The following is a 43598-nucleotide window of genomic DNA, read 5'->3' on the forward strand; positions in this document are numbered from 1 at the left end:
GAATGCGCCACTGTCGAGAATCAGGCGCGAATTCGGTACCCGCTTGAGCAACTCGGACCACACGCGAATGACCTTGTGGTTGATACGCACTGGCCGAGTCAGGCTGCCAAACGTGATATAGCCATTGCTGAGCGCAGGCAGAGGCGTCACATCAGGCATCGATGGGTTTGCCTGATAGGCAATTGAGGGCGCCGGCATACGCCACAACGACTCGGCAAACGACGACTCACAGCCCGGCGGCAACATTTGCTCATCGGCCAGAAAGTAGTCCATCTGCTTCAAGCCCGTACCGAAGGCAAACCCCACCCACCAGCAGACCTGCACGGGCGCAGGCTTGAGGGCAAAAACGCCCAGACCATTACCCGCGGTATGGGCAGCCAGGTCGATCAGAATATCGATGCCATCGGCACGCACCTGCTCGGCGACGGCCTGGTCCGCCATCCCCACGCAGTGACGCCAATGATCGGCATAACCGACAAACCGCTCGGTGACCAGGTCTTCACGGCGCACCATGGAATAGACGAAAACCTCAACCTCACGATGATCATGCTGGCTCAGCAACGGCTCAGTGAAATGCACGCCAACATGGTGGCGAAAATCAGGGGTGACATAACCGATGCGCAAACGTCGAGTGGGCGTCTTGTCATTGGCATACGTGAAGTACTGCCGCGGGGCGAAGTAGTCGCGCACAACATCGCGATAGACTCCAAATACCTGCTCACCGCTCCAATCTGCATGGTAGTTGGCAAAGAACAGAATATTGGTGCGCGCCTGAGTGGCATCCAGAACCCCACGAAGCAAATCGATAGCACCATCCAGATTGCCAAAATCAGCCTCGACCCCGGCCAGGTTGATCAATACGGGCCGATACTCTGGACATACTTCGAGCGCCTTCAGGTAAGCCACTTTAGCTTCCTTCAAACGTCGCCCGGCGCTGAGAATATTTCCGTAGTTATTCCACAAGTTCGGTTCCTGTGGATCCAGCGCCAAGCCCACCTGCATGACCTTTTCGGCCTCATCCAAGAGCTGCGCGTCTAGGTAGGTGTTGGCCAGGTTGTTCCAGGCCTTGGCTTGTTCCGGGGCAATGGCGAGGGCACGCATAAAGCACCCTTCGGCTTCGTGCTGACGGCCAACAGCATGATAGACAGAGCCCAGAATATTCCAGCCGGTCTGGTAATCCGGTTTCAACTCCAACCCACGCAGCAGGTAGCCAACCGCCACTTGAGGGGCTTGCTGCTTCTGGTGCCACAGGCCAAGCCAGCAATAGGCCTCGTGATTGCGCTCATCCAACTGCAGGGCTTGCTCGAGGGCGTTTCGTGCTTCCTCGCTGGCCTGCTCCATCATCAGCAAGGCCGTCCCCAACTGCACCCACGCCTGAGGGTTCTGCGGACACACTTGCGGCCAGAGCCGCGCCACCGCCAGCTGTTCGTCAATCCGACGCTCACCGCTCAAAAAGCTCCACAAGCGCTGCCAGGCGAGGTCACATTGCGGATGACTCTGCGTCAGTTCGCGCAGGATCGGCTCAACCTTATCGGCCTCATTGCGCCGGGCATAGCAGGCAGCCAGCACCAATGCAGCCCTCCATTGCATAGCATCCATAGCCAAAACCTGGCCAGCGAGCCGCTGCGCTTTGGCTAAATCGTGGTCCAATTCAAGGTCAGCCAGTGCCGCGAGCAACTCCAGATCATCACTGTCGCGCTCGCTGGCTTGTCGAAGCAGTCCATAGGCCGGTTTACGCTGCCCCAGGTAATAGCGCGCCAGGGCTTCGCCACGCTGGACCTGCGGATCGACGCTATTGAGCTCTTCGGCCAAGGACAAGACGCTTTGCCAGTTTGCTTCAGCCACCGCCTCCAAGAGACGCTGACGAAGTACCTGAAGCGTGTTGTTGGCCAAGCAACATTTTTTGTACTTCAAACCGCTGCCGCACGGGCAAGGATCATTGCGTCCGGGCTCACGCGCTAGTGCCTGACCAATCAACTGCAAGCGCTGGTGCAGTTGCTCGACCAAGCCGCGCGTGGCCAACGCCTCGGCATGTTCAGGATTTAACTCCAGCGCCAGCAGCAACGCTGCATGGGCCGCGGGCCAGTCCTGCAATTGCAGATACGCCTTGGCCAACTGCATGGCATGTTCAGCATGCAGTGGCTCAAGTTCGCAGAGTTTTTCAAAGGCGCGCCGGGCGGTGGCGCCGTCATGGCTGGCCAGGGCGGCTTCGCCGAGCTGAGCCAAGGTCTCGATATCGTCAGGGAGGTAGCGCAACACGCCGTTGCAGCAATTGCGGGTGCGGGTGTAGTCGCCCTCATCAAACCCCAGGCGCACTTGCCTGCGAAAGAAGTCCACCAGCCATTCGGTGTCGATAACCATGCCCTGCTCCGTCAGATTTCCAGCGCTTTGGGCGCTACTGGCAGGAGATTAGCAATTAACACGCCAGCCAAATCAAGCACTTCAGCGCAGTTGGTCAAACAAGTTCAAGCCGGCGATCTTCACATAGCTTTGCTGCGCAGCCTCCAGCACGATGGTCTGGAACGACAAGCGCGACAATGCCTCGGCGTAGTCCAGTTCGCGCAACTCGGCCTGCACAGACTTGTTGACCAAGGTTACGTCTTCGTTGTCGTTCCCAGTCGACTCAACAAGGTTGAGGCGTGCGCCGATCTCAGTTTGCACCTCCAAGACCTGGCCGAGACCGTTATCGAGGTTTTTCAGGGCGATATTCACTTCATCCCTGGTCGCTAGATTGCCGGCCGGCGTGCTCGGGCTCGACTCCAGCGCCTGGCGTAAGCGGGCGATGGTGTTGAGGATGCTGCGCTGCTCCTGAAACTGCGGCTGTACGGCAAAATCGTCGCCCGCATTGGGCGTGCCATTGACCTCCAAGGTCACACCAAAGACATTTACCGTGTCCGGCGGGCCGACAGTGACGGGCGGGCTATCGAGAATCGGATTACCGGCTTTGTAGGGCTGCGAATAGACATCAAAGCTCGCGCCATTGAAGCGCAGCAGTACGCCAGAGGTTGGGAAGCGGGCATCAAACTGAGCCTGATCGGCCGGTGTGGTAATTGTCCCGTTACCGACCACCGCTGCCGAGGTATTGGCCGACGAGCGGGTCACGGCAAAATCGGTCGGCGTGGTCTGCAGAGTAAAGCTGTGGGTATTGGGCCCAGGCGTGCCAGGCGTGGCGGTATCGGCCAGCAAGCTGTCCAGATTGAGGTCGTTATCGCCCGGTTGCAGCACCACATCCAGCTGAAAACGCATGCCACGAAAATTGATCACGTTGCCACTGCTGGTGTCCGGGTCGATAACCCCGCCCCCGGTAATTTCCGCGGTCACATCGGTGTTGGCGCTGTCGTACAGGCGAAACTCCGTGCCACTGACGAACTCCAGCCGATAAGGCTCGCCCGCACGAAAACTGCTGTTGAACGCATCATTGTCATCGATCAGACCCGGCGACATGAAAATCCGCTGCGGCGTTGGCGCTGCTGGCGTCAATAATTCGCTGTCGACACGGTCCGCATTAATCGCCGACTCAAACAAACGCCGACCGTTGTCGTTGATCGCCACATTGGTCGAGCTGGCCACCTGCACACTGCGCTGCCCTTCGTCACCCTGATAGGAATAGGTGTTGTCCGGATTGCGCACAAAAGGCTCGGTCTTGCCCAGGAACCCGGAAAACAGGTATTCACCACGGGCATTACGGCTGTTCATCAGGCTGAGCAGCTCGTTTTCGCGCTCGCCCAGCTCCTTGGCGATCGACTTGCGATCGGCCGCCGAGAGTGCGCCGCCGCCGGCCTGCACCGTCAGTTCGCGAATCCGCTGCAATACGTTGACGGTGGAGGTCAGGGTGGTTTCTTCCTGCGCCAGGCTGTTCTTGGCCGCCGTCAGGTTGTCCTTGTATTGACCCAGCACCGCCTGCTGTTGATCGAGCTGCAACAGGCGCACCGAGGCCACCGGGTCATCGGCCGGGGTGAGGATGCGGTTGCCGCTGCTGATCTGCTCCTGGGTCCGGGTCACGTTGGCATAGTTGCGCTGCAGCCCACTGACGCCATTGTTGAACGACTGGACGGATGAAATGCGCATGACCATAGCATTGACCTCTTAATCCGCGGGCGTCTGGCCCACAGCACCCTCAACCGAAGGCGATAATCATCAGAACGTATTTATCAGCGTATCAAACAGGGTACGGGCCACCTGGATGATTTGTGCCGATGCCTGGTAATACTGTTGAAACTGGATCAACTTGGCCGCCTCTTCATCGAGGTTGACCGCCGATACCGAATCCCTGTTATTGGTCGCCTGCTTGAGAATTGAGCCGGTCGCCTCACCATCGACTCGCGCCTGACTGGTCAAGGTTCCGACCCGCTCGACCAGATCACCATAAGCATCGGTAAAGCTGGCCCCGGTGGTGGTAGGGCTTAGCAGGTCCACACCGACCGTACTCTTGTTTTGCAGATCGGCCAGTTTCAAGGCATTGCGGTTATCCGAAACACCATTGGTGTTGAACGCCACGGTGAAATTGTCACCCGCTGCCGGGCGCCCACTGATAGTCAACTCAAAGTCAAAGCTGCTGGCGATAACAGGAGGACCGGCCGAGGCCGGCACTGTCAGCGTCAACTTGTTGTTCTGCCCCGGCACAATGCTGCCGCTCGCAATCGAGGTGCCATTGATATCCAGCACATCGTAGGTTTGCGTGGCACCACCCGCGGCGCCCATGACAACTCGCAACGGCGGCGCATTGCGCAGGCTGGCTTGCAGGTTCGCCTGAGCTGTCGCGTCGTAAATATCGATCTCCGTCACGAGACTCGGCTGGCTGACGATTCCGGTGCCAATGTTGGCGGGGCTTTTATCAACCTTTAAGGGCGCGGCAAAAGCCAACTCATCGGCCTTCTGCAGATCAGCGCGTATGTCACTGCCGCCATTACGGGTTGGCATCACCAGAAAGCGATCACCCGCAGCAAAGGTGCCACTGGCGACATTCAGCGAGAAGCCGTCAATCTCGGTGGCCGGCGGCACACCGGTAATATCCAGCGGACCGAAGCTGGTGCTGTCGGAGATGCGACGTACGGTGTAGTTGGTCGCATCGATAAAGGTGACTTCATAGTCGCTGGTGGTCAGCTGAGTGCTGTCCTCAATCATGACGTTGAGGTTGGCAGTGGAATCGCTATTGCCGAGCCGTGCCAGGCTGCGCTGAGCAATGCTGTCAGCGTCATTGATATTGCGAAACAAGCCGGCACCGAAATTACCTTTCAGGTCCAGGCCCTGCCCCAACTGAGTATTGACCTGGTCAGCCACCGACAGCGCTAGCCGACCTACCGAGTTCAAGGTCACGTCCAATACATCTTCGCGGTAGCGAATCAGCCCGCCCATCTCGCCGCCGGTGATCAGGGTAGTAATCCCCTGGCGAGAGTTGCCGCTGACAAACTGCACCTCACTGCGCAGCGGGTCAGCGGTACCAGCAACCACCTCTAAACGGGACGCCGTACTGCCCACTACCAGTGGCTGGCCAGAGCCGATAAACAGGTTAAGGCTGTTGCCATCCTGGGGTACGACAGTGACGCCGATGAATTCGGAGAGTTTGCGCACCGCCTCTTCACGGGCATCGAGCAGGTCATTGGGCTGCTGACCATTGGAGGCCGCGACAGCGATCGCCTCGTTGTAACCGGCAATCGAGGTGGCTAACTGATTAACTTGCTCACTGACCGCCGACAGTTGCTTGTTAATAAAGCCATTTTGCTCATACAAGCGGTCGTAAACGGTGTTAAACCGCTTGGCCACACCCTCGGCTTCCGACAGCACCAGCTGCCGGGCGGGGATATTGGCTGGATCTTCGGCCGCGGTTTGCAATGAAGAGAACAGCCGCTGCAGACCCGGGGTAATACCAGTAGTACTGCCCGCCAGCAGCGAGTCCAACTGATTGATCTGGCTGAGATAACTTTCCACGTCCTTGTTCAAGGCCGTGCTGCTACGAACCTGAGTGCTGAGAAAGTCGTTATAAATGCGCCGCACATCCACCAAGGAGGTGCCTGAACCAATATAACCCGCACCACTGAACTGAGGCGTGCGCGTGGCTTGCACGGTTTCCTGCCGCGAGAAGCCGGGCGTATTGACGTTGGCGATGTTATGGCCGGTGACCGACAGCGACGTCTTGTTCGCTGACAGCCCCGACAGGCCAATATTAAGTAAGTCCGCCATAGCTCAGCCTCAGGTCCTGGTGGTTGCCGTATCGGCCGCTGCGACGGCTTGATAGGTCTGCATTTGCCGGGCGATCTGGGCGATTTTGTTGGCGTACTGAGGGTCGGTGGCATAACCGGCACGTTGCAGTTCACTGACAAAACGCTTGGGGTTAGCAGCTGAATCCAGTGCGTCGTCGTAGCGCTCGTTGTTCTGCAGAAAGTTCACGTAATCGTTGAAGCTTTGCTCGAACGAGCCATAGGCGCGAAACGACGCCGACTCTTTGACCTGCTTGCCATCCACATATTCAGTGGTCAGCACCCGCGCCGAATCACCCTGCCAATCGGCGGCCTTGATACCGAACAGGTTGTGGCTGCTGGAACCATCCTGCTGGCGAATGATTGATTTGCCCCAGCCGGTTTCCAGGGCGGCCTGGGCCACCAGGTAACGCGCATCCACACCGATTTTCTCCGCCGCACTCTGGGCCATCGGCAGCATGGTGGCGACAAATTCCTCAGGGGAGCTGAACGCCGCCTTGCCCGGCGCCAAGGGTGGCTGGGCCAGACGGCGACCGGTGATGGCATCGCTATCGGCAATCGACAGTGACTTGTCGGCGGGCGCGGGGTAGCTCTTCGCCGCCAGCCAGTTCTGCGGCGCCTGAGCCTGCGCTTCGCTGCCACCGGCCGGTACGATGCCCGCCAGCAGACGATCCGCCAGGCGCGGCGGCAAGGAGATACGGCGCTGGTTGAGCAGCTTGGAGTCATCACGCACAACGGGCTCGCCAGCTGCCGGCTCAATCGCTGCTGTGACGCCGCTGCTGGCGGCTACTTGGGCAAAGGGGTTGGGCCGACTGCTGCCGGCGCCATGCAAGGTTTTCGACAGCTGGCGCTCCAGCACATCGGCCAGGCCTACGCCGTTCTGCTTGGACATGGTGATGGCCAACTGCTGGTCGTGCATGTCCTGGTAGGTTTTGCTTTCGTTGCTGTTCATGAAGTTGCCTTCGGCGAACACCGCGTTCGCCGCGCGCATGGCCTTCATCATTTCATTCAGAAACAGCGACTCGAACTCCTGCGCCACCTTGTGCACATTGGCTTCGCTGTCGCGATTCTTGCCGACCTTGAGCTGATTTAGACGATTGAGGTCGGTCGCGGCCCCCGAGTCGTGGGCGACGCCAATACCTGCGCTGAGTCGAGAGTTCATAGTCGCACCTCAAATCACAATCAGATCGGCTTGCAGCGCGCCGGCCTGTTTCAGGGCTTCGAGAATCGCCATCAAGTCACTCGGCGAGGCGCCCACTTGGTTAACCGCCCGCACAATTTCATCCAGTGAGGTGCCGGGGCCGAACTTGAACATGGGTTTGTTTTCCTGATCGGCACTGACCTTCGACTTAGGCACCACCACCGTCTCGCCACCGGCCAACGCATTGGGCTGGCTGACAATCGGATCTTCGGTAATGGTCACGGTCAGGCTGCCGTGGGTCACCGCCGCCGGCTGCACTTTCACGTTCTGACCGATAACGATGGTGCCGGTGCGGGCATTGATGATGACCTTGGCCACAGCTTGCCCGGCTTCCACTTCAAGGTTTTCCAGGATCGACAGGTAGTCGACCCGCTGACCCGGATCCAGCGGCGCACTGACCCGCACCGAGCCCGCATCCAGAGCCTGTGCCACGCCTGGACCGAGCAGTTCGTTGATTTTGTCGACAATTCGCTTGGCTGTGGTGAAGTCGGCACGATTGAGGTTCAGGGTCAGGGTATTGCCCTGATCGAAACCACTCGGCACCGGCCGCTCAACGGTGGCGCCACCGGGAATGCGTCCGGAGGATGGCACATTGACGGTGATTTTCGAGCCGTCGCCACCCTCGGCGTCAAACCCACCGACCACCAAGCTACCTTGGGCGATGGCGTAGACGTTGCCATCGATACCTTTCAGCGGAGCCATCAACAGGCTGCCACCGCGCAGACTCTTGGCGTTACCGATGGAGTTCACGGTCACATCGATACTCTGCCCCGGCTTGGCAAACGCCGGCAGGTCGGCATACAAGGCCACCGCCGCAACGTTTTTCAGCTGCACGTTGCCCCCCCCGGCCGGCACCTTGATGCCGAACTGGGCGAGCATGTTGTTGAAGGTCTGCAGGGTGAACGGCGTTTGGGTGGTCTGGTCACCAGAACCATTCAAGCCCACCACCAGGCCGTAGCCAATCAACTGGTTGGCCCGCACGCCCTGGATGCTGGCGAGGTCTTTCAAGCGCTCGGCCTGCACGGCACTGGCGGCCAGCAGCAGGCAAAAGCAGGCGATCAATCGGTTCATGTGCGGCACCTTAAAACGGCCACAGCGGGCTGATAAAGAAACGATCAAACCAACCCGGCTGGCTGGCATCGGCAAAGGTGCCGGTACCGGAATAGGTAATGCGCGCATCCGCAACTCGCGTCGACGCTACTGTGTTGTCGGTGGCCACGTCGTCGGGACGGATCAGGCCGGCAATGCGCACCAGCTCGTCACCGGTATTGAGGGTCAGCCACTTCTCGCCGCGCACCGACAAAATGCCGTTGGGCAAGACTTCGGCCACCGTCACGGTGATCGAGCCGGTCAAGCTGTTGCTTTGCCCCGCCTGGCTGTCGCCCTTGGTGTCACGGGAGCCGGAGTAGCCAACATCCAGGTTCAGGTTGGCGCCCGTCAGTGGGTTAAGACCGGAATCGGGGTTATCCACTGATACCGCCGAGCCAAACAGCGAGGTCAAACCCATCTTCGCGGTGCTGTCCTTGGCAATTTGCGAGTTGGCTTTTTTGCTCGCCTGGGTTCTTTCATTCAGGGTGATGGTGATGATGTCCCCCACCCGATACGCCTTACGGTCGTCGTAGAGGTTGTTGCCGAACCCTGGCTGATAGATCGCGCCATTGTTCTGCGCCGCCGGCAAGGGCGTGCGCGGTAGCACGGGCGAGAAGTACGGGTCATTCGGCTTGGCCGCTGGCGCCACGCAACCATTCAGCGCCAGAGCGCTAAACAGCGAGCAAACAATCATTAGCCGGTTCATACCTACTACCTCACGGCGCGCTGCAACTGGAGTGGGGTCAAACAGCGACCACCACCCGCGAATTAAAGATTCTGGGTAATAAAGGAGAGCATCTGGTCGGCCGTCGAGATGACCTTGGAGTTCATCTCGTAGGCGCGCTGGGTGGTGATCATGTTGACCAACTCCTCCACCACGCTGACGTTGGAGTTCTCCAGGGTGTTCTGCAGCACCGTGCCCAAGCCGGTCAAACCTGGCGTACCCACCTGCGGCGCGCCGCTGGAACCGGTTTCGAGAAACAGGTTATTGCCGATCGCCTGCAAACCCGCGGGGTTGACGAAGTCGGCGGTCTGGATGTTGCCGATCACCTGCGGAGCAGGATCACCGCTGACGGTCACTGACACGGTACCGTCTTCGCCGACGGTGAAGGTCTGCACTTCAGCGGGCAGGACGATGGCTGGCTCCAGGGAATAGCCCTGGGAAGTCACCAACTGGCCATTGGAATCCAGGTGAAAACTGCCGTCACGGGTGTAAGAGACCGTACCGTCGGGCTGCAAAATCTGGAAAAAACCGCGGCCATTCACGGCCATATCCAACGGCTGCTCGGTGGTCTGCAGGCTGCCCTCGGTGAACATCTTCGAGGTACCGACAATGCGCACACCGGTACCCAGCTGCAAGCCGGTGGGCAACTGACTGTCCTGACTGGACTGCGCGCCAGGCTGGCGGCGAATCTGATAAAGCAGGTCTTGGAACTCAGCCCGATCGCGTTTGAAGCCGGTGGTCGAAACGTTGGCCAGGTTGTTGGAAATGGTCGTCAGGTTCATGTCCTGTGCGGACAACCCGGTTTTACTGACCCACAGAGCCGGAAGCATGATGATTCTCCTCGAGCGCCGGAATCATGGCGCTACGCCTTGGTAATTAGGTGAATTGCAAAACGCGCGCCATCGCCGTGTCGTTGTCTTCGGCGGTGCGCATCATCTTCACGTGCAACTCAAACTGGCGGGACAGGGACAGAATCGCCGTCATTTCCTCCACCGCATTGACGTTGCTGGCCTGCAAGAACCCCGAACTGACCTGCACATTGGCGTCCGCCTGCACCTGGCCCGTGCCTTTGAAGTGGATCATGCCGTCCGTTTGCTTCTCCAGCTGCGCCGGATCCGGCCGAACCAGCTTGAGACGATCGACCTCGGCGATCACGCTCGGCCCCTCACCCAAGGCGCGAATACTGATGGTGCCGTCCTTGCCGATTTCGATCTTCTGCTCCGGTGGCACGGAAATCGGCCCACCATTGCCGATCACCGGCAAGCCACTGCCGGTACGCAACATACCCAACGCATCGACCTTGAGGCTGGCGCTGCGCACGTAGGCCTCCCCGCCATCAGGCGACTGCACCGCCAGCCAACCATCACCCTCGACGGCGACGTCCAGTTCATTGCCGGTTTCTTGAAGCGAGCCAGGAGTAAAGTCGGTACCCGGACGCTCGCTCATCGCGTAGACCCGAGACGGATGAACCTCACCGAACAACGGCATGGAACGCGCCTGCTCCAGATCACGCTGAAAGCCATTGGTCGAGACGTTGGCCAGATTGTTGGCATGGGCGCGCTGGGCCAGGGTGTTCTGGCTGGCGCCGGTCATGGCGACATACAACATCTTGTCCATGGCATTGCTCCGCAGTATGGGCTGAGAGGGCCAGATGCTTGACGCAAAACCCTCAATTACCTACTGCACAGCAAACGGCGTGCCACGCCCAAAAAATGAACATAACCACTTGATAATCAATATTTTTTAAAATTAAAAAAGCCCCATACAGGGGCTTTAGGATGAGCATGACGGCGACTATCTGCCGCCCGCGACAGATGACTTGCCGCGAACTGCGAGACCTACCGCAAGGCGTTACCGCAGATTGATGATGGTCTGGGTAATCGCGCTCTCGGTTTCGATGGTTTTCGCGTTGGCCTGATAATTACGTTGAGCCACAATCAGGTTCACCAACTGGTCGGACAACTCGACGTTAGAGTCCTCCAGCGCACCAGACTGCAGGGCTCCCATGGTGCCACTACGCGGCGTCCCAACCACCGGCTCACCGGACTCGAACGATTGCGTCCAGGCCGTTTTGCCCGCAGGCGTGAGCCCCTGCTGGTTGGCAAAGTTGGCCAACACCACCTGCCCCTGCACCTTGGATTGCCCATTGGTGTAGCGGGCAAAAATCACACCAGTATCATCCACCTCAAGCCCTGAGAGCTGACCCGTGGTGTAACCATCCTGACTGACGCTACTGACGGCAAACACACTGGAAAACTGTGTCGATGGACGTAAATCGATATTGATCCCCGTGGCGCTGGCGGTCGCGCCATTACTGCTCCAAACCGGTGGTATTGCGGTATCAGGCGCCGCAGGCACCCAGGTAGTCAGATCAATGGTGCCATCCGCACCGACAGTAAAGCCCGTAGGTGTGGACGCCACCAACGCAGCTACATCCAACTGACCCGATGTCGTGAATTGCAACGGAATGGTCGACGGTGTCGGCGGCTCCAATCCAGGGTTATCCGGATTTCGACCATCAATCAGCACATTCATCTGCCAATTATTCGGCCCGGTCTTGAGAAAATACTGCGTCATCACATGGGAGTTACCCTGCGAGTCATAGATATTGGTCGAGGTCGCCGAGTTATAACTGGTGGGATCTGTCGGATCGAAAGTAGCGTTGGCTGGTATCTTATTTGTCGAGTTGAGATTGAAGGTCTGATTGACCTCAGTGGTCGCCTTGGGCGCCTGGCTAGAAGTTTGAATCTGCACATCGCTGACCACGCCATTTTGCAAATTGCCGTTGGCATCCACGGCATAACCCTGCAGCTTGTAACCGAAGTTATTCACCACAAAGCCTTCTTTATCGGTACCAAAGTAGCCGGCGCGGGTGTAGCTGACATCACCGTTGTTGCTGGTGATAAAAAACCCGTTACCGTTAACTGCCAGATCCAGGCCATTTTGCGTGTAGTTGATATTACCCTGATTGAACAACTGCGAAACATCCGACAGCAGTACGCCGCTCCCCTGCGGATTGGCACCGCCACCGAGCACAGAAGCGGCATATACATCAGCAAATTCAGCTCGCGACTGTTTAAAGCCGGCAGTGCCAGCGTTGGCAATATTGTTGCCGGTGACGTTAAGGTCGCTGGTGGCTGCCCGCAGACCGCTGAGACCGATATTAAACGCCATGAAGTACTCCTTTGCCGGTAGAACCGGCGCTTACAGCCGCTAAATTATTGACCGATTACCTGAACTTTGGAGAGCCCGATACTGCCGAGCCCGGCCAAGTTGAGCATCAACTCGCCGCCATTTTGACCCAGAGTGACGCTATCGACGTTGGCCGGCAGCATAGTGGTCAACGCTTTGGTGTCGGCACCGTAGCTGGCTTGGGCCTGGAACTTGTATGTACCTGGCGGCAAGACCTTGCCGCTGGAATCTTTGCCGTCCCACATAAAACTGACATTACCGGCAGCCTGCTGACCCATGTTGATGCGATTGACCACAGAACCGGCACTGTCATACACATTCACATAGACATTGCTGCTGGTTGCAGGCACCACCAAGCTGGCCTTGAAGGTCTCACTGGTATCCACCACAGCTTTATCGGTGGGAATAATGACCTTGCGACCAACCAGTGACGATGCCTGCAACGCTTGAGATGACTGATAACCAGAGAGCATCGATTCCATGCTGGTATTAAGCTTATCGACCCCTTCCACCGTACTGAACTGCGCCAGCTGAGCGATAAATTCACCATTGTCCTGGGGCGATAGCGGGTCTTGGTTATTCAACTGCGCCACCAGCAGGTTGAGAAACTCATTCTTGCCCAGCTCATTGCTCTTGGGCGCCGAATCTTTGAGCTGATACTGATCCAGAACCGTGCTTGCCGCATTGACGCTACTGATGCTCATGTTGTTTTCCTCACTCGCGGCTTACTGGCCCAGGGTCAGTACGCGCTGCATCATCTGCTTGGCGGTATTCATCATTTCAACGTTGGTCTGAAAGGCTCGACTGGCGGATATCATGTCGGCCATCTCCTCAACCACATTGACGTTCGGGTAATAGACATAACCATCCGCGTCTGCGGCGGGATGATTGGGCTCGTAGCGCGGCGTCAGGCTACCTTGCTCCTCAACAATACCCAGCACCTGCACACCCGCACCGGATTGATCCTGCTCGGCAAACAGCGAGTCACCAGCGCCCTGTTGCGCGCCTTGAAATACGGTTGCGAACACCGGATGCCGGGCCCTGTAAGTCTGATCAATGCTTGATGACACGGTCTCTGCGTTGGCGATGTTGCTGGAGATGGTATTCAGCCGAGTACTTTGGGCACTCATGCCGGTTCCGGCGATATTGAATACACTGGCTAATGACATGACTGCTTCTCCGTTATTCGCCGCGCAGGGCGCTGATCAGACCTTTAAACTTGCTGTTAAGCAGGGTAAAGCTGGCCTGAAATTGCACCGAGTTTTCGGCGTACTTAGATTGCTCGACCTGCAAATCGACGGTGTTTTGGTCTAGGGACGGCTCGGACGGCATGCGATAACGCAGGGCCGGATCAGCCGAGGCGACACCCTGAGCATCAATATGTTTGCTGTTGCTGCGATTGAGCTGAAACTCGCCGCCCTTGGCCTTGGCATTTTGCTCCGCCAGTACCGAGGCAAAATCAAGGTCACGGGCTTTGAAGTTAGGCGTATCGGCATTGGCCATGTTGTTGGCCAACACTTCGGCGCGCTGGGCACGAAAACCGAGTGCCTTGTCATGACCGTTGAGGGCGCTTTCGAAGCTGATGCTCATGATCGGTAAACCTGCGCAAGAGTTTGCTTGACGAAGACAAAGCAAAGCTTATGCCAAAACAATTTATCCTTATTTTTCAATGCCTTACTATATAAACAAGGTAGAAAAAGCACTCAAGCGGCAATACCTTTCCGCCTAATCCCCTGCAGGCGGCAATCCACTCAGTATTTTTGCCGCACAAAAAAACGGGAGACCCTAAGGTCTCCCGTTTTTTGACTCCACGGCCGGCGCAGCTATTTAGCCTTGTAAATGATCCCCGGACTGCACTGCACCATCTGGTAGTGATCAGGCAGACCATTAAGCGCCTCGGAGGCACCGAGAAACAGATATCCACCAGGCTTGAGGGTCCCATGGATGCGCAACAAAATGTCCTTCTTCACCTCTGCCGAGAAGTAAATCAACACATTGCGACAGAACACGATGTCAAACTTGCCCAGGCTGGCGTAACTGTCCAGCAAATTGAGCGCCCTAAACTCAACCCGGCTCTTGATCGCGGGCTTGATCGCCCAACGCCCAGCGCCTTTAGGGTCAAAAAACTTCTGCAGCCGCTCCTGGGATAAGCCACGCCCCATCGCCAGACTGTCGTATTCACCCGACTTGCAGGTCGCCAACATGGAGCCGGAAAGATCGGTCGCAACAATCTGCACGCCCGCCTTGAGCTGGCCGAGATTGCTGCGCTCGAACTCGTCAGTGGTCATCGACAGGGTATAGGGCTCTTGACCGGAGGAACAGGCCGCCGACCAGATGCGCAAACGCTGCCCACCATTAGCCTTGAGCATCTCAGGGAAAACCCGGTTCTTCAGCACCTCGAACGGATAAGTATCACGGAACCAGAGGGTTTCATTGGTCGTCATTGCATCGACTACCTGCTCGCGCAAGCCACTGCGCGGCTGGCCTTGCATGCGCTGCACCAACTCACCCAGGGTTTTGATTCCTTGCTGCTCCATCAACTTATTAAGGCGACTGGACACCAAGTATTGCTTGTTGCTGCCCAGCAAAATTCCACAGGCCTTTTCTAGAAAGACACGGAACTGCTCGAAATCCAAGTTACCTGAAGACACTAAAGCCGCCTCACCGTTCATGTGCGTTGCCGAAGGCCAGGCCCTCAGCTCCCGTCTACTGCATTAATGCGCTCAACCACCCGCGAGGCCAACTCATCGGGCCGGAACTTCGCGAGAAAATCATCCGCCCCGACCTTCTTCACCATAGCCTGGTTAAACACGCCAGAAAGCGAAGTATGCAGGATGATGTGCAGTTTCTGCATGCGGGGGTCTGAGCGTATTTCGGCGGTCAAGGTATAACCGTCCATTTCGGGCATTTCGATGTCAGAAATCAGCATCAAAAACTCGTGCTCAGGCTGCTTACCCTCCTCCACCATCTTGCGCAGATACTCGTACGCCTCACGACCATCGTTAAGCGCCACCACCTCGACCCCAACGGTCTCTAGACAGCGAATCACTTGCTTGCGCGCCACCGAGGAGTCATCGCAAATCAACACTCGCTTGGACACCGCCTTGGCCTGAGTTTCGACATCAATGACACCGGCTGAAATCACCTCAGAGGTAGGCGCAACTTCAGCAAGAATCTTCTCAACATCGATGATTTCCACCAACTGCTGATCCAGACGCGTCACTGCCGTCAGGTAATGGTCGCGCCCAGTGCCCTTGGGTGGCGGATGAATCTCTTCCCAGTTCATGTTGACGATGCGTTCAACCGAACGCACCAGAAAACCCTGAACCTTGGTGTTGTATTCGGTGATGATCACAAAACTGTTTTTCAGATCATCCAGACCGACACGACCCGTGGCCATGGCCAGGTCGAGAATAGGAATAGTGCCGCCACGAATATTCGCGACTCCACGTACAACCGGACTGGACTTGGGCATGATGGTGAGTTTCGGGCACTGCAGCACCTCTTTCACCTTAAACACGTTGATCCCGTACAGCTGATTGCCATCGAGGCGAAACAACAGCAACTCAAGACGATTCTGCCCTACCAGCTGCGTACGCTGGTTAACCGAATCCATTACACCGGCCATGCCCCGACTCCTTATTTTAAGTCACCGTCTGCACCGCTTAGCGTAGCAGGCGGCACGAGCCTTGCTTTTCAATTGCCATGAACGCAAAACCGACATTTATTCGACACCTGATGGCAACGCGCCTTCAGCTGCTCCGTGTTTTACCTGCTTTGCTCGGGTTAGGCTATAGCCTGCCTGTTGCAGCGGCTACAACACTACCTGAGCAGCTTATCGGCATAACGCAGGATTTTCTTGAGCAGGCTGTCACCACACATTTAGAGCGTAGCGAAATCCAAGCCCGACACGAGATCGAAATTCAGCAAATCGACCCACGGCTGCGACTACCTATCTGCGATCAGGGCCTGACAGCCAAGCTAGAAAGCCCTGCACAACCAGTCGGCAGGGTCACCGTCAGGGTACGGTGTGCCGGCAGCAGCCCCTGGACAGTCTTCGTGCCCGGGCAAGTGCACATCTATAGGCAGGTGGTTATCGCCAACCGCCCCCTGAAGCGCAAGTCAGTGCTCAGCCCTACAGACCTGGTTCTGGTCGAGCGCGACATTGGCCTGCTCAATCAAGGTTTTTTGACTGCTATCGAGCAAGCATCCGGCAAAAAATTGACACGCCCTATATTGCCTGACCAAGTATTGACCGCCGGCCATTTAGAGCAAGCAGAAGTCATTCGCAAGGGCGACCAGGTCGTCATCACCGCCCGCAGCGCGAGTGTTAGCGTACGCATGCCTGGCGAAGCGTTGTCCGACGGCGCCACAGGCGAGCAAATCCGTGTGCGCAACCAGCGCTCTGAGCGCGTGATAAAAGCCAGGGTAACCGGCCCAGGACAAGTTGAAGTATCCATGTAGGCCAGATTTACCTGGCGCATACGCGTAACGTTTTCCTACACTGATCAGTAACACATGAACGAACACCCTAAAGTTTTTCTCGGCGCTGCCGAAAAACAGGCAAGCGTCCAAAATAGTCTTCGAGGTTTCGCATCATGGTCATCGACATCAATAGGCCGAACAACCCCCCTGCAGCTAACGCTAACGGGCGCACCGGCAACACTCAGGCAGCCAATCGCAGCGATGCGAACAGCCTGCGCCAGACCGCGCCGGAAGCCATGCCTGCACCAGCAAGCAAAGCAGGCGAGTCCGTGCAACTGAGCACCGATGCCCAACAGCTGCAAAAAGCCACCAATAAACTGAGTGAACTGCCAAGCGTCGATAAAGAGCGGGTGGCACGCCTCAAGCAAGCCATAAGCGACGGCAGCTACACCGTAGACAGCCAACGGGTCGCGAGCAAACTGCTAGATTTCGAGTCCCGCCGCTAAAGCCGAAGGCCGCGCCGGGGAAGCTGGACGCCCAATTCCCAGAGCACGCTATGCATGACATAACCCTTTTGCAGTTATTTAACGACGACATCAGCGTAAGCCAGCAACTGCTCGCGCTGATTCAGGACGAGTTCAAGGCGCTGGGAGAGCGTGACCTGCCACAGCTTGAACAAATCCTAGGCCGCAAGTTGCCACTCCTGAGTCTGCTCGAGCAACACGGCAGGCAGCGCAGCGAACTGCTTCAAAGTCTACAGCTGAGCGCTGACCAAAAGGGCCTGGAGCAACTGGCCACACACTCCCAACAAGGCAGCGAATTGCTTGCTCGCAGCGCGCAACTGGGCGAACTGCTCGAGCAGTGTCGCGCAGCCAATCTCCTCAATGGCCGAGTGATTCGAACCAGCCAAACCGCCGCCAACAGCGTACTCAGCATTTTGCGCGGCGCTGAAACCCCCAATCTCTATGACAGCCGTGGCAGTACCGCTAGAATCGCGCAACAGCGGCCACTTAGTCAGGCCTGAAACCGAGCGCCGGGACATACCAGCACAATGCCAGTATGCTAATGCGCAAAAATTGCGTTTGGAGATTCGCGGATCGTGTCCACCCCATTCACAGAAGACACCGGCCCACAGCCACCCAAGGTGCTGAAAACTGCTGCAGAAATCTTCGCCAATCTGCGTCACCTCCAAGACAATCATGACCCGCTGATCATCAGCTTCCCAGAGCGCAGCCAACGCTTTCAAAGCTACTTGGTTGCGATCAATCGTGAGCGCAGCCTGCTGGCGCTAGACGAGCTAATACCTAACGACGGCGAGCGCTTCCTCAAAAATGGCGAAACGTTCAAAGTCGAAGGCTTCCATGAAGGCGTCCGTATAGCCTGGGAATGCCAGCAAAACGTCCAGATTGGCGAGCTGGATGGCGCCCGCTGCTATTGGAGCGGACTGCCCAGCGAAGTCACCTACCATCAGCGCCGCAACGCCTTTCGCGCCCCACTCAAGCAAGGACAACTGCTGAGTATTGATTTGTCAGGCGACAAGCTCAGCAACGGCATCAAAGGTCAATTACTGGACATCTCCGCCACGGGATGCCGACTGCGCTTTCAAGGCGATCTCGGCAGCCGCCTGCAAGCGGGCCAAGTCTATGAACGCCTTAATATAAAGCTCCCCTTCGGCGCCATCAGCACCGCAGCAGAGCTGCGCCACTTAAGCTACGAAAGCAAAGTGGACATGACCTATGCCGGACTGCGCTTTTACCGCATAGACGGCCTAGCCCAACGCAGCATTGAGCGTTTTGTCTATCAAGTGCAACGAGAAGCGCGCCAGTTCGACTGACACCTGCCGCTGCGTCGGACAATATACGTGTCGCTCAGATTGAGAGCGCACTCAAAACGGCTGAAAAAATAATAGTGATCATGTCGGTACGCGATCACGGGATGATTGGAGCTAACGTGAGTGCTGAAATTATTTTTCGCAGCGTGTCTGACTCACTAGAGACGGCCGTTCGATTCGAAGCTTTCTATTTCACCACCCACGAAACGCTCAAAAGCCGGGTCAGAACGGGGCGCCTAGACAGAAACCCGTTTTCCTATCGACACCGATTAGAGTGCTGGTTTAAACCTGACCAGCACACCGCCCTCTCAATCCCGGCAAGCTGCTGGACACCTCTGTCTGATGACAAAGTTTGATATCCACAACGGCGGGCGCACTGTAGTGGACTCTCTGGTCAAGCCCTTAGGCAAATTCTGAGTGAGTTGTATGAACAACGCGAGCTCTAACCAGTCATCCTCCCAACAGGGACAGTTGGTCAGTCGTGAGCAGAGAGAACGACTAAACTATCAACGCGGGCACGTACTTTGGCTTACAGGACTCTCTGGCGCAGGGAAATCCACGCTGGCTTATGCTCTCGAAGCACAGCTTTATGATTTGGGGCGGCGCTGCGTGGTGCTCGATGGAGATAACCTGCGAAGGGGCTTATGCGCTGACCTAGGTTTCACACCACAGGCCCGACATGAAAACCTGCGGCGCGCTGCTGAAACCGCCAAGTTGTTTGTAGATATGGGAATGATCTGCATAGCAGCCTTCATATCTCCAACCTGTTATGACCGTGAAATGGTTAGAAGTATCATCAGCCCTGAAGATTTTTCCGTGGTTTATCTCGAGTGCTCTTTGCAAGTATGCGAGGCACGGGATGTAAAAGGGCTTTACAGACGAGCCAGGGAGGGAGAGTTTGAAGACTTCACAGGCATATCCTCACCCTACGAACCACCGCGACAACCAAACCTAATTCTGAACACCGACAACCTATCGATTGAAGACTGTGTGCAGCAGCTAATTAAACTTCTTATTAATAAATTTCACTAAAAAAGCTGACATACAATCACAAGAGGCCGAGATTACTAAGCCGGGTAATAATTTAAGTAATGGCACAAATCAGGCGTTATTCAGACCGTATCTTATCCGAAGTAAAATCAGCCATAAGTACTTGTAGAATTCGCCGACAGGCTTGCCCATCGCCAAATGGATTACTCCAGCTAAGATGGGACCGGCGCACAAAATCCGCAGCGGCGATCAAATTATTCCCCGTAACGACTGGAACTAACTGAGCCCCACCACTTTCTAGACTTTCCGGACGCTCGGTGTTGGGCCGAAGCACTAAGCAGTGCCGGCGAAGTGCACACGCCTCCTCTTGCAATCCTCCACTATCGGTCAAAACTAAATCGGCCCCTTGCAACAACGCAAGCATGTCAACGTAACCGACCGGCTCAATAGCCTTTATTTGCGGCCAGCTAGAGAGGGCTTTCCGATACCGTGGGCCAAGCCTAGGATGGATAGGAAAGACTACCAATTTATTCTGTTCGTAAGCTAACCCTTGAACTGCGTCCATAAGCTGTTCAAAAGAATCGAAATTATCTGTATTAGACGGGCGATGACAAGTCAGCAACAGATAACTTTCCTGATGTAGACCTAGCCTCGAAAGGATACTTGAGCGCTTTGGGGCGCGATCCGCATATAACAAGACCGCATCATTTCCGGTATTGCCAGTGACATGAACATTCGCCCCTTGAATACCTTCCTTCCCCAGTAGCGCTACCTGCAGTGCTGAAGGGCAAAACCAGAAACTAGATAGATGATCCAACAAGACTCGGTTGACTTCCTCCGGCATCGCCCTGTCGTAACTGCGCAGCCCGGCCTCAACATGCGCAACAGGAATATTGGCTTTGCTGGCAGCAAGACCTCCTGCCAGCGAACTGTTGGTATCACCTTGGACAAGCACATAGTCTGGCTTCAACTCCTGAAGTATCGGCTCTATACCCATGACCATGCGAGCAAGCTGCACAGCTGCAGTATCTGAACCAACACCAAGGTTGAAATGAGGGAGAGGTAATTCGAGCTCTTCGAAAAACGCCCGATCCATGGCAAAAGCGTAGTGCTGATTGGTATGAATCAACGTATAGCGAACGCCATCGCGAATACAGGCGGATATCAACGAAGAAAGCTTGATGATCTCCGGACGGGTACCGAGTACAAACGCTATATGCATTGATCTGTATGCCCTGACAAGGCCATGGGCTGAACTGATTGCAGTTCAGGGGCAAATTCTTGCAGAACACCATTAGCCAATTGCAGAGCACGATCCATATAACGTAACGCTGTCAGTCGATGGGTAATCAGCAAAACCGCGAGCTCCGGCCTGGAAAAACGCAAGGCCTGTAGAAATCGATTTTCCGTCAACTGATCTAGGGAAGCAGTCGCTTCGTCAAGAATCAGCAAATCACGCGAGTGAAGAAGCGCACGGGCAAGACCGATACGCTGCCGTTCACCACTGGAGATTCGCTGCTCAAAAACCTCCACAGGTGTGTCTAGCCCTTGCGGAAAACGCTTCACCAGCTCATCAACACCCGTGATTTTCAGCGCCTTTAGCAGGCTGTCATCGCTGTAATCTGTACCAAGAAAAGCGAGATTCTCGCGCAAGGTTCCTGGAATAAGCGTTGTAAAGGCACCGATATAGCCAATGGAGCCATGCTCACGCGACGCATGAAACCACTGTATCCGCCCGCCAGTGGGTATCAGCTCACCGATAAGCAGATCTACCAAAGTAGATTTCCCTGCACCTGACTCGCCGACTAAACCTACCCAGTCACCTTTGCACAGGCGCAGATTCAGGCTGCCAATGACCTTTTGAGTAGTCTCTGGATACTCAAAATGCAGTGCTTCACAGCTCATTAAAAGCTGGGGCTGGGCTTGGCAAGGCTTGACGATTACTTGCGCTAAAGACGGATGTTCATTTGCGGATATCTGTTCAAAAAATGGCCGTGAAAATCTAATCGTCAGCAAGCTAAACGATATACGCCGAAAACCCGGAATCAGCCGTAATCCTACAGCAGCAAATAGCACCAGCGAATGCAGGTCTGCTTGCCAGCTGTATCCACTGGCAATAAGCACAGCGCCACCCAGAGCTGAAAGCAAAAACAGCTCCATGATCGGTGACTGAATATCCATAAACGTTCGCTCGCGCGCCGTATCCTTAGAAAACTGCTTAGCAATTGGACGATAGCCTTCCAATACGGCAGGTAACCGTTGGTAAAGACGAATCTCCCGCAGGCAGGCAACGCTGTCTGAAACCCAGCGCTGCATCAACACCTGGGGCTTGCTGGTGCGCCCAGACTTGCTAGGTACGAGGTATGTTGAAAGGACGCTACCGACGACGAGCGCAGCCAACAAGGCCACCATCATTATGGAGGTCGCCAGTGGTTCCAATACCAGCAGCACACTCAGCAGCACACTGACCACCACAAGCTCGGTGAGCAACTCGAGACCAGGCAATACCGTCCCCATAACAATCTTGGGAACCAAATAATTAACCGCAACATTGCTACCCTGCGTATGAAACTCCATACGTAGAGGAGCTTCCCGCGTCAGCTCATGCTCAAAAACCTTCATGGATATCAACAGCGTCCAGGAGTCTATGACTCGCCCGCGGATACCTGACAGCAGAGGCGCTAGCCCCCCTTTGCATAAGACCAAGCCCGCCAGGAGCATCACAACTGGAGATAATCCGTCGCCCATAAACCCGGCCCACTGGGCCTCTACCTCTACGTACCAGCCAGCAGGGTATCTGCCCATGGGCAGCACCACACCCAGCAGAGCGGCGAGTAACAGTGCAGACAAGGCGTCAACCCCAGCTTTGCTTAACAGCAGAACAACCATCGAAGCAATGCTCAATGAGCGCGCCCCACACTGCCTAACAAACGCCAACGCCCGCAGCGGAATGCTAACTACTGAAAAAGTTTTCTGAATTTTCATTAAATTATGACGATTAAAGACTTGGGCATCCTCAGGATGCGTTCACGGATAATCCGCGCGCCAGGAAATAAAAGCAGCAACTCACGGCGTGTCAGCAAGCGAGCACTATCTACTAAACACTCAGCTTGGTGCCTGTCGGCCGCGCGGGGCCAATGCCCAAGTGCTACACGGCGAACCAACCAGCCCCTGACTCGGCGCGGAAGCCAATGGAACAATGGCGTCATGCAATGGGGTTCGATTGGGCACCAAAAGTCAGGAGTTTGAATAAAGCACTTTTCAGCGACACGCCTGACTTCCCGCGCAAAGCGCTCAATGCAGGGGGAGCCACCGACATGTTCAATGACAGAATTTGAATGCGCAATGTGGAAGGATCCATCAGCAAAACCATGCAAATCGCACCCATCCGCTCGTATAAATTTAAAGCGAAAACACGCTACAAACGGGGTAATCGGGCCAATGTTAACGAGGGTGATCGATACGCGACGCGACTCCAAATACGCTTCGGGCAGTTGATGCCAGTATCTTGGTATACCGTCCACATCGAGTAAATTGACACAACCGTAACGATGATACGCCTGCTCAATCATCGCCAGTAGCGGGCCGATGAATTTGACCCGCCTGCGTACTCCAAGCGATTTCGGATTGTCATAGTTGCTCAAGGATCTAGCCAGCCGCATCATTCCCCGGATGCCCGAGGGGCAGAAACCAGACCTGTATAAAAAGCGGCAAGCTCTGGTGCTTTACGCTGCCAGGTAAATCCTTCTCGGACCGCCTCGATTACGGCAACCGGCACAGCACTGCGTGCGCTACGAGCCACACATTCGCCAAGCGCTGTTGCATTTCCAACAGGAAAAAGCACGTCCCAGCCGACGGCATCTGTGATGGATCGACAGCCTTCGATATCCGAGCAGGCAATTGGTACGCCCGCCAAAAGTGCTTCTAACACCACGGTCGGCATGCCCTCTCGCTCGGAGGCAAGAATCATCGAGCCGCAACCCGCCATCATCAGCTGTGTAACGCTGTCATCCTGCCAACCGTGAAAACGAACACGCGACGTAAGACCCAACTCTGCAGTCAATGCTTCCAGCCGGGGACGATCGCCACCCTGGCCGACGACATGCAGAACGGCCTGTGCCAGTTGTGGCGAGCTCAACGCTGCGATCACATCATCGAGGCGCTTGACCGGATCGAGGCGCCCGACGGAAAGCAATGCTGGCGACCCATCAAGATGATAAGGCGTCACAGTTTTTGTCTGGCGCCGATCATCAATACAGTTAGGTATGATCAGCACCTTCGCAGGGTGCAGACCACGCTGAGCCAGCTCATTGCGCCATCCCTGATGAAGCAAAATCACAGCTGCAGCACTACGCACAATCATGCGTTCAACTGTTTTATCCCAAACGCGCTTTGCAAAGCGGTACAACAGAGATCCAGCGTCGTAATAGCAATGCGGTGTGTAGACCATTGGTACGCCACGAATCATAGCCAATAGAGCCGCCAGTGCCGCCAGTGGTGAACGGGCTCCATGCACATGAACCACATCACTTTTGCCTATTGCCGACCACACATGTCTGTAACCACCTTTATGAATATTCAGATGATCGGAGGTGGCGCCAATAACTGGAGCAAGAATCGTCAACGTAACCTTATCGTTAACCTGCATTGCTTCAGCAAGCCCCTGAATATGGCGCGCCACACCACTGGACAAAGGCTCGAATTCCTTACTGACATGCAGTACACGTACCGTCACTAAGAGCACTCCGCCAGTGGTTTCAACGTTATTCGTTGCAGTAGATCTGCGAACCCTCCGGGGGTATTTGAAAAACTAGCGGAAAGCCATTTAGCCTGAGCCTCTGCACTAGCGCGACGAAAGGCAAGGTCCTCATGCAAGCGCTTATACAACCTCAAGAGTTGATCGACAGTCTCAACTCGCAAGGGAGCCGCCAGCACATCACGCGCGGCTGAGTTGTCCTCTAGGGGAAGCTGCAACACAACCACCCAGTGCCCTGCAAGTGCCGCTTCAAGCATTGCCGTAGAGCAGTAACCGATTACAAGACGGCATGCACATGCCTGCGGCTGCAATTCCGGGTGAGGGGGGCGCAGTGCAGCATCTGCAGCAGCACCGACGTAGGGGGACACCTCCAGTGGGTGTAACAAAATGCTCGCATCCGGCATTGCTTGCAGCAGACTGGTGGCAAAATTATTCAGCATTTCGTGGATACCATCACCCAGTACTTGCGCATGGGTCTGGGAAAGTAATGCGACGCCTGACGGGGCTGTAAGCATTAACCCCGCCAATGCGTTGCCACGACCAAATGCATCCTCCACAAACTGGGTGTGTGAATCGCATTGTGTTGCGAACGCTCGTCGACTACTGCTGCCCCAAACTACATACCAATCAGCACGCGTCGGAAAAAACTCGTCTGTAGGTATTCCATGCTGCAAACATATGGCCGGCAAACCATGACCAATCGCGGCACTGCTCATCAGATCAAAATCATTGTGCAGTAAAAGTACCCCTACCCGACCAGACAATGTTCTGCGCAGGCTGCCGACCCAAAGCCTGCGCCGAGCCAGACAGCAGGCAAGTAACAACGGTCGTCGCTGCCACAGCGTGAGGGTCAACACATGCAGCGCGGAAAACCACGATTGGACATCGGCTCGGGCAAGTCGCATGACAGGCTGATCCGGCGCAAAAGACTGCGCGACGAGTCGCGGGTGAGCAAGAATCAAAGGCTTATAGCCTGCAGACAGAATATCAGGAAGGCTACGTTCTAGAGCTCCCCAACCACTAGCACCTGCGAGAGTGGTAAGCATAACGACTTGCCGAGTACCGGCAGCATGCTGCGTGCGAGGACCTGTGCGACACAGCAATAGCCACATATCACGCACCAAAGCCGCTAACGCGCGCAACCCGGCCATTACAGGAGTCCTTCCTGCAGCCAAGTAGAACAGCTCATGTCGAACATCAGCGGCTTCATCACCAAAGCGGTGAAGCAAATCAACATGCTGCTTTGAGAACCCGCCCCGTGGCCAAGTTGATGACTTCATAGGGTAATATCCGTAAATCGAATGACTTTACGCTACAGCTGGACCAGTGAGTTGCCAACTCTAATCGAGCGGGCCCGCCATTCACTTGAAAAGGGTAAACGCCAGTAATGCTCACTCCGCATTCGCGTTCAGCAAACCACGAAGCTACTCAAACCGAACGCCATGAAAACCTTTCAGGCGATGTATTGCTGAGCTCCACACTTTGGTTGATGGGCTTTGACCACGAACTCTCAGCGTCCTGCGTGGACCAGCTGCCGACGTTCATTCGACACCACGGGGTCGCAGGCCTGCTTGATCAGAGCAGAACGGAAGCTCAAGGCATAGGCTTCTCTGCTGCACTTATGCTGGAGCGAAAAGCGATTGCGCTACGAGCATTAAGCTTGGGCGCAACCCTTAGACGTCTAACCTTAGCGTTCGCTACCAAAGGAATACAGCCCGTAGCCTTAAAGGGTCCAGCCCTAGCGCTACAGGCACACGGCCAGCTCTGCGCGCGGGGTGGCGTAGACCTGGATATCCTGCTTGGGGAAGATCAGTGGCCTGAAGCACTAAATATCTTCAATGAGCAGGGTTATACCGTTGCCCCTGGACAGCAGCTTCCACTACCCAAGGCTCACCATGAGCTTGTATTACTTCACCATGGGGGACTGCCAAGAGTCGAGTTGCATAGACGCCTATTACGCAATCAACACTTACTTCCTGCGAAGGACTGTCTGACACAGCAGATTGATTTGCAAGGCACAAACGTCTCAACCCTGAAACCGATACATGCCCTGCCATATCTTATTGCACATGCCAACCAACACAGTTTCCGAAAACTAATTTGGCTCGTGGACATTCATGCACTGTTACTACGAGCAGATTTGGATAAAGAGCAGTTGGCCGCGCAAATACGACGAACCGGCACTTGTGCCATGTTTGATACCTGCCTCACCCTCCTCACCCTATTGTTTGGTACGCAGATAGATAAGTCACTGCAGCAAGTTCGTCGCCCCTGCAGGGCAAGCCAGGCAATGGTCCGGATAGCCCTCTGCGGGCTTCGCGAAGCGCTTACCGACGATCAGCTGGCAGTGCGGCAGGGAATCTTAAAGCGCATGTTGATAGATATAGCCCTGCAGGACAGCGTCTTGGCAAAATGGTACGCACTAAAAAGCTGGCTAAGCCCTACAGCCAAAGACAACAATTGGCTGGTACTACCACAAAAACTGTTTTTCCTTTACCCGCTCATTCGACTGGCTCGGCTCATGACACGGCTGCGTAAACAGTAATCTGATTTTCTCTTTCGAACCTTGCGCCGCACGCCTAAATACTAACTAATGCGTTTGAGAGAAAATATCGACTTCTCCAGAGCCACACCGTTGAACAGTCGACGCATCGTCTCCTCCGAATCTTAATATCTTCGCCCACTCTAGGCACGACGTGAGCAAACCATCACGTGGGCTGAATAAACAGTGAGCAGGCTCCAGGGTGCCTGGGCATCATTTTTAGCGCCGACCTACACCGCGAAAGTACATCACAGCCATAAACGAGCAAAACTCGCTAGCCGCGCCCCCCCCCCCCTTGAAAAGATAAACGCAAAAGACGCACGGCCGCCCGCGGGTAGCCATTGCGCAAGCTCCAGGGCCGAATCTGTTTGGTAATATGCTCTTTTAGCTCGTTAAGTGCCTGATGCGTTACAGACTGCTCCGCTGCTACCTGCGCATCACCTAGCCGGGCATAGACTCGAAGATTGCCTTCGTATATTCCATATGGCTCGCGAAACACACGATGCACTTCAAAGCCATTACTTCTCAACAAGCTCTCGAGTGTTCGCGAGCAAAAATAGCTTCGATGGGAAATATGAACTTGCTGCAAACCAAGTTCTGGCCATTCAGCCAAAATATCGGGAACCTCTATGACCAGCCAGCCATCAGGATCAATAAATTGGGCAATTCGCCTCAGCGCCTTACCTGGCTCATCCAGGTGTTCAAGTACATGAAACAAGGTGACTAAATGGGGCGTGAACGGCAACTGAGTGTCTTCATCCAGGTATCCAGCTCGTACACATTCGCCCAACCCCAAAACATTAACCGCGTGTTCGCGCTGAGGACCACCTGGCTCAATACCCATGTATTGTTTACAGCCGTGACCCCTGCAAGCATCCAAGAAAAAACCTAGCCCAGCCCCCACGTCCAATACAGAACGAAACTCACCAATGACAGCGTTAATCTCGCTATAGCGATACCCAGCCAGCAAACGGTAGTGACAGATTGCTTTGCTTGGAGGGGGCTGACGCATCAAACGAGGATAAATATGTGAATAGAAGCGAGACTGGGCTTCACCGCTGAGTCCGCGAGCTAAATAGACCAAGCCACATTGCCGGCAAGCAGAGAGGTTGACATCGAGAAAATAGCGATCACGACGCCAGATCAAGGATGGGTCACGCCCACCACAGGACGGGCAAGAAAGCGCCACCAAGTCATTATTTAGCTGACGGAGTTCGGCAATTAGGGAGGTGTACTGGTAAATTGGCATCAGTGCTCATTCGTATAAGGGTCGAAATGTATCCGTAAAGCCCCAAGAAAAAACTGTACGGCCCTTAGGCATCAATATGACATGTCGCTTAGTTACTGTGAATCGCTCTCGCCTCAGCACCTGAAAGAACCCCTCAGTCACGGTATTGTCGTGACAGCCACCATGCCACTCGCACCTGCTGGCTTTCACAAAACCACGCCTGCCAGTCCCGCTGCACCGACTGCTCAGCACGCCTTGCTTAGGTGTCAGTCCTTAGCAAGGCAAATGACAATATTGCGCTTGAGTTAGGCGCGCACACGGCGGCGCCCTGCCTGATGATTGCCTTTGTACGTGCAGTGCTCGGTCTGCCTAGCCAGGCAAAAAAACCATACAGAGCCGGTGCTCTTAGGAGTAAACCCTTGAGAATTGCACCAACCTGGCCGCTATGGCACATTCACGAGCCTTTACTACGGCCCATCGAGCTGCCTGAAATCAGCTGCAGAAATCAGCGCCCACCAGGTTTAAATAATGCAAACAACGCCGAAAAGAGGCTCTGAAAGCCCTCATGATGAGATTTTCCTAGGGGACTTGGTCCTTCGCCTGCTGAGATTTTATCAGCGGTTCGGCAGGCTAATAGTCTTGCTTGCGCTTCTGACAGGCGTAAGCATCGCCAGCTGGGTTGCCAGCCGCCCTCTCTATAGTGTGACGGCATTACTTGAAGTACCGGGAATAACACTTGAGGAGTGGCGACAAACTCAATCGTTCTTATGGGATCAGCGCTGGATCAATCGTTCATTCAACAACACTAATGAAGAGATTACCCCACCTAACCTGCTGCTGCAGAAACGCACTCTAGACCCAGAGTATTGGCGGAACATACTTCACTATCGGCCATCCCTTAACAGAGACGATATAAGAGACATACCTGCAGCGCAATTCCAGAATAGCGGCGGTCTAGGATTGGAATTTACGCTGAGAGTAAGTAACGAAGCGGAGGCAAGCAAGTACCTTAGCGTTCTGACACAGCATGTACGGGAAACATTCCTAGCAAATAGCCTGACGGGGTTAATTCGGAAAAACCAAGCAGAATTAAACCGTCGTCCACAGCTAAAACTGGACCTTCTAAAAACCGAATTTGAAATAGAACAGAACCAAAGGCGTATCGCTGACATGCGGAGTTTGCTCGAGCGCTACCCAGACTTGCGCAATATTGAGACCAGCACACTGTTCTCGGTAAGCAACGGTGGCGGCAAATACCTTTCTCCACTGCCGCAGATTGTAGCCTTAGAGACGACAGTTTCAGAATTGCAAGCCAAATTGCGCATGAGCCAGCGCGAACTCGAAAAATTAGCTGCCATGGAGACACTGTTAGCCGGTATTGATCAGGTAATACGCACTGCATCTTCCGGCAGCGACATCTTCGATAAGTTGCATAAAAATCGAGAAACACTTCTTAGTAATCACGCTCAGCCTCCGGCAATGGTTCAAGAGGCTATAGAAGAAATTAACTTGAACTTGGCGCAAGTTGTCTCTCGCCAACAGGCAATAGGCATCAAGACCCGCTCAGCCATCTCGACCTCGCCAATAGCAGCGCGCAACCCTTGGGGTGTGGGTTTCGTTGCCTTCTGCGCAACATTTATTGCGCTATCAATACTCATCGCCATTCACGTGCTTCTACGGAAAGACCGTGCTCTTCTCCATTGGATGCCACACATACTGCGGCGTTGGCTGATTGTGGAGTTACCACAATGATGCGCTTATTAGTTACCGGTGGAGCTGGCATGTTGGGCCGCAGGGTCGTTCAACAATGGCGTGAGTCTGGAGGAAATGTCGCTGTATTGGATAACCTATCCAGTGGCTTAGCCATGCCTGAGGAGGCGACCCTGGCCGTCTGCGGAGACGTTCGCGATGAGGAGTTACTCGCAAACGTCTTAGCGGCCTTTCGGCCCGAGGCTATTTTGCACTTGGCCGCAGTCCACCACATTCCCACATGTGAAAATCAGCGCACACATTGCCTTGACGTCAACGTACTCGGCACAGAGCGTTTGCTTAAAGCTGCAGAAGATGCCGATATACGTCATGTCGTGATCGCATCAAGCGGCGCCGTGTATGCCTGGCAAGAGGGTCCATTATCAGAGCTTACAAGCCCGCTAGCCCCTGTCGACAACTACGCCTTGTCCAAATACTGCAATGAACAGCAACTCCAATTCTGGAGCAGTCGCGGCCAACGCATCGGGAGGGCCGCACGTATTTTCAACGCAGTTGGTCATGACGATCCAAATGCCCATCTGATTCCGGAAGTATTGAAGCAGCTTCGCCAATCAGCGGATGGCAGCATACGCCTGGGTAATTTGGCACCAAGGCGTGACTACCTGCATGCCGATGACATCGCCCGTGGATTGATCGCCATGCTTCATGACCCTCGTAAAGACACAGCATTTGACGCCATCAATTTGTGCACAGGCACAGAACACTCCGTCGAGCAGCTTGTGCAGCAACTCGGCCAGATTGTGGGCTTAGAAGTCAATGTAGAGATTGATCAGGCACGCAAGAGACGAGTCGACCGCCCCAGCCAACTGGGCAACCCCAGCAGGGCACTTGAACTGCTTGGCTGGCAAGCGCGCTTTCAATTCGATGAGGCTCTGCGGCGAGTTGTATTCCCGGATAGCTCGCAGTGACCTCCGGCTTACCCAAACAGCCAGTTCAGCACACACCAGATGGCACCCGTGATGCCTCAAGATCAGCAAGGATCAGTCAATCGTTCCTGCTCGCATCCTCGACCTACGGCGCAGGGCAAGTAGCCAATCTTTTGTTCCAGCTGTATCTACTCAAGCTGATCGGTGCAGCAGAATACGGGACAGTAGGACTGGCTCATTTACTGCTGATTACGCTGATATTTCTTGCAGATCTTGGCTACTCATCACTGTTCCTGCGTGAACCCATCCGCACTGCCGACTGGCAGTGCGGATGGCGCTGCGCCCTTGGACACCGCCTCATCGCAACCCTGGTCCTACTGGCACTCGCCATCACAGGCTGGCTGCTATTCGGCAGTGAGGGTAGCAGTCGGCACTACCTACTGAGCGCTGCACCTGCATGCGTGTTTGCACAGTTCAATTTCTCTTCACCAACAATAGCGGCAGGGCAGCGCCTGACTGGCTTGCTGCTTGGCCAAATCGCCTGGCCTGCAGCACTGCTGTGCTGGTGGATGCTGCACAGCAATCTTTCACTGGCAGCTACGACCACGGCAGGCCTTTCGGTCAGCCTTGGCTATCTGCTACAGGCGATTGCCAATATCGCCTACAGCCGACGAGCCATACTCTGGTTGCCGCTGCCCGGCAAAGGCAACATTGGCGCAGCCATGCACCTGTCGATAATGACAGTATGCGGCACGCTGCATGATCGCCTGACAGCATTCCTGCTGGCGCCATTGGCGCCGAGCTTTCTGCCTTTCTATCTAATACTGAACCACATCATCAGCGGTCTCTCGGGCATACAGGCCCAACTCTCTCGCTTGTTATTGGCTGAGGCTGCGAGCCAGCAAGGGCATTTAAAAATAGCCTCGGTCGCATCCTTACTCACATGGGCTACAGCCAATGTGTTGCTTGCAGGCTTGCTGATTCAAGACTTGACCCCATCCATGGAGCACCGCTACTGGCTGGCTCTATCGGCAATCGTTGTAATGATTTGGAGCCTCTCGGCAGCGAGTGGCTTTCTGACTCTTTTATTGATCAGTGCTCGCTTGGAGCGTTACTTCCTAAGACCTTTTCTTATAGCGTTGGGTGCAAGCGTGCTACTCCAAGTTTTAGCGACCTGGACGGGGGACGGCGCCTATCTCTTGTGGGCCCGATTATTGGCCGGACTACTGACAATGGCCGCACTCTTCGGCGTTCTAAAAATGCGTTTGAGTCACTGGGGAATAGCCGCCTTATTGATGTCGCTCATCGCCTGCGCTGCCGGGAATACAGCATGGAACTTGGCGACTGCTGCGATACTTTTACTGCCTGTGCTCACAGGACTTCTACAGCAGCGCCCTTGCTACCTCGTCACTCCTCGTTACAGGGATCAATCATGAAAAAGCCCGAGCGACAGCCATGTGCGGCCTGATAGCAGTACGCGACCTTGGCGCGTCGAATGATCTGCGACAGCGAGCCTATCAGGCGCTTAGCAGCTTGGCCCGACGTGGCCCTGACGCAGAAGGGTTGCGCATGGTCGAACAGGCTCCAGCGACCCTACTCGGCCATCGACGACTGGCAATTCTCGACACCAGTCGCGCATCTGAACAACCAATGTGTTGCCCAGTAAGCGGCACAACACTGGTGTTCAACGGCGCAATCTATAACTTTGTCGAATTACGCGAAGAGTTGCGTGCACTTGGCTGTGTATTTGTCACAGATGGCGATACGGAGGTGCTGTTGCAGGGTTGGCGCATCTGGCGTGAGGGTGTTTTCTCGCGATGCAACGGCATGTGGGCTGCGGTGCTGTGGGACTCGCCGAGCGGCGACCTCGTATATTGCCGTGATCGACTTGGTGTAAAGCCTCTATATCTGCACCACGATGGCCGGCAGACAACACTGGCCAGCGAGATTAGTGCTATTGCCATCATGAGAGGCGGATATCCAGCCCCTAACCCAGGAAAAATATTCGATTTCTTGATCACAGGCTTTTCCGAACAAGGACCAGACACCTTTTTCGACGGTATTCAAGCAGTTCCACCCGGCATGGTTTGTCGAATGAGCAAAACCGGCCGTTTCAGTATGACGCCTTACCATCAATGGTCGGAGCCAGGCAGCATGGCGCCGCTATCCGCGACTGAACTGCGCACACTGTTGGCAGATGCAATAAGCCTACGCCTGCGGGCAGATGTCCCAGTAGCGAGCCTGCTATCTGGGGGCTTAGATAGCTCAATCATCACACGTATTGCACTCAACGCCAGCCAGCAGCACCGACAGTCGCTCACAGGCGCGTTCACCTACGGCTATAGCGACGCTGAACAATCGCGCTTTGATGAGACAGCAAGCGCAGCAGCATTGATGAACTCAAGCGGCCATGCCGACCTGCATCATATATTGCGCTTTTCCCCCATCCCCACTGCGGATGAGTTGATGAGTTTGGTCACCGTACAGGGTGAGCCCTTTAGCACCCCATCCGCATTGGCCAGTTTCAGAACCTATCGCGCCATCCGAGAGCAGGGATACAAGGTTGTATTGTCGGGAGAAGGCGCTGACGAACTGTTCGGCGGTTACCCCGCCCGCTATCAATCCCTAGCGGCACGAGATGCATTTAAGTCAGGACGCTTTGTGCACTTGGCGAACCTGCTAAGGCATAGAGCATTTCCACCGACACTTCTCCTCAATCGCCTGGTTTGGGACCTGCCTCTTCCGCTGCTAAGGGTGTTGTTGCGGCGCCATAGGCCAAGCATTGGCTTAATGAGCGACGAGCTCTGGACCTCACAGCAGCATCGTCTCGAAGCCTTGCAAGAGGAGATGCGGAGCAATCTGGAAAGCAGGCTGCGCCAAGACCAACTCAATAATCTGCTACCAATGTCATTACGGATAGCAGATCGCAACAGCATGAATGCAGGAGTCGAATTGCGTAGCCCGTTCATGGACCATCGATTGGTCGAGCGCGCCCTCAGCACACCCGCACTAAACCGCGTGGGGGAGCGGCGCTCAAAATCGCTTTTACGCGACGCATTCAAAGGACTATTACCAGACTCGGTCACCGGTACACCGAAAAATACCGGTTTCGGCCATGCCGAACAGTTCCTCGTCAGCCGACTGCCCTGGCGCGAGCTGCTGAATGATTTACCGCCCGAGCTGACAGCCTTTATTGAGGTCAAAAAACTTCGCAGCGCCCTGGCCACCGACAATCAGCACAGCACCCTCTGGCTTGCACTGTCAGTTGCACTCTGGCACCGGAGATTCTATGCCTGAACGCATCAATGACTGGGGGTTGGCAGCAGACACTGGCCAGTGCCGCACATGCGGCAGCACCCAGGCGCAACGGCACTTCTGGCCAGAAGTGTACGCAGGTTCGGGCCAGTGCCTGCGACGCTGCGGATATTGTGCAGCCGTCTATCTAGCCCCTGGTTTTAGCGAAGCCGGCCTGTCGCATTTTTATGCAGGCCCATATCGACGCTTGTTTCCCGCCGAAGTGCCCTGGAACAGTACTGAACGCTTCTTTGCATGGCGCGGCGATCGTGAAATTGCTCAGCAACGCTTGTCTCTGATAGCACCGAAATTGCGCGAAGGTGCATATCTGTTCGAAATGGGCTCTGGCTTTGGCGCTTTTCTCGGACAAGCGGCAAGCCTGCGCGCTGATTTACATCTCGGCGCGAGCGAGCCCGACAAGAATCAGCGCGAAGCCTTGCTGGGCCTCGCAACCGTAGAGTTTGTCGATAATTTCACCAGTCTAGAACCTGCGAGCATTGACGCTGTAGTGGCATTTCATGTGCTCGAACATCTGCTAGACCCACGCGGCTTCCTTGAGGCAGCTGCGCATAAGCTTCGGCCAGATGGATACTTGTGGATTGAAGTGCCGGATCTGATGAGCGACTGGCGCACCAGGCTATTTGTACACCCTGCGCACCTGAGTTATTTCTGTGCTGACAACCTCAAACGCCTTGCCGAAGCTGCAGGCCTATCAGTTACCCATTGCGGCCCCCACCCGCTAAGCACCCTAACGGGCACCTTGTGGCTTGAAGCCCGACGCCCCAACCGGCTGGTTAAGGCCCCTTTGCAGCCGGCGCTAGACGCATGCGTGAAGGAAATTGATGAGTGGATCAACAGAGTGGGCTGGAGCAATAAGGACCGCCTCAAAGCGCTGTTGAAAAGACAAGCTTTGAATCTGCTAGGTGCAGGCCTGGTAGGCGAGTTTCAACGCTGGCGACAGTATCGAAGCCGACGGGCACAGGACACCCGCCGATGAGATTCATCGCATTGCTACTACTTGTACTGTGGATTCACCTAGGTGACCTTGGCAGCGCCTGGCTATATGACGGTGGTGCCTGGTCGGCAGCGGGAATGCTGCGCTACTTTCGCGACGCGATGATCGTCCTCATTGCTGGCTGCTGCCTGATCAGTGTCCGCATGCCCATGCGTCTGTTGCTACCAATACTGAGTTACAGCGGCCTGGCACTGCTTTATCTGCTGCTTAACAGAGGTAATGCTCCACTCAGCATTCTGATCGGCTCATATGGCACGTTGATGATTCCCGTGCTGCTGTTCTTAGTCGGCTTCTATTGCGTAAGACGACCTGCGGAGCTGAGCGCCTGCACCGCACTGATGGTTGTGCTGGGCATCGCGAGCATGCTCTTCGGTGCATGGGAGCTGCGCAACACCACTTTCTGGACCGATACGATTTCCTTTCCAAGCTACATGCTCAACGTTAAAGGCATGCTACTGGGTGCCAACCCCGAGAACGGACTTCCTTGGAATTTCTACGGTGGTGTCGAACGAGAGCGCCGCGCTGCAGGCCTATTAGCATCGCCCCTGGCACAGGGCATGTTCCTAGCTGTTGTCGCCATAACTTCTGTCGCTTGGCTGGAGCGGCGAGCGCGCTACTACGGTCTTCTCCTGTGCGCCCTGCTGTTCGTTGGCATCTGGATGTCCGGCACACGTGGCGCAATGCTAGCAGCCAGCCTGGCACTGGTTGGGTATCTGGCGACGGGCTCATCGCTGTTTTATTCACCAGCGGCACGCCTGGTCATGACCGGTGGCGCATTTTTCGCAATCGTAGTGGCGGCTAAAAATATCGTACATACCAGTGTCAACTTCCTGGATGGTTCAACAATCGGCCATTGGGTCGCACTCCAAAAAAACATTATAGATTTGCCTCAGGTGGCGTTGATCGGCGCAGGACTCGGACAGCAAGGTGCAGTGGCAGCACAAAAAAGCCAGATGCTAGTTGGCGGAGGGGAAGGCGCCTTTTTCAGCATCGCTTTTCAGTTGGGTTTGCCAGGAGCGTTACTTTTCCTCTGGTTCTACAGCAATGTCTCGATAGCGCTTTGGAGCAGTTACCGTCAACATCGTGAGCCTATGCCGCTGGCGACCTTCTGGCTATCGCTCGGGATCGCCACCACATTGATCAGCTCTGAACATGTTCTCTCGGTCTCAGGCACCGCAGCCTTCTGGCTACTATGCGGCGCAACAGTTCGCAGCACCTCCAAAGCCACCCTTTACGCAGCCCCCACTTATGAACACAAAACCGCCTAGCGACCGTATCGACTACTTGGGCTGCCCACTTGATCTAGTCACCGAACAGGCTCTGATTGAAGACGCCAAAAGCGCACTGAACGGCCAGCACCGTCTTCGTTTAGAAGGGTTGAACGTCGCCAAGCTTGTCGAGGCCCGCACAACTCCTTTTCTGATGAGAGCCTTGCAGGAAGCCGAACGCGTGCACATTGATGGCGCCGGTATCTCCATCGGACTCAAACTTCTAGCCATACCAGCACCTCCGCGCTGCGCCGGGATTGATCTAATGCTAAAGCTCTGCACTCTTGCCGCAGAAACTGGAGCATCGATATATCTGCTTGGTGCCCGAAAAGAGATCGCAGAACTAGTAGCTCAGCGCTTAGTCGCCCAAAATCCCAAGCTGCGTATTGCAGGCGTGCGTGATGGTTACTACGAGGCATCAGAAGAACCCGAGGTGATTGAAGCCATTCGGGCCAGTGGGGCAGATATGTTGTTCGTCGGTATAAGCTCACCCAAGAAAGAGCTACTACTCCTAAAGCATTGGCCACACCTGGGGGTCAAAATCGGTATGGGGGTTGGTGGCTCGTTTGATGTTATTTCGGGCAGCTTGAAGCGCGCACCATACTGGATACAAGCACTAGGAATGGAATGGGTTTTTCGGCTCTATCAAGAACCGCGACGTCTGATGTGGCGCTATATAAAAACCAACACACGTTACTTTTTTTTGCTTGTGCAGGCCCGAAACAAACTCACATGCAAACGCAAATACTGATTGCTGCGCGATGTAGATCGCGCCTGTATAAAAACAGCGATACTTACTGCCGACTAAAACACATACAACAACGAGCCACCCTTGCCCATGCTTCTTGAACGGCACAGAAAAAGATTAGCAGATACAGCCCTGACACTGCTGAGTATTGGCTTATTTTTCCAACTCAGCGGATTTCTTTTTAACAATGATGACAGCCGCCAAGCCACCCAGGTTCACTTACTACTATTTGCTCCAGCTCTAGCGTTGTTCATAAAGGAACGTTTTTCTCCACAGACATGGCAACAGCCGTGCTCACTTACATTCCTGGCGCTTATTGGCTGGGTATTAGCCCGAGCAACGCTAGCAAAAGATGCAGACCACTCTACCCTCTACTGGATAAAGCTGTGCAGTTTTGTCATATTGTATGTATTCGCTACCACCTACCTATTACACAAGAAAAAAATTCATACCCCCTTACTGGCAGCAACAATATTAAGCGCTATTTTTTCATGGTTTACCCTATACTATCAATTCGCCGTTCTCGATAAGCCTCTAAACTACGAAACCGTACGATATACCGGGCGCCTTTCAGAGTTGGGCTGGAATGGATTTGCAGATTTTTCCCACCCAATTCCAGCTGGACTGTACTATGGTTTTTTCTCCATAATACTACTCAGCCTATTAGCCGAGCGAGAGCTGAACAAGCTGCAGTTACTACTTACTCTAGCAGGCATAACCGGCCTACTTCTTTATACCTTACTGACATTTTCACGCGGGGCATGGTTCTCCACCCTCGCCGCAAGCCTAACATTATTAATTATCTCCCCCAAACCACGCGCCCGAACATTACTACTCATTGGCACGTTCACTTTATTATGTATCAGTGCAATATTCTGGCAACAGATCCACAACGAGTGGCGCCTGGGGACAAGTCAGCGTGGTTTAATTTGGCTTAACTGGTTGCACCGCCTGCCAGAGTTCTGGCTACTCGGCAACGGAGCAGGAACAGAAATAGTCTATCGCTACCCCTGGGGAGACACCGTACACCATGCTCACAGCCTTTATCTGCAGTTATGGTATGAGTACGGGATAATAGGAATAACATTATTTCTGGCCATGCTTTCGACACTTCTGCGCAAAGCATGGACACTCCGCGAACTGTTTGAAGCACGAATCGCACTCGCAATGCTGACATTTTCAATTGTTGCGATGATTTCTGACATCCATGCAGTTTTTCATCGTCCAAGCGTTTACTGGATTATCCTCTGGCTTCCGGTAGGTCTTATAATTGGCCTAAGCCCACCCACTCGCCCCGCGCAATCTAATGAGCCCCACCGAAAAAATGGCACATAACACTTTGCTAAACTGGATCAGTTTTTTCCACAAAAAAACACTTCGAATCGCACCGGCTTATTTACTCAGTAACTGAGCACACATCGAGAAAGAGAGACATTTACGTAGCAGCCACGGCACCAGCGCCACCAAGAAAGCAGCCAACGACAACAAATCGGTCAAATCCAATGCCACCGGTTACTTTAACTTCTCCCGCAGTAATCCACGCATGGGCCTGTAGACCATCAGAGCCCCGCGCCAAACCAAAAAAAATCACATATGGCACTCGATACAATCGCAACAAACAACGCGCAGCGACTACTTGAGTGAAGCAAGTAGACAGCCACGGCGTGTGGCGTGCCGCAAATTGAATTGTACGGCCGATCAAGCGCGCTCGTTGATGTTGCCGCTGATCAAGCGATGGAATATCAGTGTCTAGCTCTACTGCACGACCAAGCCATGGTGCAAGCCTCACAAACGGAATCACTTTCAGCAACAAACGGGCAAGCCCCAACATCACCCACGCGGGCAGAGCCCAGAACAGCTCGAAACGCGAGCGATTAAGCCGCGAAAAAAATCTACGTCGCACTAACCGCGCCTCCTCATGGATACAGTGGGCATCCATTTGCCACGATTATCTATCCTCCGAGATCCAGCTCAGAGCCTCATCGAGGTAACCAAACCGCGCCATCATGTGCTGATGATCTGTGACGATGCGCTTGACCTGCTCAACGCTCAAAGTGTCGCGCCACCCCCCGCACTCACCTCGTCGGAAAAAGCGTCGACCAGCGACCAATCCCTCTCTAAAACCACTATTGGCTTCCTGAGCAGACAGCTCACCAAAGGAACTATGCGAGATCGCACGCTCGATAGTCGGAATATCACAAGACAACCCCAAAAAGCGGACTGCACCAGCAAAGGTTTCTAAAGGAGTTTCGTGCATATCTTCATAACGAATGACATGAAGGGCTGAGCCTTGAGCCTCAAGCCAACTGGCAACATGCCCGGACCACGATAGTAATTTCTGACGAACCTGCAGGCTGATGCCTTGGCTGCTGCCGCAGAAAGTTTTATCAACAGAGCCCATTTGCCGGATTGCCTCATCCAGTGAGCAATCCATCTGGTTAGCATAAGAGGGAGCCACATCAAGGGGATTGCGCACTATATAGAGGGTGCCCGACAGGTAAGCCGGATCGTTCAGCCCATCTATGACACAAGCATCATGAATCTTGTAATACCTATGCGCTCCGCACGCAGCAGTCCATCGATATACGATATGCCTTAGGCCATCAATTTCATCGGCCGTCAGGTCAGCAGTATCAAACCCCAACACATCGTCCAGCCACTCTCGATGGCTGGCTATATCTCCAGTCTCCATCATGTTTATCGAAAATGGCTGACGCTCGCTGGCAGTCAAGTTGCTCAGAAAGGCCCGAAACCAGGTATTGCCTGACTTAGGGTAGGATGCCAACCAGTAGAACTCTGACACGTATCAACCTCGGCGCTGGGCGTCAGCCAACATGGCGTCGATCAAACCATTGAGGTCGAAGCCTGTGCTAGGACGTTGAACCCGAACCACGTGCGCTTTGGCTGCTAACTCACCACAAACCCTGAGGTGGTCGGCTTGCCCCCCCATTCCTTCAAGAAAACGTCGACGATACGTATTGTGAAATAAAGGCATGAAACTCTGCATTCCCTGCATGAGCGTGAACTGCGGATGCTCCACAGGACCTTTACCGAGTAAATATATCCAACGTATTGGCAGCGCCTTGGACTCAAACATTGGCCCCAAGGGATAATTGAACTTATTCAGACCAGGACGCAGTTGACATAGATTTTCGGTATCGATCCCCAAGAGATCGGCTGAGTCGCGCCACAGCTTTACCCTAGGAAAACCTGGGACCGCCCGACACGCCCCATCCACCGGAACGACATCATCTGCAAGAATCGAGTGGCCTCGCTCAAGGAAACCAGCGGCCAAGGTGGACTTACCAATACCAGAGGAACCAACGCACACCAGGCACTGATCACCGATACGTATCGCATTACCATGTAAGACCAGTAAACCTCGCTGCACGAGCAGCGCGCCGAGCACTGACCCTAACAAAAACAGGCGCACGCTCTCTTCATCAGCCCCAGGGTGAACCTGCACGATAATGCTAGTGCCTTGCTGAACAAGAAACCGCCCAACACTGGGAACGTCCAGCCAGAGTTCATTTGTCGCACACCAGGCATAGGGGCCTATCTGCTGGCGGTTGGCATGTGCACCATGCCCGACATCGCCTAGACGGATGGATACATCCACTTGCTCAACCTGACCATCAGAAGCGGCATCTAGCAGCTCGGGAAGAACGAGATCACTATCGATCAGGAGTTGATATGCCCGGTAACGTCGCGAAGGTTTCATGTCTTGATCGTAAGAGTCATAGAGAAAAACTGACAAAGCCTATCTAGGTGAAGCCTGAGTGAGATGATCCGCCGTCTCAACAGGGATTAATCTGCGATTTGCACGATGCCGTTACCAACCAAATCCTGCGCAAAGGCAAGCAGATCCGTCTGACAGGTAACCTCATCGATTTCATACTCGGAACGGATGATCCGCACCAGTTCCTCGACACTCATAGGAGTCTCAAGTAACGCCCAAATTCTGGTACCGACGCCACTAATCCCGAAATACAGCCCCCTCTCGATGCTCATCATTACGATATCGCCATCCATAACAGCGGCGACCAGATCTGGATTTCTAGCTAGCAAACTTTTCTTGTTAACGTCGAGCATGGCCATCATCAGCAATCTATAGTGGGACTTTGAGAGCCTACCAGCTCTTTAAGTGAGGGTGTATCAGGATTCGTCCAGGCCACACGGACACGCGGCCGTAGCGGGGAAAAGAAGTCAGCTTTTCAACTGAGAATTTCGACTACAGCTGACCTCGTGAGCGCTTAACTTCACATTACTGAGGGAGATTACTATGCACGCCAAAGAAGACCGTACAGCGCCAGAAAACCCTACCACCTCAGAAATCTCTACCGAAGCCACCCCATCAGGGACTCTCTATGTTGCGCCGCGGCTCGAAGTGCTGAACATAGAGGCAACTCGAAATAATCCTGGGGCGTTTCCAGATGCCGGCATTGATTTTTCTTGAGTACCACTTGAAACCCTGCAAGGGCTGATTCCAAAGATGCTCTCGCAGAAAGACCTCGCTACGCGGCCACTTCGTGAAGGAAAAATACAAGAACGAGTTTTCCTCAAAGACAATTTCGCGTAAAAATACCCACCTGAAACTTAATATCATTTTACTGATAGGCGGGTACTGTGGAACACCAAAAAAACACCACTGAGCGAGGCAGCCCAGCAATCGCCGAACCAGCGACTGAAATCAACGACCTCATGAAGCCTTATGTCGCGCCTCGTCTAGAGATACTGGATATAGAAGCCACGCGAAACTCCCCCGGCGGCTGGCCCGATGCTGGCATTAACTACTCCTGAACCCAGCGACATCACGGCAGGAGTCGTTGTCAACAAGGACACCAACACAAGCACACCATTTAGATCATTGCGCGCCGCATCTCCAACGCTTACGAGCACCGGCTGCCGTCAATGATTGGTGTCCTCCACATAGCGAATGAAATTGCCGGCTGATAAGCCTCGCATAAGCTTGAGCCTGTAACGGCTGATAATCTCGTGCTTTTCCCAGCCAGTTTCGGGCCACTCATCCAGTAACTGCTGCATGCTTGCCAGGTCCAGCATCTGTACTGCGCGTGGATGCTTTGATAAGCGTTCCAACTCTTCACGCAGCTTTGGCAACTCTCGCTCTAACCCTTCATACCAATCAGCGGATTGATAGCCCTTGCTGGTATTGGACAGTATTTCAGCGGGCAAGATACCGCCCATCATTCTGCGCAGTAGCCAGCGTGTCTGACCATTACGCAAATACTGGTGATCAGGTACGGACAGGCAAAACTCCTGGAGGCGTAAATCGTTGGTAGGGTCACGCATCTCAATACCATAGAGATTGGCAGCCATGAAATGCTCGCCAGGATCAGTGCGCTCAAGCGTCGCTATGCGCATGTGCCGACCGTTATGCCAAGGCTGATAGTTAATATCCCAACCGGAAGAGTGCGCGCGCTTCTGCAGCGCCATGCGACTCATCCACACGGGATTGACTGCGGAGTAATGGGTCAGAGGCCGAGAACGTTCAAAATACCTTGCCAAAAAAGCCCACAGAGGGCGTGGCAGGGACGGCGAAAGAGACTTACCGATCAACCTCAGTTTGCTTCGCCTATGAGTAGCCTGGTACGCACACAGCTCTCGCCACCACGCCAACACCCTGCCACTTCGTAAAAGCGCCGCAAGGTAGGTTTCACCGGTGTAGGAAATGCTCATATTGCCCTGCTGCCCGGTGAGCAACACCTTGCAGCCCAGTGCCTGTGCTCGGCCATGAATAGCATTCACCCAAGCCATATTGAAAGGAGCCTTAGAGACAACATCCATAGCCTCATGGTCCGCGCGCATTTCGTCCAGATAAGAGCCATGACCGATACGCACCAGCTCATGATCAATATTCGTGAAACGCAGCGCGAGGGCGCGCGCACCTCTACTCTCATCACCGTGCCGACCACGAGGCACAGGCCCGTCGAAACCTTCACGAGGCACTGCAGTAAAGGCTGTAAGCCGCTGGTTAACATGGCCAAGCTGCTGCGCTGCCAAAGCCGTGACAGTTGAACTGTCAAAACCGGAACTCAGGTGCGATGCAATGGGGCCGGATGAGCGCAGGCAGTTTGCTACAGCACGCTGCAGATGCTCCTCAAACGCATCCAGATAATCGCTATCTCGGGGAAGACTCAGTTCATAGCGTGAGTCGAAGCGATGAAAGCGCCGTCCGCTCACCTCACCGCCCTCAAGAATTAGTAAATGCCCAGGCTCTACCCGGTAAACATCCTTGAAGGTGGACTCCGGACCTTTCAAGGAGAGCAGCGCCAGATGGTCAAGCATGCGCTCCTCACACAACTCTCGAGGAACATGCGGAATGTTGGCGCTGATGGAAAATTGACCCACCCTGCCGATTGAAATTTGACCCAGGGCGGATTGCTGATTTTTTTACCAGCAACTGTGGATAAGTCTACCAGCGCAGCTGCTGTTGCCCCCACT

General features: G+C 54.7%; 40 protein-coding genes (1 of these 40 running past the window's edge). 15 read left to right on the forward strand and 25 right to left on the reverse strand.

Features of this window, described 5'->3' with window-relative positions; genetic code table 11:
• From AC56DI_RS01250 to AC56DI_RS01315, 14 genes are all read right to left on the reverse strand, one after another.
• A protein-coding gene (locus tag AC56DI_RS01250) for a tetratricopeptide repeat protein (protein ID WP_496344577.1) crosses the window boundary here: on the reverse strand, positions 1 to 2361 show its 5' portion. The gene continues 465 nt to the left of window position 1, outside the view; the window shows 2361 of its 2826 coding nt (coding positions 1–2361); the start codon lies at positions 2359 to 2361; its stop codon lies off the left edge, out of view.
• Positions 2362 to 2442: 81 nt separating this feature from the next.
• Positions 2443 to 4068, reverse strand: a complete 1626-nt coding sequence (locus tag AC56DI_RS01255) for a flagellar hook-associated protein 3 (RefSeq protein WP_496344578.1) — start codon at positions 4066 to 4068, stop codon at positions 2443 to 2445.
• Between the two features lie 69 nt (positions 4069 to 4137).
• Positions 4138 to 6180 carry a flagellar hook-associated protein FlgK gene (gene flgK / locus AC56DI_RS01260; protein ID WP_496344579.1) on the reverse strand — a complete coding sequence of 681 codons (2043 nt, stop codon included), beginning with the start codon at positions 6178 to 6180 and terminating at the stop codon, positions 4138 to 4140.
• Positions 6181 to 6189: 9 nt separating this feature from the next.
• A complete protein-coding gene (gene flgJ, locus AC56DI_RS01265) occupies positions 6190 to 7359 on the reverse strand; it encodes a flagellar assembly peptidoglycan hydrolase FlgJ (protein ID WP_496344580.1) in 1170 nt (389 codons plus the stop codon).
• A 9-nt stretch (positions 7360 to 7368) separates the two neighbouring features.
• Entirely contained in the window at positions 7369 to 8469 is a 1101-nt protein-coding gene (locus tag AC56DI_RS01270) for a flagellar basal body P-ring protein FlgI (RefSeq protein WP_496344581.1), read from the reverse strand.
• 10 nt (positions 8470 to 8479) lie between these two features.
• Positions 8480 to 9193: a flagellar basal body L-ring protein FlgH gene (flgH, locus tag AC56DI_RS01275; protein WP_496344582.1), complete on the reverse strand. Its 714-nt coding sequence runs from the start codon at positions 9191 to 9193 to the stop codon at positions 8480 to 8482.
• Positions 9194 to 9255: 62 nt separating this feature from the next.
• A complete protein-coding gene (flgG, locus tag AC56DI_RS01280) occupies positions 9256 to 10041 on the reverse strand; it encodes a flagellar basal-body rod protein FlgG (protein ID WP_496344583.1) in 786 nt (261 codons plus the stop codon).
• A gap of 46 nt (positions 10042 to 10087) precedes the next feature.
• Positions 10088 to 10828 carry a flagellar basal body rod protein FlgF gene (locus AC56DI_RS01285; protein WP_496344584.1) on the reverse strand — a complete coding sequence of 247 codons (741 nt, stop codon included), beginning with the start codon at positions 10826 to 10828 and terminating at the stop codon, positions 10088 to 10090.
• A 234-nt stretch (positions 10829 to 11062) separates the two neighbouring features.
• A complete protein-coding gene (gene flgE / locus AC56DI_RS01290) occupies positions 11063 to 12385 on the reverse strand; it encodes a flagellar hook protein FlgE (protein ID WP_496344585.1) in 1323 nt (440 codons plus the stop codon).
• Positions 12386 to 12429: 44 nt separating this feature from the next.
• Entirely contained in the window at positions 12430 to 13107 is a 678-nt protein-coding gene (flgD, locus tag AC56DI_RS01295) for a flagellar hook assembly protein FlgD (protein ID WP_496344586.1), read from the reverse strand.
• Positions 13108 to 13128: 21 nt separating this feature from the next.
• A complete protein-coding gene (gene flgC / locus AC56DI_RS01300) occupies positions 13129 to 13572 on the reverse strand; it encodes a flagellar basal body rod protein FlgC (RefSeq protein WP_496344587.1) in 444 nt (147 codons plus the stop codon).
• 13 nt (positions 13573 to 13585) lie between these two features.
• The gene (gene flgB / locus AC56DI_RS01305; protein ID WP_496344588.1) at positions 13586 to 13993 is read right to left on the reverse strand and encodes a flagellar basal body rod protein FlgB; all 408 of its coding nucleotides are present in this window, start codon (positions 13991 to 13993) and stop codon (positions 13586 to 13588) included.
• A gap of 233 nt (positions 13994 to 14226) precedes the next feature.
• Complete coding sequence (gene cheR / locus AC56DI_RS01310) at positions 14227 to 15054, reverse strand: protein-glutamate O-methyltransferase CheR (RefSeq protein ID WP_496344589.1); 828 nt, start codon at positions 15052 to 15054, stop codon at positions 14227 to 14229.
• Between the two features lie 44 nt (positions 15055 to 15098).
• Positions 15099 to 16031 (reverse strand): chemotaxis protein CheV, encoded by a 933-nt coding sequence (locus AC56DI_RS01315; RefSeq protein WP_496344590.1) that lies wholly within the window; start codon positions 16029 to 16031, stop codon positions 15099 to 15101.
• 77 nt (positions 16032 to 16108) lie between these two features.
• Between AC56DI_RS01315 and flgA the strand changes: the two genes are divergently transcribed.
• The 5 genes from flgA (at position 16109) to cysC (ending at position 19691) form a co-directional block, all read left to right on the forward strand.
• The gene (flgA, locus tag AC56DI_RS01320; RefSeq protein WP_496344591.1) at positions 16109 to 16867 is read left to right on the forward strand and encodes a flagellar basal body P-ring formation chaperone FlgA; all 759 of its coding nucleotides are present in this window, start codon (positions 16109 to 16111) and stop codon (positions 16865 to 16867) included.
• A gap of 134 nt (positions 16868 to 17001) precedes the next feature.
• Entirely contained in the window at positions 17002 to 17334 is a 333-nt protein-coding gene (gene flgM / locus AC56DI_RS01325) for a flagellar biosynthesis anti-sigma factor FlgM (RefSeq protein ID WP_496344592.1), read from the forward strand.
• Positions 17335 to 17384: 50 nt separating this feature from the next.
• The gene (locus tag AC56DI_RS01330) at positions 17385 to 17852 is read left to right on the forward strand and encodes a flagella synthesis protein FlgN (RefSeq protein ID WP_496344593.1); all 468 of its coding nucleotides are present in this window, start codon (positions 17385 to 17387) and stop codon (positions 17850 to 17852) included.
• A 75-nt stretch (positions 17853 to 17927) separates the two neighbouring features.
• Positions 17928 to 18662 (forward strand): flagellar brake protein, encoded by a 735-nt coding sequence (locus AC56DI_RS01335; RefSeq protein WP_496344594.1) that lies wholly within the window; start codon positions 17928 to 17930, stop codon positions 18660 to 18662.
• A 423-nt stretch (positions 18663 to 19085) separates the two neighbouring features.
• On the forward strand, positions 19086 to 19691 hold the full coding sequence (cysC, locus tag AC56DI_RS01340; protein WP_496344595.1) for an adenylyl-sulfate kinase: 606 nt from the start codon (positions 19086 to 19088) through the stop codon (positions 19689 to 19691).
• Between the two features lie 76 nt (positions 19692 to 19767).
• Here cysC and wecB read toward each other — a convergent pair whose 3' ends face one another.
• From wecB to AC56DI_RS01365, 5 genes are read right to left on the reverse strand one after another with little or no spacing between them, the layout of a single operon-like run.
• Positions 19768 to 20871, reverse strand: coding sequence for a non-hydrolyzing UDP-N-acetylglucosamine 2-epimerase (gene wecB / locus AC56DI_RS01345; protein ID WP_496344596.1), 1104 nt, complete (start codon positions 20869 to 20871; stop codon positions 19768 to 19770).
• Entirely contained in the window at positions 20862 to 22634 is a 1773-nt protein-coding gene (locus AC56DI_RS01350; protein ID WP_496344597.1) for an ATP-binding cassette domain-containing protein, read from the reverse strand. The genes wecB and AC56DI_RS01350 overlap by 10 nt, the downstream gene beginning before the upstream one ends.
• Positions 22634 to 23293 (reverse strand): class I SAM-dependent methyltransferase, encoded by a 660-nt coding sequence (locus AC56DI_RS01355; RefSeq protein WP_496344598.1) that lies wholly within the window; start codon positions 23291 to 23293, stop codon positions 22634 to 22636. Before AC56DI_RS01355 ends, AC56DI_RS01350 begins: the two co-directional genes overlap by 1 nt.
• A 17-nt stretch (positions 23294 to 23310) precedes the next feature.
• The gene (locus AC56DI_RS01360; RefSeq protein ID WP_496344599.1) at positions 23311 to 24384 is read right to left on the reverse strand and encodes a glycosyltransferase family 4 protein; all 1074 of its coding nucleotides are present in this window, start codon (positions 24382 to 24384) and stop codon (positions 23311 to 23313) included.
• Entirely contained in the window at positions 24384 to 25685 is a 1302-nt protein-coding gene (locus AC56DI_RS01365; protein WP_496344600.1) for a hypothetical protein, read from the reverse strand. The genes AC56DI_RS01360 and AC56DI_RS01365 overlap by 1 nt, the downstream gene beginning before the upstream one ends.
• Before the next feature lie 107 nt (positions 25686 to 25792).
• On the opposite strand from AC56DI_RS01365, the gene AC56DI_RS01370 reads away from it, so the two are divergent.
• Positions 25793 to 26950: a nucleotidyltransferase family protein gene (locus AC56DI_RS01370; RefSeq protein ID WP_496344601.1), complete on the forward strand. Its 1158-nt coding sequence runs from the start codon at positions 25793 to 25795 to the stop codon at positions 26948 to 26950.
• 271 nt (positions 26951 to 27221) lie between these two features.
• Here the strand turns inward: AC56DI_RS01370 and AC56DI_RS01375 are convergent, their stop codons facing one another.
• Positions 27222 to 28196: a class I SAM-dependent methyltransferase gene (locus AC56DI_RS01375; RefSeq protein WP_496344602.1), complete on the reverse strand. Its 975-nt coding sequence runs from the start codon at positions 28194 to 28196 to the stop codon at positions 27222 to 27224.
• Between the two features lie 507 nt (positions 28197 to 28703).
• On the opposite strand from AC56DI_RS01375, the gene AC56DI_RS01380 reads away from it, so the two are divergent.
• The 8 genes from AC56DI_RS01380 (at position 28704) to AC56DI_RS01415 (ending at position 38471) form a co-directional block, all read left to right on the forward strand.
• The gene (locus AC56DI_RS01380) at positions 28704 to 29927 is read left to right on the forward strand and encodes a hypothetical protein (RefSeq protein ID WP_496344603.1); all 1224 of its coding nucleotides are present in this window, start codon (positions 28704 to 28706) and stop codon (positions 29925 to 29927) included.
• On the forward strand, positions 29924 to 30853 hold the full coding sequence (locus AC56DI_RS01385; RefSeq protein ID WP_496344604.1) for an NAD-dependent epimerase/dehydratase family protein: 930 nt from the start codon (positions 29924 to 29926) through the stop codon (positions 30851 to 30853). The genes AC56DI_RS01380 and AC56DI_RS01385 overlap by 4 nt, the downstream gene beginning before the upstream one ends.
• A complete protein-coding gene (locus tag AC56DI_RS01390; RefSeq protein ID WP_496344605.1) occupies positions 30850 to 32247 on the forward strand; it encodes a hypothetical protein in 1398 nt (465 codons plus the stop codon). Before AC56DI_RS01385 ends, AC56DI_RS01390 begins: the two co-directional genes overlap by 4 nt.
• Positions 32248 to 32266: 19 nt before the next feature.
• Positions 32267 to 34108 (forward strand): asparagine synthase (glutamine-hydrolyzing), encoded by a 1842-nt coding sequence (gene asnB, locus AC56DI_RS01395; RefSeq protein WP_496344606.1) that lies wholly within the window; start codon positions 32267 to 32269, stop codon positions 34106 to 34108.
• Positions 34101 to 35102, forward strand: a complete 1002-nt coding sequence (locus AC56DI_RS01400) for a class I SAM-dependent methyltransferase (RefSeq protein WP_496344607.1) — start codon at positions 34101 to 34103, stop codon at positions 35100 to 35102. The genes asnB and AC56DI_RS01400 overlap by 8 nt, the downstream gene beginning before the upstream one ends.
• The gene (locus AC56DI_RS01405) at positions 35099 to 36388 is read left to right on the forward strand and encodes an O-antigen ligase family protein (protein WP_496344608.1); all 1290 of its coding nucleotides are present in this window, start codon (positions 35099 to 35101) and stop codon (positions 36386 to 36388) included. The genes AC56DI_RS01400 and AC56DI_RS01405 overlap by 4 nt, the downstream gene beginning before the upstream one ends.
• Entirely contained in the window at positions 36369 to 37139 is a 771-nt protein-coding gene (locus AC56DI_RS01410; RefSeq protein ID WP_496344609.1) for a WecB/TagA/CpsF family glycosyltransferase, read from the forward strand. The genes AC56DI_RS01405 and AC56DI_RS01410 overlap by 20 nt, the downstream gene beginning before the upstream one ends.
• Before the next feature lie 87 nt (positions 37140 to 37226).
• Complete coding sequence (locus AC56DI_RS01415) at positions 37227 to 38471, forward strand: O-antigen ligase family protein (RefSeq protein ID WP_496344623.1); 1245 nt, start codon at positions 37227 to 37229, stop codon at positions 38469 to 38471.
• Between the two features lie 100 nt (positions 38472 to 38571).
• Here the strand turns inward: AC56DI_RS01415 and AC56DI_RS01420 are convergent, their stop codons facing one another.
• Genes AC56DI_RS01420 through AC56DI_RS01435 form a run of 4 tightly spaced genes read right to left on the reverse strand, consistent with a single transcriptional unit; the run spans position 38572 to position 41234 of the window.
• Entirely contained in the window at positions 38572 to 39039 is a 468-nt protein-coding gene (locus AC56DI_RS01420; protein WP_496344610.1) for a lasso peptide biosynthesis B2 protein, read from the reverse strand.
• Positions 39040 to 39084: 45 nt separating this feature from the next.
• A complete protein-coding gene (locus AC56DI_RS01425) occupies positions 39085 to 39939 on the reverse strand; it encodes a sulfotransferase domain-containing protein (protein WP_496344611.1) in 855 nt (284 codons plus the stop codon).
• A gap of 3 nt (positions 39940 to 39942) precedes the next feature.
• Positions 39943 to 40893, reverse strand: a complete 951-nt coding sequence (locus AC56DI_RS01430; RefSeq protein ID WP_496344612.1) for a phosphoenolpyruvate carboxykinase (ATP) — start codon at positions 40891 to 40893, stop codon at positions 39943 to 39945.
• 50 nt (positions 40894 to 40943) lie between these two features.
• Complete coding sequence (locus tag AC56DI_RS01435) at positions 40944 to 41234, reverse strand: PqqD family peptide modification chaperone (protein WP_496344613.1); 291 nt, start codon at positions 41232 to 41234, stop codon at positions 40944 to 40946.
• 184 nt (positions 41235 to 41418) lie between these two features.
• On the opposite strand from AC56DI_RS01435, the gene AC56DI_RS01440 reads away from it, so the two are divergent.
• A complete protein-coding gene (locus AC56DI_RS01440; RefSeq protein ID WP_496344614.1) occupies positions 41419 to 41592 on the forward strand; it encodes a hypothetical protein in 174 nt (57 codons plus the stop codon).
• A gap of 452 nt (positions 41593 to 42044) precedes the next feature.
• On the opposite strand, the gene AC56DI_RS01445 is transcribed toward AC56DI_RS01440, so the two are convergent.
• Positions 42045 to 43442: an asparagine synthase-related protein gene (locus tag AC56DI_RS01445; RefSeq protein ID WP_496344615.1), complete on the reverse strand. Its 1398-nt coding sequence runs from the start codon at positions 43440 to 43442 to the stop codon at positions 42045 to 42047.
• Between the last annotated feature and the right edge of the window lie 156 nt (positions 43443 to 43598).

It is taken from the genome of Pseudomonas sp. BGA-UO-ETr-WB11 (genome assembly GCF_059567785.1).

What these genes read in the sequence shown, in the direction of transcription:
- wecB (WP_496344596.1), bottom strand. Translation starts at nt 20,871, where the DNA reads ATGCATATAGCGTTTGTACTCGGTACCCGTCCGGAGATCATCAAGCTT.
- AC56DI_RS01315 (WP_496344590.1), bottom strand. Translation starts at nt 16,031, where the DNA reads ATGGCCGGTGTAATGGATTCGGTTAACCAGCGTACGCAGCTGGTAGGG.
- flgJ (WP_496344580.1), bottom strand. Translation starts at nt 7,359, where the DNA reads ATGAACTCTCGACTCAGCGCAGGTATTGGCGTCGCCCACGACTCGGGG.
- flgM (WP_496344592.1), top strand. Translation starts at nt 17,002, where the DNA reads ATGGTCATCGACATCAATAGGCCGAACAACCCCCCTGCAGCTAACGCT.
- cysC (WP_496344595.1), top strand. Translation starts at nt 19,086, where the DNA reads ATGAACAACGCGAGCTCTAACCAGTCATCCTCCCAACAGGGACAGTTG.
- asnB (WP_496344606.1), top strand. Translation starts at nt 32,267, where the DNA reads ATGTGCGGCCTGATAGCAGTACGCGACCTTGGCGCGTCGAATGATCTG.
- flgA (WP_496344591.1), top strand. Translation starts at nt 16,109, where the DNA reads ATGAACGCAAAACCGACATTTATTCGACACCTGATGGCAACGCGCCTT.
- AC56DI_RS01285 (WP_496344584.1), bottom strand. Translation starts at nt 10,828, where the DNA reads ATGGACAAGATGTTGTATGTCGCCATGACCGGCGCCAGCCAGAACACC.
- AC56DI_RS01415 (WP_496344623.1), top strand. Translation starts at nt 37,227, where the DNA reads ATGCTTCTTGAACGGCACAGAAAAAGATTAGCAGATACAGCCCTGACA.
- AC56DI_RS01405 (WP_496344608.1), top strand. Translation starts at nt 35,099, where the DNA reads ATGAGATTCATCGCATTGCTACTACTTGTACTGTGGATTCACCTAGGT.
- flgH (WP_496344582.1), bottom strand. Translation starts at nt 9,193, where the DNA reads ATGAACCGGCTAATGATTGTTTGCTCGCTGTTTAGCGCTCTGGCGCTG.
- AC56DI_RS01350 (WP_496344597.1), bottom strand. Translation starts at nt 22,634, where the DNA reads ATGAAAATTCAGAAAACTTTTTCAGTAGTTAGCATTCCGCTGCGGGCG.
- AC56DI_RS01365 (WP_496344600.1), bottom strand. Translation starts at nt 25,685, where the DNA reads ATGAAGTCATCAACTTGGCCACGGGGCGGGTTCTCAAAGCAGCATGTT.
- flgK (WP_496344579.1), bottom strand. Translation starts at nt 6,180, where the DNA reads ATGGCGGACTTACTTAATATTGGCCTGTCGGGGCTGTCAGCGAACAAG.
- AC56DI_RS01370 (WP_496344601.1), top strand. Translation starts at nt 25,793, where the DNA reads ATGCTCACTCCGCATTCGCGTTCAGCAAACCACGAAGCTACTCAAACC.
- flgE (WP_496344585.1), bottom strand. Translation starts at nt 12,385, where the DNA reads ATGGCGTTTAATATCGGTCTCAGCGGTCTGCGGGCAGCCACCAGCGAC.
- flgG (WP_496344583.1), bottom strand. Translation starts at nt 10,041, where the DNA reads ATGCTTCCGGCTCTGTGGGTCAGTAAAACCGGGTTGTCCGCACAGGAC.
- AC56DI_RS01435 (WP_496344613.1), bottom strand. Translation starts at nt 41,234, where the DNA reads ATGGCCATGCTCGACGTTAACAAGAAAAGTTTGCTAGCTAGAAATCCA.
- AC56DI_RS01375 (WP_496344602.1), bottom strand. Translation starts at nt 28,196, where the DNA reads ATGCCAATTTACCAGTACACCTCCCTAATTGCCGAACTCCGTCAGCTA.
- AC56DI_RS01380 (WP_496344603.1), top strand. Translation starts at nt 28,704, where the DNA reads ATGCAAACAACGCCGAAAAGAGGCTCTGAAAGCCCTCATGATGAGATT.
- AC56DI_RS01385 (WP_496344604.1), top strand. Translation starts at nt 29,924, where the DNA reads ATGATGCGCTTATTAGTTACCGGTGGAGCTGGCATGTTGGGCCGCAGG.
- AC56DI_RS01330 (WP_496344593.1), top strand. Translation starts at nt 17,385, where the DNA reads ATGCATGACATAACCCTTTTGCAGTTATTTAACGACGACATCAGCGTA.
- flgC (WP_496344587.1), bottom strand. Translation starts at nt 13,572, where the DNA reads ATGTCATTAGCCAGTGTATTCAATATCGCCGGAACCGGCATGAGTGCC.
- AC56DI_RS01400 (WP_496344607.1), top strand. Translation starts at nt 34,101, where the DNA reads ATGCCTGAACGCATCAATGACTGGGGGTTGGCAGCAGACACTGGCCAG.
- AC56DI_RS01440 (WP_496344614.1), top strand. Translation starts at nt 41,419, where the DNA reads ATGCACGCCAAAGAAGACCGTACAGCGCCAGAAAACCCTACCACCTCA.
- AC56DI_RS01445 (WP_496344615.1), bottom strand. Translation starts at nt 43,442, where the DNA reads ATGCTTGACCATCTGGCGCTGCTCTCCTTGAAAGGTCCGGAGTCCACC.
- flgB (WP_496344588.1), bottom strand. Translation starts at nt 13,993, where the DNA reads ATGAGCATCAGCTTCGAAAGCGCCCTCAACGGTCATGACAAGGCACTC.
- AC56DI_RS01410 (WP_496344609.1), top strand. Translation starts at nt 36,369, where the DNA reads ATGAACACAAAACCGCCTAGCGACCGTATCGACTACTTGGGCTGCCCA.
- AC56DI_RS01255 (WP_496344578.1), bottom strand. Translation starts at nt 4,068, where the DNA reads ATGCGCATTTCATCCGTCCAGTCGTTCAACAATGGCGTCAGTGGGCTG.
- flgD (WP_496344586.1), bottom strand. Translation starts at nt 13,107, where the DNA reads ATGAGCATCAGTAGCGTCAATGCGGCAAGCACGGTTCTGGATCAGTAT.
- AC56DI_RS01270 (WP_496344581.1), bottom strand. Translation starts at nt 8,469, where the DNA reads ATGAACCGATTGATCGCCTGCTTTTGCCTGCTGCTGGCCGCCAGTGCC.